The 46,132-nt window shown below is 66.0% G+C and carries 48 protein-coding genes (1 of these 48 only partly in view); 13 read left to right on the top strand and 35 right to left on the bottom strand.

Features of this window, described 5'->3' with window-relative positions; genetic code table 11:
• The 3 genes from ACLARN_RS08165 to ACLARN_RS08175 form a co-directional block, all read right to left on the bottom strand.
• On the bottom strand, positions 1-241 hold the 5' portion of the coding sequence (locus tag ACLARN_RS08165) for a recombinase family protein (RefSeq protein WP_409490670.1). It extends 1,577 nt beyond the left edge of the window; the window shows 241 of its 1,818 coding nt (coding positions 1-241); its start codon is at positions 239-241; the stop codon falls past the left edge of the window.
• A gap of 100 nt (positions 242-341) precedes the next feature.
• Complete coding sequence (locus ACLARN_RS08170) at positions 342-641, bottom strand: recombinase family protein (RefSeq protein ID WP_409490671.1); 300 nt, start codon at positions 639-641, stop codon at positions 342-344.
• 81 nt (positions 642-722) lie between these two features.
• The gene (locus ACLARN_RS08175) at positions 723-1,313 is read right to left on the bottom strand and encodes a recombinase family protein (protein WP_409490672.1); all 591 of its coding nucleotides are present in this window, start codon (positions 1,311-1,313) and stop codon (positions 723-725) included.
• A gap of 938 nt (positions 1,314-2,251) precedes the next feature.
• On the opposite strand from ACLARN_RS08175, the gene ACLARN_RS08180 reads away from it, so the two are divergent.
• A complete protein-coding gene (locus tag ACLARN_RS08180) occupies positions 2,252-2,545 on the top strand; it encodes a helix-turn-helix domain-containing protein (RefSeq protein WP_409490673.1) in 294 nt (97 codons plus the stop codon).
• Between the two features lie 836 nt (positions 2,546-3,381).
• On the opposite strand, the gene ACLARN_RS08185 is transcribed toward ACLARN_RS08180, so the two are convergent.
• Genes ACLARN_RS08185 through ACLARN_RS08195 form a run of 3 tightly spaced genes read right to left on the bottom strand, consistent with a single transcriptional unit; the run spans position 3,382 to position 6,084 of the window.
• Positions 3,382-4,152, bottom strand: a complete 771-nt coding sequence (locus ACLARN_RS08185) for a recombinase family protein (protein WP_409490674.1) — start codon at positions 4,150-4,152, stop codon at positions 3,382-3,384.
• Positions 4,149-5,099 carry a DNA methyltransferase gene (locus ACLARN_RS08190; RefSeq protein ID WP_409490675.1) on the bottom strand — a complete coding sequence of 317 codons (951 nt, stop codon included), beginning with the start codon at positions 5,097-5,099 and terminating at the stop codon, positions 4,149-4,151. Before ACLARN_RS08190 ends, ACLARN_RS08185 begins: the two co-directional genes overlap by 4 nt.
• Positions 5,092-6,084: a hypothetical protein gene (locus ACLARN_RS08195; RefSeq protein ID WP_409490676.1), complete on the bottom strand. Its 993-nt coding sequence runs from the start codon at positions 6,082-6,084 to the stop codon at positions 5,092-5,094. The genes ACLARN_RS08190 and ACLARN_RS08195 overlap by 8 nt, the downstream gene beginning before the upstream one ends.
• 552 nt (positions 6,085-6,636) lie before the next feature.
• On the opposite strand from ACLARN_RS08195, the gene ACLARN_RS08200 reads away from it, so the two are divergent.
• From ACLARN_RS08200 to ACLARN_RS08235, 8 genes are all read left to right on the top strand, one after another.
• Positions 6,637-7,614, top strand: coding sequence for a hypothetical protein (locus tag ACLARN_RS08200; RefSeq protein WP_409490677.1), 978 nt, complete (start codon positions 6,637-6,639; stop codon positions 7,612-7,614).
• On the top strand, positions 7,605-8,111 hold the full coding sequence (locus tag ACLARN_RS08205) for a pilin (RefSeq protein ID WP_409490678.1): 507 nt from the start codon (positions 7,605-7,607) through the stop codon (positions 8,109-8,111). Before ACLARN_RS08200 ends, ACLARN_RS08205 begins: the two co-directional genes overlap by 10 nt.
• 3 nt (positions 8,112-8,114) lie before the next feature.
• Entirely contained in the window at positions 8,115-10,097 is a 1,983-nt protein-coding gene (locus tag ACLARN_RS08210; protein ID WP_409490679.1) for a hypothetical protein, read from the top strand.
• The gene (locus ACLARN_RS08215) at positions 10,094-11,296 is read left to right on the top strand and encodes a PrgI family protein (protein WP_409490680.1); all 1,203 of its coding nucleotides are present in this window, start codon (positions 10,094-10,096) and stop codon (positions 11,294-11,296) included. Before ACLARN_RS08210 ends, ACLARN_RS08215 begins: the two co-directional genes overlap by 4 nt.
• Positions 11,293-13,203: a VirB4 family type IV secretion system protein gene (locus ACLARN_RS08220; RefSeq protein WP_409490681.1), complete on the top strand. Its 1,911-nt coding sequence runs from the start codon at positions 11,293-11,295 to the stop codon at positions 13,201-13,203. The genes ACLARN_RS08215 and ACLARN_RS08220 overlap by 4 nt, the downstream gene beginning before the upstream one ends.
• A gap of 137 nt (positions 13,204-13,340) precedes the next feature.
• Complete coding sequence (locus tag ACLARN_RS08225; RefSeq protein WP_409490682.1) at positions 13,341-13,538, top strand: hypothetical protein; 198 nt, start codon at positions 13,341-13,343, stop codon at positions 13,536-13,538.
• 152 nt (positions 13,539-13,690) lie between these two features.
• Entirely contained in the window at positions 13,691-14,518 is an 828-nt protein-coding gene (locus tag ACLARN_RS08230) for a GP88 family protein (RefSeq protein WP_409490683.1), read from the top strand.
• Between the two features lie 82 nt (positions 14,519-14,600).
• Positions 14,601-17,105: a type IV secretory system conjugative DNA transfer family protein gene (locus tag ACLARN_RS08235; protein WP_409490684.1), complete on the top strand. Its 2,505-nt coding sequence runs from the start codon at positions 14,601-14,603 to the stop codon at positions 17,103-17,105.
• A 174-nt stretch (positions 17,106-17,279) separates the two neighbouring features.
• On the opposite strand, the gene ACLARN_RS08240 is transcribed toward ACLARN_RS08235, so the two are convergent.
• Positions 17,280-19,013: a TnsA endonuclease N-terminal domain-containing protein gene (locus ACLARN_RS08240; protein ID WP_409490685.1), complete on the bottom strand. Its 1,734-nt coding sequence runs from the start codon at positions 19,011-19,013 to the stop codon at positions 17,280-17,282.
• Between the two features lie 171 nt (positions 19,014-19,184).
• On the bottom strand, positions 19,185-19,463 hold the full coding sequence (locus tag ACLARN_RS08245) for a hypothetical protein (protein ID WP_409490686.1): 279 nt from the start codon (positions 19,461-19,463) through the stop codon (positions 19,185-19,187).
• A 141-nt stretch (positions 19,464-19,604) separates the two neighbouring features.
• Between ACLARN_RS08245 and ACLARN_RS08250 the strand changes: the two genes are divergently transcribed.
• The 3 genes from ACLARN_RS08250 to ACLARN_RS08260 all read left to right on the top strand — a co-directional run bounded on the left by ACLARN_RS08250 (position 19,605) and on the right by ACLARN_RS08260 (position 24,626).
• Positions 19,605-20,639 carry a replication-relaxation family protein gene (locus ACLARN_RS08250; protein ID WP_409490687.1) on the top strand — a complete coding sequence of 345 codons (1,035 nt, stop codon included), beginning with the start codon at positions 19,605-19,607 and terminating at the stop codon, positions 20,637-20,639.
• A 3-nt stretch (positions 20,640-20,642) separates the two neighbouring features.
• On the top strand, positions 20,643-21,599 hold the full coding sequence (locus ACLARN_RS08255) for an NlpC/P60 family protein (protein ID WP_409490688.1): 957 nt from the start codon (positions 20,643-20,645) through the stop codon (positions 21,597-21,599).
• 381 nt (positions 21,600-21,980) lie between these two features.
• Positions 21,981-24,626 carry a tetratricopeptide repeat protein gene (locus ACLARN_RS08260; RefSeq protein ID WP_409490689.1) on the top strand — a complete coding sequence of 882 codons (2,646 nt, stop codon included), beginning with the start codon at positions 21,981-21,983 and terminating at the stop codon, positions 24,624-24,626.
• Positions 24,627-24,873: 247 nt separating this feature from the next.
• On the opposite strand, the gene ACLARN_RS08265 is transcribed toward ACLARN_RS08260, so the two are convergent.
• The 8 genes from ACLARN_RS08265 to ACLARN_RS08300 form a co-directional block, all read right to left on the bottom strand.
• The gene (locus ACLARN_RS08265; RefSeq protein WP_409490690.1) at positions 24,874-25,161 is read right to left on the bottom strand and encodes a hypothetical protein; all 288 of its coding nucleotides are present in this window, start codon (positions 25,159-25,161) and stop codon (positions 24,874-24,876) included.
• Positions 25,162-25,350: 189 nt separating this feature from the next.
• A complete protein-coding gene (locus tag ACLARN_RS08270; RefSeq protein WP_409490691.1) occupies positions 25,351-26,115 on the bottom strand; it encodes a M48 family metallopeptidase in 765 nt (254 codons plus the stop codon).
• The gene (locus tag ACLARN_RS08275) at positions 26,112-26,723 is read right to left on the bottom strand and encodes a DNA-processing protein DprA (protein WP_409490692.1); all 612 of its coding nucleotides are present in this window, start codon (positions 26,721-26,723) and stop codon (positions 26,112-26,114) included. Before ACLARN_RS08275 ends, ACLARN_RS08270 begins: the two co-directional genes overlap by 4 nt.
• Positions 26,724-26,825: 102 nt before the next feature.
• Positions 26,826-27,389 carry a tetratricopeptide repeat protein gene (locus ACLARN_RS08280; protein ID WP_409490693.1) on the bottom strand — a complete coding sequence of 188 codons (564 nt, stop codon included), beginning with the start codon at positions 27,387-27,389 and terminating at the stop codon, positions 26,826-26,828.
• Positions 27,386-27,739, bottom strand: a complete 354-nt coding sequence (locus ACLARN_RS08285) for a hypothetical protein (RefSeq protein WP_409490694.1) — start codon at positions 27,737-27,739, stop codon at positions 27,386-27,388. Before ACLARN_RS08285 ends, ACLARN_RS08280 begins: the two co-directional genes overlap by 4 nt.
• Positions 27,740-28,367: 628 nt before the next feature.
• Positions 28,368-28,925, bottom strand: coding sequence for a hypothetical protein (locus ACLARN_RS08290; RefSeq protein ID WP_409490695.1), 558 nt, complete (start codon positions 28,923-28,925; stop codon positions 28,368-28,370).
• Positions 28,926-29,006: 81 nt separating this feature from the next.
• Positions 29,007-31,178: an ATP-binding protein gene (locus tag ACLARN_RS08295; RefSeq protein ID WP_409490696.1), complete on the bottom strand. Its 2,172-nt coding sequence runs from the start codon at positions 31,176-31,178 to the stop codon at positions 29,007-29,009.
• Between the two features lie 365 nt (positions 31,179-31,543).
• Positions 31,544-31,726 carry a hypothetical protein gene (locus ACLARN_RS08300; RefSeq protein WP_409490697.1) on the bottom strand — a complete coding sequence of 61 codons (183 nt, stop codon included), beginning with the start codon at positions 31,724-31,726 and terminating at the stop codon, positions 31,544-31,546.
• Between the two features lie 727 nt (positions 31,727-32,453).
• On the opposite strand from ACLARN_RS08300, the gene ACLARN_RS08305 reads away from it, so the two are divergent.
• Positions 32,454-33,875, top strand: a complete 1,422-nt coding sequence (locus ACLARN_RS08305) for a pentapeptide repeat-containing protein (protein WP_409490698.1) — start codon at positions 32,454-32,456, stop codon at positions 33,873-33,875.
• Positions 33,876-33,996: 121 nt separating this feature from the next.
• On the opposite strand, the gene ACLARN_RS08310 is transcribed toward ACLARN_RS08305, so the two are convergent.
• The 19 genes from ACLARN_RS08310 to ACLARN_RS08400 all read right to left on the bottom strand — a co-directional run bounded on the left by ACLARN_RS08310 (position 33,997) and on the right by ACLARN_RS08400 (position 45,108).
• Positions 33,997-34,167 carry a site-specific integrase gene (locus tag ACLARN_RS08310; protein WP_409490699.1) on the bottom strand — a complete coding sequence of 57 codons (171 nt, stop codon included), beginning with the start codon at positions 34,165-34,167 and terminating at the stop codon, positions 33,997-33,999.
• A 55-nt stretch (positions 34,168-34,222) separates the two neighbouring features.
• Positions 34,223-34,417, bottom strand: coding sequence for a hypothetical protein (locus ACLARN_RS08315; RefSeq protein WP_409490700.1), 195 nt, complete (start codon positions 34,415-34,417; stop codon positions 34,223-34,225).
• A gap of 399 nt (positions 34,418-34,816) precedes the next feature.
• On the bottom strand, positions 34,817-35,368 hold the full coding sequence (locus tag ACLARN_RS08320) for a hypothetical protein (protein WP_409490701.1): 552 nt from the start codon (positions 35,366-35,368) through the stop codon (positions 34,817-34,819).
• 120 nt (positions 35,369-35,488) lie between these two features.
• The gene (locus ACLARN_RS08325; protein ID WP_409490702.1) at positions 35,489-36,334 is read right to left on the bottom strand and encodes a phosphoadenosine phosphosulfate reductase family protein; all 846 of its coding nucleotides are present in this window, start codon (positions 36,332-36,334) and stop codon (positions 35,489-35,491) included.
• Between the two features lie 108 nt (positions 36,335-36,442).
• Positions 36,443-36,733: a hypothetical protein gene (locus tag ACLARN_RS08330; protein ID WP_409490703.1), complete on the bottom strand. Its 291-nt coding sequence runs from the start codon at positions 36,731-36,733 to the stop codon at positions 36,443-36,445.
• 114 nt (positions 36,734-36,847) lie between these two features.
• A complete protein-coding gene (locus ACLARN_RS08335; RefSeq protein ID WP_409490704.1) occupies positions 36,848-37,114 on the bottom strand; it encodes a hypothetical protein in 267 nt (88 codons plus the stop codon).
• A 115-nt stretch (positions 37,115-37,229) separates the two neighbouring features.
• Positions 37,230-37,661, bottom strand: a complete 432-nt coding sequence (locus ACLARN_RS08340; RefSeq protein ID WP_409490705.1) for a hypothetical protein — start codon at positions 37,659-37,661, stop codon at positions 37,230-37,232.
• Between the two features lie 113 nt (positions 37,662-37,774).
• A complete protein-coding gene (locus tag ACLARN_RS08345; RefSeq protein ID WP_409490706.1) occupies positions 37,775-38,158 on the bottom strand; it encodes a hypothetical protein in 384 nt (127 codons plus the stop codon).
• A gap of 81 nt (positions 38,159-38,239) precedes the next feature.
• Positions 38,240-39,055, bottom strand: coding sequence for a hypothetical protein (locus ACLARN_RS08350; RefSeq protein ID WP_409490707.1), 816 nt, complete (start codon positions 39,053-39,055; stop codon positions 38,240-38,242).
• A gap of 6 nt (positions 39,056-39,061) precedes the next feature.
• Positions 39,062-39,625 carry a hypothetical protein gene (locus ACLARN_RS08355; RefSeq protein WP_409490708.1) on the bottom strand — a complete coding sequence of 188 codons (564 nt, stop codon included), beginning with the start codon at positions 39,623-39,625 and terminating at the stop codon, positions 39,062-39,064.
• 33 nt (positions 39,626-39,658) lie between these two features.
• Positions 39,659-40,240, bottom strand: a complete 582-nt coding sequence (locus ACLARN_RS08360) for a hypothetical protein (protein ID WP_409490709.1) — start codon at positions 40,238-40,240, stop codon at positions 39,659-39,661.
• A gap of 141 nt (positions 40,241-40,381) precedes the next feature.
• The gene (locus ACLARN_RS08365) at positions 40,382-40,801 is read right to left on the bottom strand and encodes a hypothetical protein (protein WP_409490710.1); all 420 of its coding nucleotides are present in this window, start codon (positions 40,799-40,801) and stop codon (positions 40,382-40,384) included.
• Positions 40,802-40,921: 120 nt separating this feature from the next.
• Positions 40,922-41,794, bottom strand: a complete 873-nt coding sequence (locus ACLARN_RS08370) for a hypothetical protein (RefSeq protein WP_409490711.1) — start codon at positions 41,792-41,794, stop codon at positions 40,922-40,924.
• Between the two features lie 58 nt (positions 41,795-41,852).
• Complete coding sequence (locus ACLARN_RS08375) at positions 41,853-42,386, bottom strand: hypothetical protein (protein WP_409490712.1); 534 nt, start codon at positions 42,384-42,386, stop codon at positions 41,853-41,855.
• Positions 42,387-42,571: 185 nt separating this feature from the next.
• A complete protein-coding gene (locus ACLARN_RS08380) occupies positions 42,572-42,886 on the bottom strand; it encodes a hypothetical protein (RefSeq protein WP_409490713.1) in 315 nt (104 codons plus the stop codon).
• 45 nt (positions 42,887-42,931) lie between these two features.
• On the bottom strand, positions 42,932-43,135 hold the full coding sequence (locus ACLARN_RS08385; RefSeq protein ID WP_409490714.1) for a hypothetical protein: 204 nt from the start codon (positions 43,133-43,135) through the stop codon (positions 42,932-42,934).
• A gap of 441 nt (positions 43,136-43,576) precedes the next feature.
• A complete protein-coding gene (locus tag ACLARN_RS08390; RefSeq protein ID WP_409490715.1) occupies positions 43,577-44,350 on the bottom strand; it encodes a hypothetical protein in 774 nt (257 codons plus the stop codon).
• Between the two features lie 55 nt (positions 44,351-44,405).
• The gene (locus tag ACLARN_RS08395) at positions 44,406-44,693 is read right to left on the bottom strand and encodes a hypothetical protein (protein WP_409490716.1); all 288 of its coding nucleotides are present in this window, start codon (positions 44,691-44,693) and stop codon (positions 44,406-44,408) included.
• Between the two features lie 19 nt (positions 44,694-44,712).
• Positions 44,713-45,108 (bottom strand): hypothetical protein, encoded by a 396-nt coding sequence (locus ACLARN_RS08400; protein WP_409490717.1) that lies wholly within the window; start codon positions 45,106-45,108, stop codon positions 44,713-44,715.
• Positions 45,109-46,132: the final 1,024 nt, after the last annotated feature.

The raw sequence follows: 46,132 nt of genomic DNA on the forward strand, positions 1-46,132 counted from the left end.
GCTCGACATACTCGTCGATCACCGTGACACCCAGCTCCCGTGCCTTGCGCAGACACGCTTCCCGTTGGGCCGGAATGGAAATGCCTTCCGGGTTGTAGTCGGTCCTGACCTGTCCGGTCGAGGACACCCGCAGATAGATCACCGCGCGTGTGCCGGGAACATGGTCATCCAACGGTGGCTGAATGGGGACGGTGACGTCCTGCTCCAGTTCATCGATGAAGTCGGCATAGGCGCTGGTCATGACACCTCCTTGGGAGCGGCCTGGACGGTGGACCCGTGCAGCCGGCTGCTGGATCGCGCGCTGACGGCGAGCGGTGAATTCGTAGGCGAGTTGCCGCGACTCAACGGCGGCGGAACCACGCGAGGACGCGCCGGAGCACTCGGCGTTCAGGCCGTTCCTTGGGTCGAATGTCCGGGTCGACATACGGGTCGATGAGCGAGAAGCCCAGTTCCTTGGCCGTGTTCAGGCATGCCTCGCGCTGGGCCGCGACGCTGGACTCGGTCTCGCCTTGTCCCGGCGAGGACGCCCGCCGATAGATCACCACGCGATTGCCGGGCACAGGAGCCTCCGACCGTCGCATGGCACGGATAGGGCTGCCCTGCTGTAGTTCGTTGTCCAAGTGGGCATAGGCGTTGTTCATGACACCTCGTTGTAAGTCGGTCTGGTGTGGACGGTGTTGGTCGACGCAGTTGGCCAGACGGATCTGCCGGTTGTGTTGCGGCTAACCCGCGAGTGGTGACTCGTCGGCGGATTCCTGCTTGTGACGAAGGCGATCGCGCCGGTCTGCGCGCGCCCCCGCGTACTCGATCTCGGCAACGGCACTCACCACGCGTACGAGGAAGAGGCCGAACGGGGTCTCGGTATCGAAGCCGGGGTCAGCGGCCGAGACGACCCGCACACCCCGCGACTTCAGCTCGTCGAGAAGGAAGGCGAGGTGTCGAGTTGTGCGGGACAGGTTGTAAATGTGGTTGATGACGAGCACGTCGATGGCACCGGATCGGGCTGCCGCCAACACTCGTTGCAGCCCAGGTCGCTTCAACGTGGCACCTGATCCGTAGTCGCTGCTGCGAAGAGCGACGCGCCAATCAGGCTGGGAGGCGACGTAGGACTGCAGGAAGGCGCTTTCGCCGAGAGTGGGCAATCGCTGGTAAAGACCAACGCGCACGAAGCGTCGAGTTCGCGGGTCTGCGGCGGGGCGACGACTGCGGGGGTCACAATTGGCAGGTGGCATTGTGTTGAACCTTTCCTTTCGGGCAGCGGCGAGCGAGGTCGATCCGCCGCATTCGGTGAGCGCGCGAACGTGCGGCGTCATGCCGCATCGCGGAGGTGGTCGCGGTGGCTGGTGTCCGGCTCGGCGGACGGCGGTTGCTCGCTGGCTTCGGCCGCCAACATGTCTGCCGCGAGGCTGGCGACCACCCGTGCGAGCTTGCGTATGTCGGGGGGATCGCGACGAACGCCGCGCACCAACAAGTTGCGTCCAGTCCTGCCCGCACCGCTACGCCGTCGGGACTGGCTGCTTGACGTGCTGGCGGGGCTTTCCTGCTGCTGTTCGACCGGAGCAGGGACGTCGGTGAGGTTGTCGTTAGCCTGGTCAGGGTTGCTAGGTCGAGCGCACATGAGCGCCCCCTTCGTGCCCGTGAAGCTCGCGGATCGCGGAGGTTCACGGGGCTGCTGGTCGGCGACAGGAACCGTCGACACAGCGGGCGCTCCCAGCCGTTGACACCTGCGGTCACCGGTCCGCGCAAGGCGGGTTTCGCGGCGACGCGGGCACGCACCATGACGTGCGTTGAATGAGCTGGGATCGCCGAAGCTGTCACGACCAGCGGGCCTCTACTCCCCGCGTCCGTGTGTGCGGGGCCGGCGCTCATGGCCGTGCTGGACTCTCGCCGTTCGGCAGGGCCGGGGGCTTTGCCGAACGGGTGCTGAAGCACCTCGTGCAAACGAGATGGACGGCGGTCGACGCGAGTCCAGATGATCAGTACCGGCGCGGACCGCGAGGGGCCATGCGTCGGCAGAGAGTTGAACGCGATGGGTGCCGAGGCACCTCCTCTCTGTTGAGCCACGCACAGGTCCGTCATTCAACTAAGGTAACACCTGAGTAGATCGTGTGCAGCCTTCCCATCTCAGGTTATGCATGTTTGAGGGCGCGCGTCTGCTGAACACGCCGGACGTGCAGCGGCCGGCTTCCGTCGCCATCGGGGACACTGAGCGTCGATTGACGAAGGCGCGAAGCGCCGCGGAGCGACGAGCATGGGCGGGCATCGGGTGCAGATCGAGTGGCGGCTGCGGAAGGTCATGGCCTCCCGCAACGTCTGGAACGCGACCGAACTGCGCGAGCTCCTCGTCCAGCGTGCCGGGTTCGAACTGTCCCTCCAGTCGGTTGACGTGCTGATCAAGAAGCACCCGGTCCAGGTCAAGGTGGCGACCTTGCAGGCGCTGTGCACGACGCTGCGGTGCACGCCGAACGAGCTGTTCGGGTTCGACGCGCCGCGTGACGTCTCGCTCGTCGAACCGGACAGCACTGAGGTACGCGGCGAGCAGTGAGCTCGCAGTGCAAGCGGCGCGGCGACGGTCTTCACGCGACCCTCGCCAACGTGTCGGGGTGACCGCCTTCCGCTGTCAGTCCTGCCGAACCGAGCGTGGTTTGAATCTGCCGATACCAGCTCAGCGCGAAGCGCAGGCAGTTCGACTCGGTGCGGTAGCTCGGACCGCATCCGGGGACGTAACGGCCACGCCTGCTTCATGGCATTGTCCTCTCACCGGTCCTCGACTGTTGCTCAAGCAGCCGCTCACGGTCGCCCGTTCGAGTGAGATCGCGGCCACGTAACCAGGCGACAGGCTGAACGTCTAGCTCGCTCATCAGCTCGCGCTTAACCTGGATCGATGAGCACTGCCCGTAAGGACCGCCCTCCCTGACGTGGTTGCCAGCCGTCGGGATTCTCGCTGCTTCCTTGGTGTTCTTGCGCCTGATCGTCGCCGTATGGCTTGTGCGTGTGGCACTTCGGAACAGCAGCAATCGACAAGAAAGGAGAGCGGTAGCACTTATGGCGTTCCGCATGTTCGTTCGTCGTGACGTTGAGACTCGCGCGGTCGACAAGGAACCCCCAGAGGCCAAGAAGTAGGGCCACTGGGGATGCGGAAGTCGTGGGTGCGTCCGTAGCCGCTGTTGTCAGATGTCGATGTTGCAAGTGGCCGGGCCAACGGTCCGGCCACTTTGCGCGCAACGACGCGAACAGCGTTGTCTCGGTGCCAACAGCGTTCTGTAGGCAGTCCCGCGACGGCGCCCGCCGGCCAGAGAGTGGAGGCCCAGTTCGCCCCGGCGCTCGTCGCCGCGTAACCGGCGAACAGGACAACGGCGGTGTGGGTCCATCGGCGGGTGTTCATGCCGCACTCGGCGAGCAGTCGGCCGGGTTCGCCGCGCCAGGCGGATGCTCGGCGGGGCGAGGCTGGGCGCGACGGAAGGTGCGCTCGTCGACCAGCGGCTCGTGCACCTTTAGCGCGGAAGTGACCCACTGCTCCACCGGCACCGGACGGCCGGCGACGGTGCGGGCCCAGACTTGGTGCCCGGTGTACTTGGCGTTGGTGACGATTCGCCGGACGGCCTTCGCGGTCCACCGCCCGTTGGGCGTCGGGGCTGGGTACTGACGCGGGTCACTGTTGAGGCGTGACGCGATGACGGCGAACTTCAGGCCGTGGTCGGCACGCCAGATGAAGATCTGTTTGACGACCGCGGCGGTCTGCCAGTCCGGAACGAGAACCGCGCGCAGCCGACTGTGTCCGCGCGGGTCAGTGACGCGGATACGCAGGGCGCGGTAGCCGTAGGGCGGCGGCCCGATCTGGTAGCCCGCGCGGACGAGTTCGACCATCGCCTGGCGGGCCCGACGAGTGGTCTCGACGTGGTGCGCAGCGAGCACGGCCCACTGGATCCGGTTGCCACGGGCATCGACCAGTTTGCCCTCGCCGGTCCCGTCGTCGGTGTCGACAGCGGCGACTCCCGACCAACCTGTCCACAGGTTTGTCCACAGTCGGGACCACCACGGTGGACAGGTCGCGGCCACCGGTGTGCCGGTGCAGTGGTGGCGGCCGGCGGCGCGCTTGCCGCGGAACTTGGGGTGCCAGCCGCACTCGCGGCAGTACAGGCGGGTGGTCATGCTGCTCGCCTCCAGCCGGGGTACTCGACGCCGTTGACGGCGGGCCGGATGACGTCGTCCTCGGGCGACCACGGGATGCCAGCTACCGCAGCGGCGGAGAGTTCGGCGTCGTGGGCGAGTTGGAAGACGAGCACCTCGCGGTGCGCGGTAAGAGCGGTCGACGTACCGGCCGCGCGTGCTCGGGCGACAGCGCGGCGTTCGGAGAGCGAGGCGTGGGTGACCAGTCGGTTGCCGCGCAGTCCGGCGGTCAGCGCGACGCACCGGTCGACCGGTGCCAGGCCAGCGGCAGTCGCCGCGGACAACAGCGGCGTGGTCAGGTCGACCAGCGAACCGTCCGGATGGCGGAGAGGTCGCGTGACGACGGCGAGGTGTCCGCCGGAGCGCAGCAGCGGCTCGCAGTAAGCCAGCGTCGCGACGAGTTCGGCGATGGCCGAGTCGGGGTCGCGGTCCGGACTCGGTGCGCGGTCCTTCGGGTTCTCGGGTGCGGTTCGCAGGGAGGTCAGGACGAGTCCGACTCGGCCGACCAGTCCGGCGGCGCGGATCGTGGCGAGCACCTTCGGACGTGCGTCGAGGACCGAGCCATCGCGCCAGGCACCCGCGGTCTTCGCGGCGGTGATGTTGGCGCGGGCGAGCGTCCACCACCGGGCGCGGGCAGTCAGCCCGAGCGCGTGACGGCTGGCGCGCAGCGCCGCGGTCAGCACGGTGCCGGCCCCGCAATCAGGGTCCAGAACGAGGTCGCCGGGACGGGTGTACGTCGCGATCGCGTAGGCAGCGACGGCGGGCGGGATCCGGTCGATGTCGGCGTCGGTGCCGGGCACGCAGCCGCTGTCGCGCAGCTGCGCAGCAGGGTCGCGCTGCCCGGTCGGCCAGACCGACAACGGTGGAACAGGTGGCTCCTCCCCCGGTGGCAGGGGGAGCGGCCAGGGCGACGTGGGACGGTCAGTCATCGGAGGTCTCCTCGCCGTCGGCCGTGCCGTTCGGGGCGGGCTGGTTCGTGAACACCAAGAGGTCGTCGTGCACCTGGGTGTGCCTGATGGAGGTCGTCGACCATCCCGACGGAGCCGGGGAACGATCACCCGTCGCCGGGGTGGTCACGGCGAGCGCGCCGTCGCGGACGGGCACGCGCAGCAGCGCGATGCAATCGAGGTAGCGCAGTCCTGCGTGGTGCGCGGCGCGCACGAGCGCGCCGGCAGGGTCGGCGAGCCGACCACTAGAGCGGTCACCACGAGTGACGACGGCGAGAGTGCCGGTCGGGGTGAGCAGACCGGTCCAGTCGGTCGGGCAGAACCAGTCGAGCGTGTGCGGTTCAACCGCGGTGATGATCAGGTCGTAGCGGTCCGGACCGTGGCCGGTCGCGGCCGAGTCCGGTCCGGGACGGCGGTCCGCAGACGGTCCGACCGGGCCGCCGACGGACGGACCTTCTGTGGTCGGTCCGGGTCCGGACTCCGACTCGGCCGGGCCATCGACGGCGTGCTCGCCGATCGGGTCGGGGTGTGCGACGGCGGTCTGGGTCTGGATGCCGCGGCCGAGTCGGACCACGGTCCAGCCTGCTTCGTGCAGCCCCGCGTACGGGCCGGGCCAGGGCCGGTTGCGGACCGCCGCCGTCGGCCACGACGCGGGCGACGCGAGGTACGGGGTGGGGTCGAGCAGCAGCACCCGCTGGCCGGGCTGGGTGTAGTTGGTGACGATCTTGATGACCGCGGTCAGCAGCCAGTTGGCGAGCAGGCCGGTGCCCTCGCGCAGGTCGTCTTGACCGCATGGCCAGACGGTGCTCGGCCGGGCCGGGCGGGGATGGCGCAGCGCGAGGCGCAGGGTGCGTAGGCGCGGCGTTCGCCGCACGTGCCTCACCGGGATCGGGATGGTCGGGGGGTCGGTGTGGCCGTGCTCCTGGGAGTCGCCTCCTGGGGAGCTGTTGCCGTGTGTCGGGGTCATCGCGGGTCTCCTCCGACGGATGGGTGCCGTGTGTTCTGACGCCCCTTAACTCCGTTTTTCGCCCTCGTTTTGGACACATCGAATTGAATTTCTTTGGAGCTGACGAGGCCCGCCTGGATGCGACGGGAAACTGGTTGTCCAATTGCACCACAGGCTCGACAAGTGATGCTGCGCGGCGATATCGGCGCACGCTCCGCAAGTCGCCATTCTGGACGGACCTTGACCAGATTTTCCAGATTTTCTCGACGCCGTTGTTGATCTAGCGTTGCGCCCGGATCCTCAGTCCCACCAGAGGAGTGGCGGATACCAGTGTCGTACTAGCGCGCGACTATAGGTGCAGCTCATCGGCTACTAGTGTTGATCAGCGCCTGGCGGCCGACACACGACGGTGTCAATCTTGCTGGGCGGCATGCGCGACGCGAAATAGTAGCCCACTAGTAGCCCTGGAGCGCTTCGCTAGTTGAGTCCTAGTAATGGCGTGGTATTTCGCTGGTATCGATCGTGGCTTCCTGACGTCGTTGTTGTTCGAATCGACGCAGTGGGAGTCACGACATGGCAGCACAATCTGTTTTCCGTCGCGGCGGCGACGAGGCTGTTCCGAACTCGTTGGATATCGCGCGGGACACCTTTACCTGGCTGGTAACCGGGCCTCATCCGGTGTCGCTGAATGGCGGGCTCTTCCCAGGGCTGCCCAACCGGCGCATCCCGCTGGACGAGGTCCGTGACCGGCTGCTGGCGCGCCAGTGCCCGCAGGCGACGCGGGACGCTGTGTGGGCGCACCTGGTGCTGCGCTCCCGTATAGAAGGTGCGACCTGGACGGTCGCCGCGGTCGGGGTCGCGCTGCCCGCGCTGACCTCCGTCGCGGCCACCTTGACCAACCGGTTCGCCGGCGATCCAGCCGACGTTCACGCCGAAGTTCTGCGCGGCTTCCTGACCGCGCTGTCGACCATCGACCTGCGTCCGCCGCGGATCATGCTGCGCCTGCGATGGGAGGCATACCGGTCTGGCTATCAGGCCTTGGAGGAAGCGCTCTCAGGTCCGACCCCGGTCGCGCCGGGCTTCCGATCCACTCCGCCCCATGCGCCGTGGGGGCACCCGGATCTCGTCCTCGCTCGCGCGGTCGCGGACGGAGTCCTGACCCAGACCGAGGCCGCGTTGATCGGCGCGACCCGGTTGGAAGAGGTGCCGGTCGCAGACTGGGCCGCGCAGCACCAGATCGGCGAGTGGGCGGTCTATAAGGCGCGCAAACGCGCCGAGCTCCGACTCGCCGCGTATCTGCGCGACCGCGTCGCCGAGTCCGATCCGACGGACCCACTGACCGACCAGGTAGCCACCGCGGTGGCCCTTGCGCGGCCGATCACACCGGCCCGCAACCTTCCACGGTCGTCACTGTCCGTGCCAGTTTCCGAGGTCGAGTCAGCGCAGAAAGTTCAGGATCGTGTGTCCAAAACGGACGCGAAATCCGGAGTTCAGGGCTGCGGGACACACCCGCGCTCAGCCCGACTTCCGGAGGTGCCCCGATGCGCTTGAACGATCGCACCACTACGAGCGGGCCGTGTAGCGCCCGCCTCGACGACCATCCGCAGCCGCCGGCCGAGACCACCTCGGCGAGCGCGCCGGAGGAGACCACCAGCAGCAGCCAGCCGACCAGCACTCCGATCATTACGTCGGAGGACTGGACTCCGGTGCGACGGCGCCGCTGGGCGCACATGGCCGTGATCGTCGAACTGGCGGTTCTCGCGCTGCTGGTGTCGGCCTCCGCGGCGCACGCCGACACCATGGTGCTCGCCATCGCCGGTTCGGTGACCGACGTCCTGAACAACGTCCGCAACTGGATCATGGGCATTTTGGCCGGCCTGGCCACCGTGTTCCTGTCCATCGGCGGCGTGCGCTACGTGGTGGGCGGCGGCGATCCCGGCGAGGTCGAGAAGGCCAAGACGGCTTTCAAATCGGCGGGGTGGGGCTACGGCTTGGCTGTGTTGGCGCCGCTGGTCGTGGAGATCCTCAAAGGGATCGTGGGGGCCTGACCGATGGCCGCCAGCACCCCGCCCACGGTTCGCCCGCACCGCCAGTCCGGCGGCCCGGTCGCCACCGCTGCCGCCACGGACCGAGCGATGCTCTCCCCGGTCTCCGACGCCAGCACCCACCGGCCGCCGACCGGCCGGCCGCGGCGCTACGGCGCGGGCTGGATGCTGGCGCTGAGCATCACCGTGCTCCTGTTCGGTGTCCTCACGGTCAGCGCCTCAGCGCAGCCGGCCGCACCGAACCCAGAACCTTGCTCGGGGCCCGAGCCGCGGCCGATCCCCTGCGCCCCGGCTCCCACGCCGATGCAGCCGACGTTCCCGGCGCCGACCACTCCAGGCCAGCCGACGACGACTCCGAGCCAACCGTGTATCGGTGAGGACTGCATCCCGCAGCCGACGACACCACCTCCGAGCACCAGCCCGCAGCAACCCGGAAACGGCAATAGCGACGGTGACTCGGACTGCGGGATCACCGACATCGACGCGTGCATCACCGAAGCCATCACCTCGGCGTTCCAGGGCGTCGTCGAAGCCGCACTCTCCCCAATCCTGGATCTGATCGGGCACACCGCGCTGTCCACCCCGACGATCAGCGACCTGCCCGGCATCGGCGAACTGTGGAACAACTCCTGGGAGCTCGTCCTCGCTCTCTACGGCTTCTTCATCCTCGGCGGCGGCATCCTGCTGATGGGCCACGAGAGTGTTCAAGCGCGCTACTCGATCAAGGAGATCGGGCCCCGGATCCCGATCGCGTTCCTGGCCTCAGCGCTGTCGCTGTTCTTCGCCGACAAGTTCATCAGGCTGGCCAATGCCCTGACCTTGGGTGTGCTCGGCGACGGGGTGAACGCGCCTTCGCTGGGCAACACGCTCAAGGACGCCGTCGCGGGCATCAATACCGGCGGACTGTTCATCGTCCTGGTCGGCCTGGTCCTCCTGGTTCTCGGTCTTGGCCTGTTAGTCGTCTACGTGTTCCGGATCGTCGTCATCCTGGTTCTGATCATCAGCGCACCCCTGTTCTTGATGTGCCACGCCTTGCCGCACACCGATCCGCTGGCGCGCTGGTGGTGGAAGGCCCTCACCGCGACCTTGGGGATCCAGCTCGCTCAGGCGCTGGTGCTGATCACCGCGGTACGGACATTCCTGTCCAGCGGCGTGAATCTGTTCGGCTCGACGCTGTCCGCACTCGGCACGCTGATCGCCGCGATCGCGTTGTTCTTCATCTTGTTCAAGATCCCGTTCTGGCTGTTGAAGGCGATCAAGGTCGGTTCCGGCCGCTCGTTGCTCGGCGGGCTGGTTCGCGCGTACATCGCGGCGAAGACCTTCGGCATGGTCGCCGGCAAGGCCGGTGCGTTCGGCAAAGCCGGCGCCGCCGTTGGCGCGAAGTCCGGCGGAGGCGGCGGAGGTAGCCGCGGCAGCGGTGGCCCGGCGCGCTCGCCATGGCCTGCTCAGCGGCGCCCAGCGCCCACCCCGGCGATGGTCAACAAGCGGCTCCAGGCGGCCCATGACGCCGAGCGCGCCCGCGCGGCCCGCCAGTCGCGGCTGCCCTCGCAGGCGCCGCAGTTCCTGCAGCCCTCACCCCAAGAAACCACCCACGACTCCGCCGTCACTCCGGCGAACCAGGGACCAACCATGCCTCCCGAATTCAGCTCCGCACCCACCCCAGCCACACCCATTGCACGCCGAGGGCCGCAGCCTGGATCGGCGCCGCAGTTCCAAGCCGCGAGTGGCCCGCGTCGACGCGGCGCCGCTCCGCCGCCAGCCCGCCCGATCCGTGTCGCATCGGTGCCGCCGCAGCTGCGGTTCCAGTCGGCCACTCCGCCCACAGCGCAGCCCACGAGTCCCGCCAAGCCGCCGTCCGGGCCCGCCGCGCCGGTGTTCCGGCAGGTGCAGCCCGAGCCTCGCATCGGTGACGCCTACCGGCGCACGCAGTCCGTTCCGCCGCCGATGTTCCGTGCACCGAAGCCTGCCCCAGGAGGTGAAGGGAAATGAGTCAGCCGGTAAGGATTCCCGCCGACGTCGATCGCGAGGATCGCGTCATCGGCCCGCTGACCGCGCGGCAGCTGCTCATCCTCGCCATCACCGGGATCGTGCTGTACGGGACGTACACGATCACCCGCCAGTTCGTCCCGGTCGCGGTGTTCCTGATCGTGGCCATTCCGATCGGGGTGACCGCCGCGTTCCTCGCGCTCGGTCAGCGCGACGGCATCACCCTCGACCGACTGGTCCTGGCCGCGCTCCGGCAGCGGCTGAGCCCGCAGCACCGGGTGGCCGCGCCCGAAGGAATCCGCCCCGCCCCGGAGTGGCTCAACAACCAAGTCAACGCCGCCAGCAAGGCCAGCACCAAAGGGAAGGAGAACGCGGGCACTGCGGTGTCGCCGTCCGCGCTGCGGCTGCCCGCCGAGGCGGTCACGGAGACCGGTGTCATCGACCTCGGCAAGGACGGCGTCGCCGTGGTCGCGGTCTGCTCCACGATCAACTTCGGCCTGCGCACCCCGGCCGAGCAGGAGTCCCTGGTCGCCAGTTTCGGGCGGTACCTCCATTCGCTCACCGCGCCGGTGCAGGTGCTCATCCGCGCCGAACGGCTGGACCTTTCCGGCCAGATCGCCGAGCTCCGCGAGCAGGCCGGAGGACTGCCACACCCGGCACTCGAACGGGCGGCGCGCGAGCACGCCGACTACCTCGACCAACTCGGCCGCGCCACCGATCTGCTGCGCCGCCAGGTGCTGCTAATCCTCCGTGAGCCGTTGCTCACCGGTGCCCCGACCGACGGGCTCGGCGGCGCCTCGCCGCTGGCCGCACTGTCGGCGAAGCGCAGGGCCGCCAAACATTCCGGCCAAGTTGACGACGCCACCCGGCGGGCCGCAGAGGCCCGGCTGGTGCGTCGCCTCGGCGAGGCGGTCGAGCTGCTCTCGCCGTCGGGGAACACGGTCGTTCCGCTCGATGCCGGGCAGGCCACCGCGGTGCTGGCCGCGGCCTGCAACCCGGACTCGCTGATCCCGCCGAGCGCCGGGCTGGCCGGGGCGGACGAGGTCATCACCACCGCCCCGGACGAGGGCTGGGACGAGACCGCGTTCGGCCGCTCCGTGTTCACCACCGACAACGAGTTCCCCGAGGCCGAGGACGCCTGGGACGACGACGCCGAAGACCCCGACGACTACGACAACTCCACGGGGAGGTACCGCTCATGAAGACCAAGAACAAGCGCCGCCGCCAGAAGCCTCCGGCCGCGCAGCCGCCGCTCGGGCGGGCCGGCGCGTTCACCCCGGACGCCATCTCCATCCGATCCCGCGCGCTGGAAGTCGGCGGCGAATGGGTCTCGTCCTTCGCGGTCGTGGGCTACCCGCGCGAGGTGCACAACGGGTGGCTCCAGCCGCTGCTGACCTACCCCGGACGCGTCGACGTCTCGCTGCACATCGAGCCAATCGACCCCGTCACTGCGGCGAACCGGCTCAAGAAGCAGCTGTCGAAGTTGGAGTCCGGTCGCCGGCACACCAGCGAGAAGGGACGGCTGCTCGACCCCGCGGTGGAGGCCGCTACCGAAGATGCCTATGACCTGTCCGCACGGGTCGCCCGCGGCGAGGGCAAGTTGTACCGGATGGGCCTGTACCTGACGGTGCACGCCCCGACCGAGGAAGCCCTCGGCGACGAGGTCGCCGCGATCCGGTCGCTGGCGGCGTCGCTGCTGCTGGACTGCAAACCGACCACCTACCGGAGCTTGCAGGGCTGGATCACCAGCCTGCCCATGGGCCTGGATCTGGTGGGGATGCGGAGGACGTTCGACACCAGTGCGTTGAGCGCTGCGTTCCCGTTCACCTCGCCGGACCTGCCGCCACCCGACCCGACATCGGTGGGCGTGCCGACCGGCGTCCTGTACGGCTTCAACGTCGGCAGCCAGGGTTTGGTCCACCACGACAGGTTCGCCCTGGACAACCACAACAGCGTGATCCTCGGCCGCTCCGGCGCGGGCAAGTCGTACCTGGTGAAGCTGGAGTTGCTGCGCTCGCTGTATCGCGGGATCGAGATCCACGTCATCGACCCGGAGGACGAGTACGCCCGGCTGGCCGCCGCGGTCGGCGGGACGTATGTCCATCTCGGTGCCGAGCAGGTCCGCCTGAATCCGATGGACCTGCCGATTCATACGCGCCCGGACGGGCGCCGCACCGCACCCCGCGACGCGCTGATCCGCCGGTCACTATTCCTGCACACCGTTATCTCGGTACTGCTAGGCAGCGAACTCGAAGCGACCGAGCGGGCCGCGCTGGACCGCGCGATCACCGCGACCTACCAGCGCGTCGGCATCACCTCGGATCCGCGGACCTGGACCCGCCCGGCGCCGCTGCTAGCCGACCTCGCCGAGGTCCTCGCCGACACAGGCGATCCCGCCGGGGTCGAACTCGCGGCGCGGCTGCACCCCTACGTCACTGGCGCCTTCTCCGGGCTGTTCTCCGGGCCGACCTCGACCCGCCCCGAAGGACACCTGGTCGTGTTCTCGCTGCGGGATCTCGCCGACGAACTCAAGCCGATCGGCACCCTGCTGACGCTCGATGCGGTCTGGCGACAGGTCTCCAACCCTGCGATCCGCAAACCACGGCTGGTCGTGGTCGACGAAGCCTGGCTGCTGATGAAGGAACCCGCAGGAGCCGAGTTCCTGTTCCGCATGGCGAAAGCGTCACGGAAACAGTGGGCCGGCCTCACGGTGGCCACACAGGACACCGCCGACGTGCTCGGCTCGGACCTGGGCAAGGCCGTCGTCGCGAACGCCGCCACCCAGATCCTCTTACGGCAAGCCTCGCAAGCGATCGACGAAATCACCCGCACTTTCGACCTCTCCATGGGCGAACGACAGTTCCTGCTCTCCGCCGACCGCGGCCAGGGACTCCTGTCGACCGGAACGCAGAGGGTGGCCTTCCAGTCCATCGCTTCGCCGGTCGAACACCACTTGGTCACGTCCAACCCCGCAGAACTCGCCGAATTTTCTGACACCTCGCCGGAAATTGAGAACTCCTTTGTCGAACTCGACGCGGACGGCGAGCCTGCAATCGCGGACTCGTTCGACGACAACGGCGCTTCCCAGATCGAACTCGACGCCATATAGCACGACACCCAGCAATAGTCCACAACAAGCTAGTCCCATCAATTCGCATATTTAAGGAGTTAATCATGCGATCACAACGAATGCACAGTAGTTCATTATCCGACCGACGCGCACCAGTACTCCTACTTCGCCTGGGAATGTTCATTGTCCTGATCGCGGTTGTCGCACACTGGCCGTTCCAGTCCTTTGTGGTCTATCTCGGCATTGTCGCCCTGGTGTCACTTGGTGCCGCCGTCGAGATCTATGAGCGCCGCCGAGCCGCCAGGGGACTTAAGTCTGTGGTCACGCTGCCACCCGATGAAGATGCCGATCGCGACGCAACCGGATCACTCTGACAACGCGCTTCCACTTCGCACGAAGCCGGAACCTCGAACGGCTTCGACAGTGACAAGGCTTCGCAGCTCGAACTCGACGCCGCCTAACCATTCTCACGCAGCGTCGTACGCAACAAAACCAATTTCACCGACTCGCCACTCAGGGGATACCCATGTCTGCATCACAGCCCATATCCGGAGATGTTCGCCGTCCCGCTCGCCTGCTCACGCAGAACAGCGAGATGCGCCAGATCGGCGTGTGGAACTGGTCGCTGCCCGCGTGGGCCGGCCGCTTGCCTGACGGCCGTACCTTCAACACCTGTCCCAGCGCCGGAATCTGCGCGCAGGCGTGCTATGCCCGGCACGGCACCTACACGTGGCCAGTCGTGCGCGCCAAACACCAGGCGAACCTGATGTTCGTCCTGGACGACCTGCCCGGCTGGGAGACCGCCATGGTCACCGAGCTGGGCGCGCCGAAGTTCCACGGCGCCTGGATCAGGGTTCACGACAGCGGCGACTTCTTCAGCGACGTCTATTTGCTCGCGTGGCTGCGCATCTGCCGCGCGCGCCCTGACGTGAATTTCTATGCGTACACAAAGGAAGTCGACAGGTTCCGTCGCCTCACCGAACCGAACCCACCCGCGAATTTCCTCTGGGTCTACTCCTACGGCGGAACGCAGGACGCCGCCCTGAACCCGGTCACAGACCGAGTCGCCGATGTATTTCCCGACGAAGCCGCGATCGCTGCCGCCGGGTGGGCGTCGCAGGAAGCCAGCGACCTGCTCGCGGTGCTCGGCCCGCGGCTCGTCGGTGTCCCGGCCAATCGGATTCCAGCCTACCTCAAGCGGTTGGCCGGCCGCCGGTTCTCCGAATGGCAGGCCGAGGTCGACGCCGAACGCGCCGCCCGCCAGAGCCGCCGGCATCTCCGCCTGGTCGTCGACAACACCCGCCCTGCAGCCGACCGCGCCTCTGGGCAGGTCGACCAGCCGCGGGCGGCCTGACTCCGACCCGCCCTGTTCCGTCGCCACCTTTCGTTGGAGGTCCCCGATGTCCTGCTCGATCACCGCCGCACCTGTGTCCTCTATGGCCCAACCGCACGCCGACCCGGCGGTCGGCGTCCTCGCCTCGCCGGTCGGCGACTACCTGCGCGACCCACTCGGCGCGTTCCAGCACGTGCTGACCCACCTGCGCGACCTCGCGCTGACCTGGGGCCCAATCGCCGGGCCGATCCTTACGGTCGCCATCACCGCCGCGATCGTCGCGCGGCGCCGGTGGCGCCGCCGTTACCACGGGAAGCTGGTAACCGACTCCCGGCTGGTCACCGTGCTGGCGCCGCCGACAGTCGACCCGTCTGGGGCGATCACCGTGTGGTCCAACCTGGTCGGTCTGCTTAGGCCGGGCTGGCGGCGCCGGTTCAGCGGGCAGCCGCACCTCGGCTTCGAACTCTCGTTCACCGACGACGGCGTGCACATCCGGCTGTGGGTGCCCGGCCTCGTGCCACCCGGCATGGTCGAGCGCGCGATCGAAGCGGCCTGGCCCGGCGCGCACACCCGCACCACCCCGGCCAAGCCGCCGATCCCGCTCTCCGCTGCAGCAGGCCGACAGGTCGAAGCCGTGGGCGGTGAGCTGCGGCTGGCACGCTCGGAGGCACTGCCGATCCGCACCGACCACCAGGCCGACCCGATCCGGGCGCTGCTCGGCGCGCCGGTCGGACTCGGCCCGCACGAGCGCGCCTGCGTGCAGATCCTCGCCCGCCCGGTCGCCGGGCACCGGGTGACCAAGGCCCGCCGGGCAGCCCGGCGCGTGCACGCAGGCGGCTCGGTCAACCTGGTCGGCCGACTGCTCGACGCCATCACTCCCGGCAAGACACCCAAGCCATCGACCAGCACGCGGACGCCGCAGCTGGATCGACAGACCAGCCTGGAATACGGCGCCCAGGACCGGGCGGTCGTGGAGAAGCTGCGCGCCAACCAGTTCGAAACCCGCATCCGCTACGCCGTCGCCACCACCGTCCCCGACGAAGCGACGCCCGGCGAGATCCAGGCGGTGCGGGAGGTGCTGCGGGGCCGCGGGCACGCGATCGCCTCAGCGTTCGCCGCGTACTCCGAGCACAACTACTACCGCCGGGTCCGGCTCCGCCACCCGGTCACCGTGCTGGCCGACCGCCGGCTCGGCAAGGGCGATCTGCTCTCGATCCCGGAACTGGCCGCGATCGCGCACCTGCCGATCGACGAAGCCGTACCCGGTCTGCAGCGGGCCGGCGCGAAGGCCGTGCCGCCCCCGCCCGGCATCGCCACGACCGGTGACCTGATCAAGCCCCTCGGGTTGTCGGACTCCGGGCACTCGCGCCCGGTCGGCCTGCACGTCGCCGATGCCCGCCACCACCTGCACATCCTCGGCGCCACCGGCTCCGGCAAGAGCGAGCTGATGGCCCGGATGATCCTCGACGACGCCGAGGCCGGCCGCGCCGTGGTCGTGGTCGACCCGAAGGGCGACCTCATCTCGGACATCCTGATGCGGCTGCCCGAGGAACTCGGCGAGAAGGTCGTGCTGTTCGACGCCGACAGCAAGAGCCGCCCGCCGGTGCTCAACCCCCTGGAAGGAACGGACAAGAACCGCGCGGTCGACAACCTCGTGTCGATCTTCTCTCGGATCTACGCCTCCTCCTGGGGGCCGCGCACCGACGACATCCTGCGCGCCGGCCTGCTCACTCTGACCGCGATGCCCGGCACGCCGACCCTGAACGACCTGCCCAAGCTGCTGACCGTGCCGGCATTCCGGCAACGGGCCTGCGACCAGATCGACGACGAGGTCCTCAAGGGCTTCTGGTCCTGGTACGACGACCTGTCCGACGCCTCACGTGCGCAGGTGATCGCGCCGCTGATGAACAAGGTCCGCGGGTTTCTCCTGCGCCCGTTCGTGCGCGCCGCCATCGCGGGCGGAGCCTCCACAGTGGACATGGACGAGGTGCTCAACACAGGCGGCATCTGTCTGGTCCGGATCGCTCGCGACGCCTTGGGTATGGAAACCGCGCGACTGGTCGGCTCGATCGTGGTGGCGCGTACCTGGCAGGCCGCCACACGCCGTGCCCGCGTCCCTCAGCGGAAACGCCGCGACTGTGGGTTGTACGTGGACGAGTGCCACAACTTCCTGAACCTGGCCTATCCGTTGGAGGACATGCTCGCCGAGGCCCGTGGCTACAAGCTTTCCATGACGTTGGCGCACCAGTACCTCGGCCAGCTACCGAAGGAGCTCGAAGAGGGCATCAGCACCAACGCTCGGTCGAAAGTCTTCTTCAACGCCTCTCCGGAGGATGCGAAACGGCTCGCCCGGCACACCATGCCGCGGCTGGGTGATCACGACCTGTCCAACCTCGGCGTCTACCACGTCGCCGCCCGACTCGTCCTGGGTAGCGAGGAAGCACCGCCGTTCACCGCGGTCACCGAGAAACTCCCACCCGCGATTCCCGGACGCGCCAAGGCAATCCGCAAGGCAGCGAAGATCAACACACGCCCACCTGTAGCCGCCCCAGAGAACGCGTCGAGCCGGTCTAGTCAGCCCACTGTGGATCCACGCCGAGCGGCGTAGTCCATCGTTTCTGTTCTCCCGCAACACATGTGGGTCACCTCTCGCGCATGTCGCGGCCCTTGAGCCGGTCCTGCGCTTCTCCGCCACTCGCCAACTCCTGCCCAGGGTGGTGAAGTAGCGGTGCTCCAACCGTGCAATATTCCCAGACCGGCCTGCCCTCGACGAGAAGCCAACCTAACCCTGATCATTCAATCGCTTTAACGGCTTGGCCGAGAGACGGAACGGGCCTTTGTGCCAGTACCAGCTGTTGCGCAGTGCGAGCGTGGCGATATCGCTGTATAGGATGTTGTGCTCGCGAACCAGCGGTTCAACCTGAAGCCACGTGGTCGGTCCAGCGTCAAGGTGAGCCCGCAACGCCTCCTCAACGCGGTCGTCGACATGCCTTTGGAGAAGATCTTGCTTCGTTTGGATTCGGTCCGTGGCGGCGATGAAGCCCCACCCTTTGGCGCGGCAGTACTCCGTGGCGGCTTCGAACTTGACCACGTTCTCGTACACGGCAAAGTCGTCCAACCGCGCCTTGACCTCGATCAACAGTCTCCGCCCATCCCGGAAATCCACCAGCAAATCCGGAAAGTACACATGCCGGCGACCATAAAGCCTGTACGGGATCACAACAGGCTGCTCACAGTAGGACTCAACCAGATCATCCGCAGCGTCGACCAACTGAAACATCCGCAGTTCTGCCTCAGAGTCGTAGCCGACCTCCCGGCCGAGCCGCGGTGACATCCAACGGCCCGGTCTACTCCACTGAGCTTGGTCACGCGGGTCTCGTTGTGGACTCACAGTGGACCGGTCCGGGTTCGCATACCCGGCTGGCCATTCCGATCGGGCCATCAGTCGTTCGAGCTTGGCTGTCAGTTGCCCGCGCTTCTTCTCCTCCAGGGCCCGTTGCTGGCGTAGCTGTACGCGTTCTTCGTGTCGCTGCTCCACTTCCGCGAACAAGGTGCGATAGTCCTCGGTTCGCAGACCGCACAGGCTGGCCACCAACGACACCGCCAAGTCGCGTGGCGCGAGGGGGGTCACGAGTTCGACGAATGACAACACCAGGTCAGGGTCAAGCTGGGCTTGTCCAGCACCGTTGCCGAGCGCGTCCCGCAGAGTGTCGTGCACATGATGCCAACAGCGTCGCACCCGAGTCTGTTGCCCTACCCGGGCAGCCTTGATCACGCTGACTTGGATCTGACGAATGCGCTCACGAGACAGCCAGTACCGTTCGGCAACCTCTTTGAGGGACATCGCGTCGCCGGCGAACCCGAGAAGCATCTGCATGATCTCGCGGTCACGCTCGGTGGAGTGACCTAGACCAGCCACCAGCAGATCGGCACCGGCTTGCTGAACATCCTTGACGCTCGTACGGATCTGCCCGGCAGTGATGCCCAGCCGCTCGATGCCCGGCCAGTCGGCCTCAAGCACCCACTGGGCTGGTCTAAGCTCACCGGCCGCGCGCATGACCGCAGTCCCCGCCGTATGAAGCCGTGTGTCGTCGAACGCAGCGAGCACGTCAAGCTCTTCGCCGTGTGGCTGCTCAGTCGCAGATTCAGAGCAGTCGGCTGAACTGGTAATCGAGGACCAGATGGCGATCACCTCAGCCCGGCGTTTCGCCGTGGCTGACCTGACCCGAGCAGACGTCCTGCCCCCTTCGCTGCCCACTTTGGTAGCTGACTGACCGGGCACGGGGTAGCCCGCGGCCACGGCGGTAGCCGCCCGGTCCCATGCCCACCCCAGCGAGCCAGAACGCCCCTTGCGCAACTCGGACCGCGCCCACACGAACAGATCGTCATGACTAGCGAACTCACGTTGCAGGGTCAACAGCTTGTCGAGTCGGGCAGCGATCGCACCCGGCGACCGCTTGTGACGTGCAGCGACCTCTGACAAAGTGCTGTCACCGCATAGCTCGCCCAGCAGCATGTCCTCCTCTGCTGGCAACCACTCCCGCCCTGCCCGTGCCCGTCCCACACCGCCCCCAACTCGTCCCGGAGATCCACAGCACGGGAAGAGTAGACGACACCCCCGACAAATCAGGTCTCGCTCAACGATGTGAGGCAGGCGGAGCTGGAACCTGCGAGCCAACCAGAGATCTCACCGCCTCGGCCAACCGCTAAGTTGACAGGCTGCGAGGTAATCTATCCAGCTGGTTTGGGCGAGTCTGGCCCAGCCATGTGCGGACCCAGGGTGGATGCCGAACAAGTCGCTCATGATGATCAGTGCGAGCTCGGCGACCGACTCGATCATGGCGCCCTCCAACACCGCCGACGCCAGATCAAGTTGGACGACATTGTCGACCAACACAAGCTGAACCAGGCGCTTCAAGGCCCACCACACGGTTGCATCAGACGCAACATCGAAGCGGTCGGCCAACGACGCCCAAGTCCACTGTGGACTAACCGCCTCAGCTACAACTCGCTCCGCCCGCTTGACCAGCAAAGACGGCAGTCACCGAGACTTCCCAAATGTTGTATCCAATGCGATTCCACTCATTTCACCTGGGAGGTGCGTCCCATGATTTCGAATCCCACGCCTCAACGGACATTGCGCGGACATATGCCGCAGCGCCCGACGCCACGCGCGGCCACGACCGGGGAGCATCACGCCCAGCTCGCCGGGCGGCTCACGCTTCGCGACCGGTGGTTGGCCCGGATGCTCTACGAGCACAAGGTTCTCACCACTCAGCAGATCGTCGAGCTCTGCTACCCGACCATGCGCGCGGCCAACCACAGGATGCTCGACCTGTTCAAGTGGCGAGTCGTCGACCGCTTCCAGCCGTTCGTCACCTCCGGCACCGCCCCGATGCACTACGTGCTCGACATCGCCGGCTCGGTCGCCCTGGCCTACGAGGACGGCCTCGATCCCAAGCAACTCGGCTACCGCCACGAGGACGCCATCGGCATCGCCCACTCGCTGCGCCTGGCCCACACCGTTGGCGTCAACGGGTTCTTCACCGCCCTCGTCGCACTCAGCCAGCGGCCCAGTGCCCGCGGACGGCTGACTGCGTGGTGGTCCGAGCTTCGCTGCGGCCGACTCTTCGGCGACATGGTCCGCCCCGACGCCTACGGCCGGTGGCGCGAAGACGGCCACCAGATCGAATTCTTCCTCGAATTCGACTTCGGCACCGAGGACCTCGGCAAGCTCGGCCGCAAGCTCCACGGCTACGAAAAGCTCGCCACCGCAACGGGAATCACCACACCCGTCCTGATGTGGCTGCCCACCAGCCGCCGAGAGACCACCGCGCGCAGGGCACTCGCTGACGCCCTGTCCCAGTTGGACCGACCGGCGCTTGTACCCGTGGCCACCAGCGCCGCGGACGTTGCCGGGGTGGCTGGGGAGAACAACCCCGCCGTCGCCCGCTGGCTGCCGATCTCCGACCCCTCGTCACGACGGCCAGGCCGACTACGGCTCGCCGAGCTCTGGCCCCACACCGACCCGCCCATCGCGGCGCCGTCAAGCACCTCGGCCCAGGCCCAGCAGGCGCCAGCGGAACTCGCCGCGCCGGACCCACTGCCGCCACCCCCACCCACCAGCCGCTTCCGGAGGTGACCCATGAAGATCGCCGTTGCCGCTGTCGCGGCCATCATCGCCATCCCCATCCTCATCGGCGGCGTCGGCAAAGCCATCGTCAGTGCGCTGTTCGGCACCGGCGGCACCGAGCCGAGCCAAGCCGCGATCGCCGAGATCCCCAGCGACTACCTGTCCCTCTATCGAGCTGCGGCCTCAGTGTGCCCAGGGCTGGACTGGACGATCCTGGCCGCTATCGGCGACGCCGAGTCCAAGCACGGGCGCGGATCCGGCGAAGGCATCAAGGACGGCGAGAACTACATGGGCGCGAGCGGTCCCATGCAGTTCCTCAAACCCACCTTCGACGGCGTCATCGTGCGACACACGATCCCGCCCGGAGGCGCCAACCCGCCTTCGCGCTACAACGAGCACGACGCCATCTACGCGGCGGCGTTCTACCTCTGCGATTCCGGAGCGCATAAGGACATTCGCAAGGCGTTGTTTGCCTACAACCACTCCGAGGAGTACGTCAACGGCATTCTGGCACAGGCAAAGCGGTACGGCACAGCTACTGTCGGCACCGGCGACTGCAACAAGATCCAGGCACCCATTCCGGCCGCGATCATGGCGATCAACTTCGCCTGCGGCCAACTCGGGCTGCCGTATGTGTGGGGCGGCAACGGACCAGCTGGTGGTGACAGCGGCTTTGACTGCTCCGGACTCACCAAAGCCGCCTATAACGCCGCCGGGCTCAACCTGCCCCGCACAGCACAGACACAGTACAACGCCGGCCCACTCGTGCCCGCTGGCCATCCATTGCTCCCCGGCGACCTGGTCTTCTATGGCATGCCCGGCAACGTTCACCACGTTGGTCTGTACATCGGCGCAGGGAAGATGGTGCACGCTCCGACGTTCGGTGAGCCGGTCCAGGTCAGTGGGTCCCGCTGGAATGGGGACGACTATCTTGCAGCGAGCCGTCCTGCCACCGATTCGCGTGTCTAAAGTGGACATCAACTAGCTGCGGGTTTCCTCCACCGGCCGTTCACGTGGGGCAGTTCGACGATCGAGAATCGATGTTACAAGGTTGGTTACAGCTGCAGCGAGACTGAATACGTCGCCAGCCGTTTGGACGAGATCGAGCCACTGCGTCATCGCGTTCTCCCACATGTCGACTGAGCCCATTCAGGCTCTCGGCTTCGAGGTGTGGGACGAGTCCAGCAGCCGAGCCGCCCCTCCGGCCATGTCGTCGGAGGGAACTCGGAGGTCACTTGTCGTAGCACGAGCCGATGACCTGCGGCTGCACCTCCGAAGACACCTGCTTCTAGGCTTGGTGTTTCGGAGGCACTTTGCTGGGGTCGGAAGGCATCAGGGAGGGGTGAGAGGGTGCAGCGGGAGACACCGGCGGTCGGCAATCCGGTTCTTGTCAACACGGCCGCCGACCTCGCTGCTGGGCTGAACGGTCTCCGCGCCGGCTGCGGGCTGTCGTACGAGGCCGTGGAGCAGGCCGCCAGGAATTTGCGTCCGCGGCCGGGCGAGGCTCGCTACGAGCATCTGGGCAAGTCCACCGTCGGTGAGATTGTCAGTGGCCAACGGCTGCCGAGCGAAAGCAAGCTGCGGACGTTCTTGGCGGTTTGCCAAGTATCTCCCGTGGACCAATTGCAGTGGCGTGCCGCGTGGGAACGTGCCCGTAGTGCTCATCAGTCCAGGCCAGACCACGCAGAGCGCGTGCGGGACGTCAGGCCACGGCACATCGGCGTCCACGCGGCCATCCAGGTTCCGGGAACTGCTGGTGACCTACCAACCTATATCCCCCGCGATGTCGACGAGGTTCTCCGCGCCGAACTGACCGCAGGTATCGAGAGCGGCTGCTTCCTGCTGCTAATCGGTGGTTCTTCGGTGGGCAAGACGCGAACGCTCTACGAAGCGGTGCTCGCGGTGATGCCTGACTGGTGGCTGGTACAACCGCCAAACGCCCAGGAGGCCATGGCCGCCGCGCCCATAGCTCGCACCGTTCTCTGGCTGGATGAGCTACAGCGCTACCTCGGTGGCGAGCGTGGCTTGACAGCCGGCTGCGTACGAGCACTGGTTAGGGCCGGGACGGTCGTGGTCGGCACGCTGTGGCCCGGCGAGTACACGACTCGTACAACGCCGCGCTGGCCCGGCGCAGAGGATCCCTATGTTCGTGATCGCGAACTCCTCGACATGGCACACGTGATCGACGTTGCCGATACCTTCACCGCATCCGAGGACCGGCAAGCCCAATCCATCGCGGATGGGGACCACCGTATTCGGGCCGCGCTGGCGAGCCCCGACGGCGGCCTCACCCAGGTGTTGGCCGCCGGGCCGGAGCTGGTGAGGCGCTGGGATCAGGCGCCTGACCCTTATAGCCGGGCGGTGCTCACCGCGGCCATCGACGCCCGACGCGTCGGTGTGTCTTCTCCCCTGACCGCGGAAGCTATCGCTGACGCTGTGCCGGGCTACCTCACCTCCGCTCAACGCGCCACTGCTCCGGCTGATTGGCTCCAACGCGCACTCGACTACTCGGTCACACCGCTCCACGGGGCGGCTGCCGCGCTCAACCCCGTCGCCGGACGGACTATGGGGCATACCGCCGGATACCTGGTGGCGGACTTCCTGTTCCAGCACGCGCTGCACATTCGTCGCACCTCGCCGATCCCCACGACCGCATGGCAAAGCCTTGTCAGCTATGTAACCGAATTCGACGACATGTACCGCTTGGCAGACCGTGCCTACGAGCGCGGGCTCTACGGCTACGCCGAACCGGTTTACCAACGAATTGTCGACGGCCGCCCGTGGTGGCCGAATGGAAGTCGACTGATCAAGATGTGGAAGCGGCAGGGCAGGGTGGACGAAGCGTCCGCTCTCCTGCGCTCACTCGACGGGTACGACGCCGCACACGCTCTTGCGGACGTGTTAGATGACCACGACCGTGTCGATGAGGCCATCGCGGTGCTCCGTCCGTGGCTCGAAGCTGAGGCGGAAGGCCGCTACGCAGCTTGGGGCCTCGCGGATTTGTACGCCAAGCAAGGCCGTGCGGAGGAGGCTATAGAGCTCCTGCTGAAGGTTGACTTCTTCGACTGCGACGAGGATCCCGATCGACTTTCGGACATCCTGCGTGCTGGCTTGCTGGCCAAACTGGGCCGCCTCGACGAACTCCGTGAACATGCCAGGCGCGACGACATAGCTGCCGAGCAACTCATCCAGATCCATGTTCAGCAAGGAGATCTCGACGGTGCAGTCAGCTTCCTACGTGAAATCATACGATCGCCTCTGAGGGATGCCTGGGCCATAGATAGGCACGCGCACCTGCTGGCCGAACACGGCCGCGCCGACGAGGTCCTCGACTCGGATGAGTGGGATTTCCTGCCGTCCCTGGAGGTCGAGGTCGAACTGTATGCCGAGCAAGGCAGGTTCGACCGAGTCGATAGTCTCGTCAACATCGTCAGGGAGCATGCAGACTCCGGGAAATCGCTATATAGCGAGCTGCCCAGTTTGTTGGCCTTCCTCGGCAGATTCGACGAGTTGTACTCCAGGGCACAGGCGGGAGATGACCGCGCGGCGACCAAGTTAGCTGACGCTCTCCAAGACGAAGAACACGCAGCCAGCACCGCCGCCTTTCTTTGTTCGTATGGCGCCGTTGTTTTGCGCGATTTTGCAGAGTTGCTGGGGCGGTGCGACTATGTCGCGGAAGGCATCGCGATCCTCGAAAGGCATGCCATCCTAACCGGAATGCTCGGCAGCGCTGAACACGTCGAGGCGTTGGCTGACTTCGCCGAGCGATACGGCGAGCTTGACAGGCTGCGCGCAGAGGCCGACGCCGGTAGCCATCAAGCAGCGGCCGAACTCACCAGAATCCTGCTGGCATTGCGCGACATCGACGGTCTGCGTGCCGAATCGCGAGCAGGTACGGAGTGGTCCTTCCTACGTTTGATCGAGGCTATGGTGGCACAAGGGCGACATGAGGAAGCTGACCAGGTCCGCCGATACGGGTTCTCGGCAGACGAGTAGCTACGGCTCCCGATCCGCCACAAACAGGCGTGACCTGCTGTCACCTAGGAGCACGTCCATCCTTGAGGTAGAAGCGAATCATGCTCACTCCAAGCTCGGACGGAACGAGCATCTCTTCGAACGTCTGCTCAGTTGGTTCCGCCCAGGCATCAAGACGTGGGCCATTCGTCGGCGTTCATAATGTCTCGTCGGACAGTACGCTGCCGAGCGCTCGAACTTGAGCGACCGGCAACAGCAAAGACAGCGGTCACGTATCGGTGCTGTCACCCTTCCCATCGAGCAGTTTGTACAGGTTGGTCCGGTCCATCCCCAGCGCGCGGGCGACCTGCGCCTTGGGGACGCTGTCATCGATTGCGGCCGTCATGAGCGTGAATCGCTCGTCGCGGGCTTCCTTAAGCTCTTCGAGCTTTGTGACCCGCTGGGCCTGTAGCGCCACCTCCTGGTCACGAATCTTCTGGAGATCGTCCTGGAGCCCCTCGACCTTGGCACCACTAGCCCGAAGGAGCTCGATGTGCTTGTCCTTGTCCTTGTCCACTGCTGCCTCCTTCCCGATCTCTTCCCCTGGTGTCGGTCTCGCCGACCGACGGTCTCTGTTGTATCAGACTGTGGACGACAACACCTCTGTTCCACACTGCCTAGGTTCGAGCCAGGCGACGCTGGTGGGGTCCAGTCTGACCCGAACCCGGCAGGGCAACGGCGCGTGCTGGCAACCTGAACTGGGCTTTCAATCGCCCAGCCAGGCGTGACGGCCAATCTCGGCCAACTCGGTCTTGCGCTGCTTCCAGTCGGGCATCCACAGGTTCATCTGCCGCCGCCACGCGGGGCCGTGAGCCTGACCTGGTGGCCGGGTGGCATGAGCCTGTTCGTGTACAAGCACGTACTCGACCAGGTGTACGGGCAGGCCGAACGCGGCCCAGTGGAGCGTCGTCGTGTGCTTGGGCGGCCCGTAGTAGGCGCCCCAACGACGGCGGCCGAGGCCACGCACGACGTAGTCGAGCCCCTCGATGCCGCCGGCCAGCTCGTACTGACGTCCCTCCCGCTTCAGCCAGGAGAGTCCGACCTGCCGGTACAGCTCGATGACCGCTCGGCGGACCTGTTCCGGCCGCTGTCGACGCGCGTACAGAACGTGATCCGCCGTCGCGGCGGGCGACTGTCCGACGCCCGACGGCAGGGAGTCGACGAGTTGGAGCCGGTAGCGCTCGCCGAGCAAGTCGAACTCTTCGCTGTCGACGAACCCCTTGACTGAGTGGTCAGGGGCCAGACGGGGGGCTGTCTCCACCTTCTCGATGATCCAACGGCGGTGGCTGCGGACGAACCACGCGACCTGCTCCGGGTCGGCCGTCGGTGGGATCAAGACCACGACGGCGCCACCGGGCAGGACCTCGATGCCGACGCTGCGGCGCCGGGGGCGGATCGCCACGTCGAGGTGCCATTCGGCCGGGAGCTGAAGCCCAGCCAGAGCCGTCTCGAATTCGTCCTGGCCGCTCATCGCAGTCCGTCCTGGTAGTTGATGTGCTCGACGGAGGTCACGGCCGTGGCCGCTCCGGTGCGCAGGAGCTCGTTGACGCCCTTCGAGCTGGTGGAGTGGATCGATCCGGGCACGCCGTAGACCCGCCGGCCCAGAGCGGTGGCGGCGCGGGCGGTAGCCAGCGCGAAGCTGCGTTGCCCGGCCTCGACGATCACCGTCGCCGAGGTGAGGGCAGCGAGCAGCCGGCAGCGTGCGGTGAGCCGGGCCTGGACTGCCAACGCGCCGATCGGGTACTCGCTGACCAGCAGGCCGCCGCGCTCGATGACGTCGCCGTAGAGACGGGCGTGCTCCCGCGGGTAGGTCTGATCGACACCGCAGGGCAGCACGACGACGGTCCTGCCTTCGCTGGCTAGCGCTGCCCGGTGGGCCGACTCGTCCACCCCGGCGCTGCCGCCGCCCACGACGGTCACTCCGGCGCGGGCCAGCTCGTAGCCGAAGTCGGCAGCGACCGTGTTGCCGTACCCGGACGCCCAGCGCGTACCGGTGAGCGCCACGGCGGTGTCGGTGAGCTGGGTCAGCGATGCGCCGCCGCGCGCCCAGAGCGCCAGGGGCGTGCCGAAGTTGCCCATGGCGCCCAGGCGTCCCAGCGGCCACTCGTCTTCCGTGTCAAGTTCAACCGTGTTGCATGAGCACGTTGGTGTCAGCTGGATACTGTTCTCGCTGTGCTTCGACTAAGTGTCTTGTTGTGCCCGCGAGGGGTGCTCAACTTGGCCTGTGTTAGCGGAGCGCTCGATCTCTTCCAGAGCTAAGGCCAAGGCTTGAGTTGCTTGGTCCTTGCGTCCGAGGAACGCGTAGAGGCTTCCAAGATGGCTCAGTGCCGAGATAGTGGAATCTTGGTCTGAGATCTCGCGGCTCTTCTGAAGGGCGCGTTGGTAGAGATCGATCGCTCGGTCGTATTGCCGAACGACCTGAGCGGTCTCGGCGGTGGTCAACAGGCGCGTCAGCTCTTCGGATCGCGACTCGTTCATGGCTTGTTCCACCAAGCCTGGAACAGCGGTGGACCTGCCGGGCGACCTGGGGACTTCTGCCCGATTGCCCTTCTGTTCGCTTTGCGCTGTTGGACCTGCTTCTTCAGCCTGAGGAGCCGTGCGTCGCGAGGTCGACGCTGGCAGAGGTTGGGTGGCGGCGATCCGACGTACGAGTTCTGGTGTCAGGCGCCCCAGCTTCTGGTCCAGCACGATCTTGAGCTTTGCCGCAGCGACCTGTTCTTCGGTCACGTTCAGGCGCAAGTTCATGCCGATACCTGCCCCTCGGTTGGTGTCTGGGCTTCGAGTATCTCGTCCAGAACCCGCTGTTGGAAGACATCAATCAGCAAGCACTCGTCTCGTTGCGCGAGGTCGGATTCGGCGAGCTGCACAAGCAGCTGCAACCCGACTGTCCGCTTGCCGCTTGCCTGGTCAAGCGCGAGTTCGGCTGCCCATGTGAAGCGACGCCACCACTCTTCTCGCCGTGCCGCAAGTTCACGCTGTTCTGTGGCTCGGTCGTTCCCACGCACCGAATGCCGCACCCCGACCAGGGCCCCACAAGCGGTCATGAGCCCGACCAGCAAGGACAAGCCCGCCTGTAACCACGGATTCACGAGCACCTGCCGTCGTTGAGCTGCTGGAACCCGGATCGTAGCGGGCATGTCCGCAGCGCCGAAACTCCAGTTCCGCGGTGTCGTCGCTCACGGGATTCCCGGTCCCTGCGCTCACAGGATTCCCCACCTACTCGCCCCGTCAGGCTTGTTCAACCGCTCTCGAGCGGCCGTCCGCTACCGACGGGTTCCCCACCCGGAACGCGAGCGTTGCGGCGGGAGGACAGCTCGGCGGACGTCGCACCTGGCGGCGACGTCCAGCGTGTTCGAAACTTGCCAGCGGGGGTTCGTACGGGAACGGTGCCTACCCCCGGTCTCCCATGCCTGATAGGGAATCTGGGGCCACGCGCGACCTCTCGGTGTCCGAGCGGGCCGGCTCGCTCGCGCGGATGACCCTCTCGCCCGCTGCCACGTGCGGGCACGGGGGCCGTCACGAACAACTGGGGTGAGTGCGCCCATCGCCCTTGTGGGGATCGCGAGCGCTGGGTTCGTCGTCCCGGTGCGGAAACCCGTGAGCGCGCAGTTGGGGAAACTCTTGAGCGAAAACGGGCCTCGGCTGGGGGATTGCGTGAGCGCTGACACGCGTCAACTCTGCCCGTGCTGCGAGGCCCCCGGCTTAAGCTGCGATCAGCAACTCTTACTGCTCAGTTGAACCGTGCCTGAGATCCGAGTGCGCTTGGAACTCGTCGAGGTCGAGAATCGCGCGCCGGATCGCGCGCAGGTCTTGAACCGGGACGTCCAGCCCGACGTATTGCTCGTCCCCGTCCGCAGCTTGGAAGGGCAAAAGTCCTTGAGGGGCGTAGCTGGTGTGAATCAGGTCGACGTAGGCGCCATAGTCGATCACCCAAACGTCGAATCGCTCGCCAGGCTGGTCTTGCGCTGAGTAGCCACGTCGAACGATGTGGAGGACGCGGGCGTCGAAGAGCGCGAGCAGGATGGGGATATCAACGTCGCGTTCGTTGACGAGGAACCCACGGGCCTTCTTAGCTCGGATGACGTTGTCGATGAGCCATTTCAAGAGCCGGTCCGGCTCAGGATGCGCGCGGAGCGCGCGAGCCTTGTCGGACTGATACCAGGCTCGTGCCGTATCCTGCACGATCGGGACAGAGATCTTGTCGTTTCGGGCCTTGGTTGCGGCCTTCGCCGCGATGTAGATCGCGTCTCGAGGAACTCCCTCGGAAGCGCGGCGTTGCATGACCACACGATCGACCTGCGGGCGGTCTGCGGAATCTCTCTTTCACGCCCGAGGCGCCGACAAGTGCACTTTGCCAGACTTTTACTGCGATTCGCTGTTCGCCGGGCGCGTGGCGTCGTGGCGCTGTCGCAATGCAACAGCCCTGGGGTCGCCGTACTGGTCGTAAATCGCCAAGGCATCCTGCCAGCATGCGTGGGCACGGGCGGTGTGGCCAGTGTGGTCTAGTGAGATGCTGAGGGTAGCCAGGATTTCAGCGGTGTTCAGGGGGTAGCGGTGGTTGGCTTCGACCTCGCGGGCTTGCTCACACAAGGCAATCGCCTCGTGATGCTCACCTAAACCCTGCCGGGCCTTGGCGAGCTGAACCAGTGCAGCGGCTTCCCCATTGCGGCCACGGGCGCGCCGATGCCGGGCAAGGCCGCGATGCGCGTGGTGTAGCGCTTGCACATGGTCGCCCAGTCCGATGCACACCTGGCTGAGATTGCATTCAATCGCCGCTTCCAACCGTCCAGATTGAAAACCAGGGGCCAACTGCAACGCATCCTGAAAAAGCTGCCGTGCTTGTTCATAACGTCCCTGATTCAGAAGGAGGATCCCTAAGTCGTTGAGTGCAAATACTTCCAGCCCAAGATCACCGAGTTCGTGAGCCAGAGCCAAGGCGGCCTGGAGACTGTCATGGGAGTCTTGCCACTGGCGCGTCGCCCGTTGTACCGCGCCTAGATTAGATAGGAAGTGGGCTTCGGTGAGGCGGTTGTCCTGGCGCCGGGCCGCTGCCAGCGCCCGTTGCTGGAGGTTGAAGAGATCGTCCCAACGTCCCAGCCGCCACAAAGGCGTCATGCTCGTGGCGGCGAGGAGCTGGTTCAGCGCGGCGTGGTCATGCCGGTCAGTACTGTGGGCGACGGTAATCAAGTTGTGTTCTTCGCAAACGAACCACGCCCATGCTTGCTCCGCATCGGCCAGGTCGATCTCAGGTCGAGTTCGGGTGGGGACGCTGAAAGCGGGATGCCAGTCGCGGAGCGCCGGCCACAGAATGTTGTTGGCGGCTTTGGCGTGGTGGGCGTACCACTGCCAGATTCGTTGCCTAGTGGCGTCTCGTTCTTCCGACGTGTCGTCGGTGGTGGCGCGGTCGTCGGCGTAGGTGCGTAACAGGTCGTGCAACCGGTATCGGCCGCGGCCGGCGTGTTCGACTAGGTGCGCGTCGACCAGCGTCTGTAGTACCCGTCGCGCCGGCCGCAGGGCCAGTTCGGTGGCTGCGGCAGCGACCTCCACACTGAACTCCGCTCCTGGGTGCAACCCGAGCTGTCGGAACGCCTGCGCTTGCGGAGCAGTCAGTCGATGGTAGGACCAGTCGAACACCGTCCGCACCGTGGCTCGGTCGTCCCTGGACTGGCTTAGCACGTCCAACCTGTAGCGATCATCGGCCAACTCGGCGACCACGTCAGCGATTGTGTATAGGCCAGCGGCTTGGCTGGCGGCGATACGCAGCGCCAACGGCCATCGCGCGCAATAGCGGACCAACGCCTGCAATGCGTCTGGTTCAGCCGCCGCCCGCTCCGGACCAACGATGCCGGTGACCAACTCGAGGGCCTCAGCCTGGGTGAGCAGGTCGAGGCTGAGCCGGGTCGCAGCCTCGGTGATGACCAACCCAGCCAGTCGATCCCGACTGGTCACGAGCACCACGCAGCCCGGGGCGCCGGGCAGCAGCGGCCGTACTTGGTCGGCGTGGTGGGCATTGTCCAACAGGAGCAATGCTCGACGACCGGCCAGTAGTGAGCGGAAAGCTCCGGCTTGTGCCTCCACCCCGATCGGAATCCGCTCGGCGGGTAATCCCAGCGCGCGCAGGAACCCCTCCAAAACTTCACTTGGGGTGGCTGGGTCGCCGGGGCCGTAACCGCGCAGGTTCACGTACAGGGTGCCGTCCGGGAAGCGGTGCTGCACTCGGTGGGCCCACCACACTGCCAAGGTGGTCTTCCCGATTCCACCGGCGCCGTCAACTACCGAGATCACCACGGACGCCGCTCCGGCATTCGAATTGAGATCGACGTCGCTTCCCGGCGGTAGAAGCGCCTCCAGCGCCGCGATCTGCTCGACGCGGCCTGTAAAGTCCCTTACCGCCAATGGCAACTGCCGCGGCACCCCGTGCTCGACAGACACTGCGTCAGTCAGTGAAACGTGTTGGATGGAACCGGCCTGCACCACCGGGCCGTCCACCTCGCCACCGACGTTGTTGCGTACCTCGTTCGCTCGCTCCGCCATAACCCGTAAGTGTCGCACCGAATACACGTCGTTCGGGACAGAATGGCCAGTTTCCTCGGTACCGGGACCCCGTAGGTCGAAGGGCCGGGGTCTTGACCTCGCCGAAGAGATCATCCACCAGCCTGAACCCATCACTCCGCCAAGCAAGACCGCCATCCGGTGGCGTACTAGCTGAGGCGTCCTACTCGACGATGGTTACCCAGGCTTGTCGTGCCAGTCGGCCACCGTGGGATTGTGCAGCGAAGCTCGCCGGCGCCTGCTCTTGGGTGTTTGCCGGTCGGAGCACGCCAGGCGACAAACGACGGCTGTCACGGCGCGTCGACTTGCTTGGTGCAGAGAAGGCTGCATTTTCTGACGCCGCCGAGCTAGGGCATCGTCCCGGTAGCGCGGTTCTCGTCGGAGAGTTTGAACACGCCGTCGAGGTGCAGGCGTCGGGGCTGGCGGGTGTCCTGCAAGACGGTGATACCGTCCTTTTTGGTCGGCCCGTTGCGGGCGACTTCGACCAGGCGAACGTTATGCTTACGCAGCAAGGGAAGCATGTGCTGCATGGACAAGCCTTCCGGTGGTGCTCCACTCGTCTCCGGTCTGTGCGATGACGAGGACCAGGTTGGAGAAGTCCGGCGCGATCGTGTCGGGTCGGGATGTCGGGTCGGTGAGCACGCGGAGAATTCCGGCGGATTCCGCACCCATGCCGTACGACCAGACGTAGGGCACCAAGTCGAGGGGTTCGGCGGTTGTTCGTGTCCTCCTTTGCATGTCGTCCTCCATGCTGATGTCGTTGCGGGACAGTCGATCCGCGCGGATCGACTGCGGTTGTCAGAAGATGTTCGGCAGGCGCCAGGTGATGGGCCGGACACGCAGGGGCCTCGTGCCGGCGTAGGAGGCGGCGACGTTGCCGTGGTCGGTGATGACTCGATAGCCAGCGAGCCAGACCGCAAACCAGGGTTCGGCGGCTCGCCATGGCGAGCCGCCGCATCGGGTGCCCGCACCATGTTCGTGTCCAGGCGCGGCAGGGACGAACGGTAGTGATCCAGTCGTCCGGCGATCATCGGGCAGGATTCGCTGGTGTGCGCGGCGCACCAGGGGTTTATCTCGACAGAATGATGCGGGCAATTTGGGTGGTCGGGCGATTGCGGTGGCGACGAGTTTAGTCGTCACCGTTGTCGCCTGAGATTACCTACTTGGCCACAACTGTCCGCCGGTTGCGGCATGATCTGCCATATGGGCAGTCCGTTGGTTCCGCTACCGCCGTCTCGTCCGCCTCGCCTGCGCCCGTTGCGCTGGACGTGGGTTCTCCTGGCCGCCGTCGCGGTCGTCATCGTGGGGGCCGGCGTCGGCTGGTGGCTGTGGCAACAAGCCGACGGACTGGCCGCAGCGGATCTGGCGCGGGCGCGCACCGACGCCATCCGCACCGGACTTACAGCGGCAGGCGGCACCGGAGCCGCCCTTGCGCTGTTGTTGGCGGTCCGCCGCCAACGCTCTACCGAGGTCGCCCTGGACCTCACCGACATCGACCTGGCCCAGAAGAAGCAAGCTGCCGCGGACGCTGCGCACGACGCCACCGAGCGGCGCATCACCGACCTGTACACCAAAGCCGCCGAGCAGTTGGGCTCTGGCAAAGCGGCTGTGCGGCTAGCGGGCGTTTTCGCGCTTGAGAGGCTTGCTCAGGCAGCACCGGAACTCCGGCAGACCGTGGTTGACCTCTTATGCGCCTACATCAGAATGCCCTCGTCAGCTGGCAAGGAGTCCCAAAGTAACATGACAAACGGCTCACGATCGCGGTTGAGTTCCAGAGTGGCCGGGCACCGCCAGAAGCTAGGGTCGTCGACAGAAAGCCGGACAGCTTCTACCAACGCAGGCGAGATCGACGTCCGCACCGCCGTGCGAGACGTGCTACTACGTCATCTGCGCTATCTGAAGAAGAACAATCGCGGCCTAGGGCTGAAGGACATGTACTCTCAGGCAAACGGAGAGCATTGGGACGAGATCCGGCTGGATCTGTCGAACACCACGCTCACAGACTGGGACTTCACAGCCTGCCGCATCTCAGTGGGAACCTTCGCCCACACCACTTTCGCTGGCTGCTGCGACTTCAAACTCGCTCACTTCACCGACGACGTCGACTATACCGGCTCGACGTTCCTCGCCGACGCGTCGTTCTACAAGGCGAGGATCGGGGGAACCGCCGACTTCAGCGACGCGACCTTCCGCGAAGACGCTCACTTCGAGAAGGTGGACGCCTCCAATGGAACCCTCTACTTCGTGGAGTCAGTCTTCGAAGGGATGACCTGGTTTGATGACGCGGATATCAGCTACGCGGACTTTCGCCAAGCGGCATTCCTTAGGGAGTGCTACCTCAACCGTGTCAGGTTCGGCAGTGTCAGTTTCTATAACGTCACCTTCACAATCAAAGCTCGTTTCGAAGGGTCTACCTTCTGCGGTCAAGCAACGATCACTAGCGATCTCGCCATCCTCGGGGGTGCCCGGATCACGAAGATAGACCGCCGACGTCAGACGTGGCCGCCGTCCTACATCGTCGAAGCTCAGCCAGACGGATCCGGCGTCCTGGAAAGGAGACATGACTGGGAACCTGGGACGGCCCTGTCGGAGCGCCCGACTTTGAGAAGCCTCCTCAGCAATGCCCAAGGGCAAGGGCCGACCGGAACCGCCCCCGGTGATCCAGGCTCATCAGCATAGGGATCGCGACGGCAACACAACGCCTACGCGATGTGTGCGTGCTCCCTGTGTGCGCCGTAGGCCGCGTGATCTCATGATTGCTGATCTCGGGGTTAGGCTCAGGTCTGAGGACTGTCGCTAGTCATTCGTCGACATGTTGGCTGGCGGGGCCGACCGTCAGTACCTCGCCCTGACGTTCGGACAGGAACCGCAGGAACAGAGCGAGGTTGCGGGCGTAGGCCACGATCGTGTTCGGCGACATCGAGCGGTAGTGCAGATGATGCAGGCACCGATTGGGCAACTCCAGATCCATGCCCTCGTCGCTCGGCCTCCGCCGATGCCCATCATCTTTGGGGTGGGCCTGTTGCTCAGGCTAGCTTCGACAGGTCCTGATGGCTCGTCAGGCTACAAGGCGATTTCAGCAAGTTCTGATAGCCGGGATTACCAATATCGACGAGTTCGCCGGTGGTGCTCCATTCGTCGCCGGTCTGCGCGATCACGATCACCAGGTTGGTGACGTCTGGTGCGATGGTGGCTGGCCTCGTGTCGGGATGAGTCAGCATCCGATGGATTGCGGCGCCGTCGACTCGGCGCCCATACCGTAGGACCACACGTAGGGCAGTGGAACAGTTTCCTTGGCCGAGCCGAAAGTCAGTGTGGTATCGACGTGCGGAGAGGCGTCGTGTGCGCTCCTTTCCATGTCGTCCTCCGTGTTTGGGGTGTTGTGGACAGAGAGTCGGCTCCCCCAGGAGAGCGAGATGCCGCACGTTGAACGGTCGTCGCGGCGCATGTTGCGCGGGGAGTCAGTTGTCGGAGAGATCCGATGCGGTGCCGGCCTGGCGTGCAATCACGGCCCACCGGCCAGGGCGGTCTGGTCTGGCCGGCGGGACAACGTGGTTCGTTCAAGGTCTGCGGGGACTGCTTCGCTTCCCCCGGTGCGGCCTCGCGACGGACTTTGTTCGTCATGCGCCGGCGTATTTGCACTGGACCATCTCGCCGTCGTGTTCACCGGTGCAGGTGACGTCGGTGAGCGCACGGCTCCTGACAGTCAGCTTGCGGCGCACGGTTGCTTCGAGTTCGTCGATTGTTGATCCCTCCAATGCTTCGTGGTGCTCGCTGAGCTCGGCGAACATCGGTTTCCCTGGGAAGGCTGCGGCCCACATGCGGAGGTACAGGCCGGCGGCTTCTGACCTCAGTGGAGTGCGGAGGCTGATGTCGCAGCACATGCAGCACACCTCTGCGGCCGTGCCCGGTCGTGTCTCCGCGCCATTGGCGAGGCGTTCCAGGAGCTCGCGGCAGTGGGATCGGTACACGAATTCCGTGGCCATGAGCTTGTGTGTCACCTGGAGCAGAGGAAAGCTGTGGTACAGAACGTCACGCTCCGAGGGGTGTCGCTCCATCGCCTGGCGGACTTCGTCCGCGGTCCACTCCATTCCTCGCGAGATGCCTTCGACGAGACGCTGCACATCGCGCCACAGGTCCAGCACCGTGTCGTTGTTGGTTGTTTCGGGCATGACAAGGTCCCTTTCGTTTCCATGGTTGAGCGTGGGCGTCAGGTTTCGTTGCAGTGAGCAGATCCACGGGCGCCAGCTCCGGTCGGCGTTACCGCGTCGGACCGCCGCGCTGAGTGGGTTTCAGGCACTGCGCGGTGTGTCGCGACTTTCGGGCTGGCTGTTCTCGCGAAGTTCGAGCCGCACGGTTTGGTTGTGGCAGCGGTACAAGGCGCGCGGATCCAGCCAAGCCGTGGTGCGGCTCTCGTCCGGCTTCACGCCGACGGCGGTCGACGCGCCGGTGTCGGAATCGTCGTCGGTGAACAACGTTCCGGTGCCGAGCGTGATCTCCTCGCCGATTTCCGGCGTACTGGGAGCCAGGCCCCGGTCGAGATCTCCGCAGTGGCCAGAGCGGCGGGTGTGCAGTACGACCGTGACCAGCCGACCGGGTCGCCCGACCGGAGCGGACTCGAACGAGACGTAGTCTTCGTCGTCCGGCCCGGCGAGAAGGAAAACGCTGCCGTACCGGTCACTCTGTCGCTCAAACCTCGCCCACCACAGTTGACCTTCTCCTAGCGTGACGGTGCCGGTAGGTCCTGGCACGGGCGTCACTGGGCCGGCCTGTTTCGCGGCGGTGATGATGTCCGCCATGGACAGGTCGTTGCGGAACCGGTGGCTGATCTCGACTTCCAGTTCGGCGTACTCGGCAGCCAGTTCTGGGCGCAGTTGGGCAGCGCGCACGAGGTCCTTGCGGCTCGCGAGCACGCACAGCGAGCACGACAGGCGGCTCATGCCCTGGTCGTATGCCGGGTGGTATGGAACGCCCGACGCGCGGATACGTTGCCATACCTGGGTTTCTGTCCAGTCGTGGATCGGCAGCCAGGTGTCGATGGTGCGCCGGCCGCTGCTGGCGGCCTCGTCGCGGCTCAGTTGTGCCTTCTTCAGTCGTGCTCGTGATTCCTCGGCGCGTAGGCCCATGCAGTTGAGCACGCGTGCCGGTCGGGTCAGGTCGCCGAGTTCGGCGACCAGTTGCGTGATGAGTTTCCTTGCTGGGCCGCGCTTCTGATCGGAGGTGCAGTAACGGGCCGAAGAGGACGGCTAACGGCCGCGGTGGCGGACCTGGTCGAGGAGCAGACCTTGCTCGCGGTGGCGTTCTTCGTAGCGGACTCCGTAGTGCTCGGCCTGCTTGCGTGCGAGTTCGCTGGTGCCGGGCCACTCGATGTGGCCAAGTGCGCAGTGCAGGACGGTGATTCGGTCGAGCACTCCGGCGGTCTCGGCCAGGGTGCAGACTTCGTCGAGCATCGCTTGGGAGTCCTTGCCGCCGCTGCTGTTGACGAGAATGACGTCATAGGCGGTGAGGTTCGGTAGTTCGGTGGTTGACGCGTGCATGAGTCACCCCTTCATCAACGTGACGATGGAAAGAGTCGTGAGTGGACAGTGAGTTGCACCGGCGCGACTATGCGCGGTGGTGAGAGCCGGAGTCGACGGCTTGCACGAGGGTTGTCAGTCTTCGAAGGTGACGACGCCCTGAATGCAGATCCGCATTGGGACGGTGCTGTCCTTGTCGTTGCGCAAGAGCCATGGCTCGGTGTCGTCGAGATCGATGGAGACTCGGACCTGGCGGCTGGCCGGGTCGACGTAGAGCGCGACGTGGACACCGGCGACCGTGATCGTCGGCCGTTCGTCCTCGTTCGTCATCGGCTCGAAGGTGGCTGCGCGGTTCGCGGTATCGGCGAGGGCGCGCGGATCGACGTGGCTGCTGCTGTTCATGACGTTTCCTCCGGGGATGAGCGGCACGTCGCTGCCGGTCCGCACGGACGAGCAGCGACGTGCCGTGCGGGTGGTGGACGGTCCGGCCGCGGGTATAGCCGGGAAGGCGCTGGGGCTAGCGGGGCGTGCCCTGGTCGCGCTGCGCCGTGGTGATGTCTTGGTGGTCCGTACTGCGGTAGGTGGTGTCTCGGTCGGTCTCGGGCGTCCAGCCCAGTGCGGCGAGCAGGGGCCGGATGCCGGCCCACCAGCCACCGGGGAACCTCCGGTACACCCACTCATCGGCGGTGTAGCGGTCTTCGTCGCCTGTTGGCCGTGGGATCACGATGGAGATGGGCCGGGCGCTGAACAGGTCGATCGTGATCACGAGAGCGCGGAAAGTTCCGCCGGGTGCGGTGCCGATCGTGTTGGTGCTGGGTGCCGCATTAATCAGGGTGGCGTGGTACCGGGTGGCGTCACCAGGGGTCCACCATGCCCAGCGCGGGCGTTCTGTGGGGACGTCGATTTCGGCGATGAGGTGCAGGGCGTCGTGAATGTCGTTGGTAGGCATGGCAGTTAAAGGTCCTTCGGATGTGTTCAGCGCAGACCGGCGCGAAGCCCTCCCGTGCAGGGTTTCTGGTGTGGGAGGGGCATCGCGCCGGTGCGGGTTGGCTGGCCGTGTGGTCAGGTGTGGCGGTGTCGTCGGATCGCGTGGTCGACGGCGCTGATGATCGCGTCGCCGTTGGTCTGCGAACTTGCGTGGTGGTAGAGCGGCCAGGACCAGAAGCAGTCGCGTCCGTCGCAGTACATGCGGACGTGTCCGTCGTCGTTTTCTTGGAGCACCAAGGGAAGGCGGTGCCGTTTGGGCTCCGGCTTCCGGGGCTGACTGTCCCGCAGGGTAAGGCGGGAGCCATCCTGGAAACCCACGTCGACCCCGCGCTCGGCGAGATGCTGCACGACGTGGCCAACCAGGTCTTGCGCGTTGACCTTGCCGACGGCCGAGCCGGGCCGGGCTGGATCTTCGAGGTAGGTGTAAACCAGGTCTTCCAACGTCTCGACCAGAATCATCGGTTGAGCTCCTTTCCTGAGAACGGATTGCGCGACGATGCGTCGGTGGGACATGCGTCGGCCAGGTCGGCGTGTGCGCGGTTAGCGCCAGTTGCTGTATTCGCGCTTCCACCGGGATTCGACCTTGGGCGCCAGTTCGGCGCGTAGGTCGTCCTCGGTGCGGTGGTGCTTCGCGGCGAGAGCGGCCAGGATGAGCCGTGCGTCCTCGTGGTGTTCGGCGATGCTGTCCCGGTGGTACGCGACGTTGACCCTGGCCAGGTGCCGGGCGTAGGACAGCGCGTCGGCGTAGTTGCGTCGCGCGGTGAACTCGGTGTCGATCTGCCCGTATTTCGTGGTGTGCAACGGTGTTCCGTCCGGTGCGGTGATCGCTTTCGCGGCCTTGACTTTCGCGCGTTCGGCTTTCTCTGCTTCCCGTGCGAGCTGCTCGGGGGTCTTGATTCGGCTGGGCCGGTTGCGGACTTCGACCGGCGCGCTGGGGTAGCACTCGGTGCATGCGGCCTTGCCTGCGAGGTCGACGATCTCGGTCTCGTCGTGTCCAGAAAGCTGGGTGAGCCATGCGAACTGGGTGGTGGCGAAGCAGGTTCGGCACTGCGGCGTGCGGTGGACGTGGCCGCCGGTGTTGAGGACCAGCCAGGCGCGGGTCCAGCCGCCCCGGCGTTCGAACTCCGCTTCGAGTGGCCGTGCCGCTGCCTCGCACTCGGTGATGGTCTGGCGGGCCTGCTCGATCCGAGGTTCCAAGTCGGCCGCGTACTCGGTCATGCCGTCTTCCAGCAGGCTCCGGCGGCGCTTCCTGAGTCCGCGGAGCGTGCTTTCGGCCTTGCCGTTCTCGATGTCGAGCCGGGCGAGTTCGACGTCGATGTCGCTGGGGGTCGCGGTGGTGGGGTCGTCGATGGGCATGGGTGTTCACCTCGCAGTGGGTACGGGTTCGGGCCAGGCTGTATCGGCCAGGCGCGGTTGGGGGAAGGTGTTGCCGATGCGCCAGGCCCGGATGGCTGGCGCGAATTCGCTGGTCACGGCGCGGTCGAGGTCGCGGATGTCGATCGTGGGTCGGCCGGTGCGGCGGGCGTCGGCCCACAGGTCGAGGACCTTGGTGAGGCTGTCGGCCAGCAGCGCGGTCAGCGCGGTGGCCGGGTAGTCCTCGGCGACCGCGGCCAGCAGGCCGGCCATCTCGGTCAGCGGCATGCCGGGTGTGGAGTAGCTGTCGAGTTGGCGGACCGGGAGGGTGACGAGATGGTCGGGTCCGGGCTGTGTGCCGGCCAGGGTGACGGTGCCGAGGTGGATGTCAGCGCCGAGTTGGAAGACGTAGACCCAGAACCCTTCGCGGGTGGTCGCGCGGGTGAGCGACTGGCGCGGCAGGTGGCGTTCCCGCGCGACGTCCAGCGCCTTCGCCCGGTTCGCGGGCACGATCAGCACGTCGTCGAGGTCGGCCCGTGACAGGTCCAGCCGGTCGAAGAATTTCACGAACATCGGGGCACTCCTTTCCTTGTGGTGTCACGGTTTTCACGCGGTGAGCGGGGCCAGCGCGCGGGGTGGCAGCGCGGTGGTGGGCCAGGCGTAGAGGTCGAAGACCTGGCGGGCGTGGGTGCGGCAGTAGAGGTCGAAGGCGCCGCCCTGGCCGGCGTGGGTGGCGTTGCGGTGGCAGTAGCGCGGGCCGCGTCCGTTTCCGAACTCGGTTTGCCAGGTGCACACCCGCAGCCGGTGCACGCGGATCACCAGGCCGGGGCCGCCGTTGACGCCGGCCCAGCGGCCTCCGTCGACGCCGGTGGCGTGCCAGACGTAGCGGGTCCACATCCCGCCGGACGGGGTGTAGGTGCGCCGGCCGGTCTGCCGGGTATCGGCGGGGGCGATCGTGGCCAGGTGTCCGCCGGGCCAGGTGGTCAGCGCGTCGCCGTCGGTGGACACGTACGCGGCGAACGTGGTCGCGCGGGTCATCGCCTCGCGTTCCCGTTCGTCGGAGCACGGGTAGCAACTCGTGGCGCCTGTGCGCGGGTCGATCGCGCGTCCGGTGCCGACCGTGTCCGGGGTGGCTGTGTGGCCGCAGTCGAGAACGTCCGCCAGGTCGGCGGTTGAGGAGGTGGTCATGGCGGTGTCGGTCCTTTCCGGCCGGAGGTGATGCAGCGGAGGCACGAGAGGTCGACTCGCCCGGTCGGTTCGGCGAGCACGCCGGACCGGATCAAGGCGAGGTCGACCGTCGCGGTGGCGGTATGAGATGGGGTGATGCGGTTAGGCCAACAGCCATCGGCGGAACGCGGGCGACTGCTGGCAGGGGTCGAGGTGGCGCGGGTCGGCGCCTTCACGGGCACGGCGGGCGACCTCGTACCACCAGCGCAGCAACGCGCGGACCGCGCGGACTCGGCTCGAAGCGTTCGGCAGGAAGTAGACGTTTCCGCCACCGTCGAAGAGGTGCGCGCGGTCGCGGTAGGCGGTGGGTGCCCATCGGCCGTGTGTTCGAACGAGGCCACCGATGACGCCGACGGGCTGGCGAATGCCGTAGCACTCGGCGGCGCGTTCGTCGATGGTGACGATGTGGCCACCGGTCGCGTCCACGATCTGAGTCAGGGTCGCCGTGCCGTCGCGGGAGTCGCGTCCGTTGACCGGCAATGTCACGACGGCGGTGGTGTGGGTGTGCGTGGTGTCGGTCATAGGAAGGCGTCTCCTTCGGGACGTGATGAACGCGTCGGTGGATTCGGCGGGTGTCGGCCAGCGCGCAGCCGACACCCGCTGTGGGACCTCCGTGCGTGGGGCGGATCCGGCGCTCACCTGTCAGCGGTACTGACCGGTGATCTGGACGAGGTGGGCCATGTCGACCACCGGGCCGGCCCAGTAGCGGACGTGGGCGGGTTTGTTGCCGATTCCCCAGACGTAGAGCCGGAAACCGGGGTCGCTCGGGCAAGTCCACACGGAGGTGTTGCCGGTGCCGTTGGGCGTGCGGACTCCGAATTCGTCGCACCGGTCGATGTCGATCGCGGACCACGGACCGGCCTGGAGGTGTGCGAACACCCGGACATACGAGGCGTCGAACAGCACGGTGTGCGCTTCCTGCCGGGCCGTGACCCACTCGGCCAGCGCCGAAGCGGACAACGACCGGGCGGACGTGATCACGGCCCGCATAGCGTCGACGCTGGTGAGCCGGCCGTGGTCGCCGCTGTCCCCGTACGCCACGGCGGTCGGTCCGGTGAACCACAACGTGATCCACTGCGGGCCCCGGTGCCAGCCGCGGGCGTAGCCCCGACGCTCGCCCATCTCGGTGATCGGGATCGGGGGCAACGTGCCGTCCAGGCCCCGGTCGGGGCGAGGCGTCCACTTGTGCGCGCGGAGATCCTCGTCCACGGTCGGGTACAGCATGTCCGTGGTGCGTGCGCCCGCGTAGCCATGTGCCGACCTGCTCAGGCTCTCCGCCAAGCCGTTCATCCGGCCGGTGACGTTGCGCAAACCCTGTATCGGCATGGGTTTCGAGCTCAGGGCGTCGTCGGCCAGGTCGGCAACCTGGCACCGGAGGTTCGCCGCGCGCTTAGCCAGCTCGGCGAGGCTGGCGGCCTGCACGCGGTTGATCGCTTCGAAGGAATCGGCACGTACGCGTTCCCGTACGAGCTCGGCGCGTAGCGCGTCGACGGTGATCGAGTGGTCGTCGGTCATGGTGATACTCGCTTTCGTTGGTCGGCAAGGGTGAATTCCGGAGGTGATGAAACGGCGGTCAGTGTTCGGCGAGCACGCGGTCAAGCTCGTGCAGGAAGTAAGCGATGTCGGTGTTCGGGCGCATGGCGTCGCTGGTCGGTGCCGCGTCGAAGTCGTCGACGTAGTCGGTGTGGTCGCATTCGCAGCAGTCCGGCGCGGTGACCGGGAACAATTCGCTCCCGACATTGAGATGGGAGGTTTCGAGCGCGCGATCACGGAATGTAGGTGCGGTGTAGGTGGCGATCTTGGTCATTACGCGGGCGGCCGGGAATCGGGCGAATAGCTCGGCCAACACGTCGTAGTGCGTGTGCCAGCACGCGGAAATGGTGCGGCGCCTGCCTTTCGGGCCGGTGCCCTTGCCGAACACGGACGCGCTTCCCTTGGCGCCCGGTCCGGTCGCGTCGTGCGCGCGGAGGGTGAACGTCGCGCGGTGGCCGGCGCCGTTGGCGCGGTCCTCCCCCGTGCGTACGGTGATGTTTCCGTCGTACAGAGCGTCGGACACGTCGCGTACGACGCGGTGAACATCGGTGAAAGACACGCCGTACACGAACATGGTGGGACTCCTTTGCTCATTCGAGAAGTGGGGTTGTTTTTGCGTGCGCGCGGATGAGTCGAACAATCCGCAACGGTGATCCGTTGCAACCATTGCGCGCTGTCAGAGCTGCGCGGCGCCCGTGAAGCCGGGCGCCGAAATCGCGGCTGGCCACTAGGAATTTTCGATAGCGCCGGATGGCGCTGTCAGTCCCACGAGTCGACGCGCCGCACGGCGGCGCCGCATTTCGCGGCAACGTAGTCGGCTGCGTCTGCCAGTGTCGAAAAGCGGTATCGGTATGCGGATAGCGGCACGGGTGCACATGCCCCGTCGGTCGATTCAATGCGCCACCGTCCGCGCGGTGCGCGTTCGCAGGCGACGAACGCGCACCCGTCATGCGTGAAGGCAGCCGCGCTATCGGCATCCTGTTCGCCGTAGGTGTCGTCACTCATGATCCAGCCGACTTGCGCGTACTGAAAATGGAGGTCGATAACGTTGTCGTCCCGTTTCGTGGTTGGCATATTGACTCCCTGCTAGTTGGCCGGAATTGACGTGTCGGGTTGGTCTCACGCCCAGCGGGGCTGAAATTCGTCCGGTAGTCCGTCGAACGTCCACGCGCCGAAGATGCGCTCGTGGCCGGAGCGCACGCGGACGTGCGTACGCGGGATGCAATGCGACGGGGTGACGGTGGTGTGTTCGCCACGGCGATAGCCGGGACGCTCCGCCGTGACCAGCACCTTGATGTGTCCCCACGTTGCGTAGCCGGTCACTTTCGCCGGTATGAGGCCCAAGAAACAGTCAATGAAAACGAGGTCACCAGGTCGAATTTCGGTCATTCGGACGTGGCTGGTTTGAGTTATACTCATTTCTCAGTCCTCATTTTGTGCGCGCGTAGGGATGTGGCTGATCGGGTGGCGCCAATCGACCGGGTGTGATTGGTTACCAGTCGCCGAAGGTGCAGACGGGCCCGCATTTGCCGGTAGCGTGGGGGCCGTCCGGTGCGAAATGCGCGCGGCGCGCGAGCCGGTCTTGCTGCTCGTCTCGTGCACGGTCGGTCCTGCTGCGCATTCCTGCCCATTCGACGGGTGCGGCACCGGCGAGTAGCTGATCACAGCGGGGGCATCCGGGCGTCTTGCGCCCGAAGACGGGTCCGCCGCACGTGTGTTTCAGAACGGTTTCCATGATTGCGCCTTTCTCTGTGAGGCCAGTCATTAGGCGGCCGTCTGGTAGCCGGTGCCGGGGCACGTCGCGAGTTCGGGAAAGTGGTTGGTTCGGAAGGTTTGCCAGGCTTGTTCCGAATTTGCACGTGCCCGGTTGCGTCCCTTGTCCAGGCGGTTGGGGCCGCGCTGCTGTTCGGCTTGCTGGTTCAGCCGTTGGCGGACAAGCCACGTCACTGCCTGTACCTGATGTGCCGAAACCCGGTCACCAGAGATGGCGGAGATCATTTCCGCGGCACGGTGGTACTGACTCACCACGTGGTCGTAGTGCCGGCGGCTGATCGAACCGTCTCGGCGCTTGAACCCTTTCAGGGGTGCCGAGTCGTACTCGTCTGAACTGAGTGCGCGGCCGTGCGCGACAGACAGCGCGTGCCGATCGATGACAACTCGCGGGTCTTCGGGATCTTTGTCTCCGCCGTGCTCAATCAAGTGCGCGAAATCGCGAATCTTCGGGCCGGCGAGGATGTCTTCGTATCGTTCGCCGGACAGCAACCGGCTGGCTGCATGTTTCTGGGCAGTAGATGCGAATATCCCCGATCCCGGTCCGCCGATCCCTTGTCCCTCTCGGAGCACGCGAGCGGCATTGAGTACGTTCCCGATCCAGCCTTGCTGCGGCGAGTAGATCGCGAGCATTCCGGCGCCGAGATGGGCGTCACCGTTGGCGATAACCGTTGCCACATGGTGCGCGTCGAAATACCAGCGCATGCCCTGGGCTATTTCGTCGGGTGTGGCCTGTTCCCAGTGCCACACGATGTTTTCGTGGCTCACAGGGTGAGCCTGGAAAAATGGGTGATCACTGGGAGTGAGCATGGCTATCAGATCCTTACGTGTGGTTCACGCTCACCGGAGAGTCGTCCCACAAGCGGAACCATTCCGCTACGGCGGTACGTTCGCCGGCCGTTCGTAGGTATTTGTCCAGCGCGAGCAATTCGCGTCGCACCTTTCCGACGTCCAACTTCAGCAACTCGCGCGAGATCTCGTCTCGCACACGGTCAAGGTCAACCGCACCTGATGAGGCCAGGGAATACAGTGCGGATGACATACCGCCGTGCCATTCGGACGCGATACGTCGCGCTTGTCCGTCACCGATCAATGTGACTGTTGCACCCATGTTTTCCATCCCTTCGGAGTTACGCGGCAACCGCAACGGACACGGATTCCATTGCGGAGAAATCGAAAATGGCGAGCTGATGGGTTTCCCGCGCGAGGGTCATTGCTTCGGACAAGTCCGCTGTCACGACGGAAACGTCAAGGTAGGCACGGCCGGTGTCAGGGTCACACCAACCGCCGAGAACGCGACCGGGCAGCGTGAGAGCATCTTTTGCGCGTGCGATGTACTCGTGAAGGTCATTGCTGGTCACGCGACCGTCGAAAACGTGTTCGTGTTCCGGGTGCACGGCTACCGCGTAGCCGGTGCGAACGTCCGAACCGTCGCTAGGGTCGACAGAAAAACCGCCGTCCGGAACGGACAGAGCGTCCGCCATGGCGCTAATACGGGCGGACCAATCAATCAGAGTCATAGTCATGGCGATACTCCGTTTCGTGCGTGAAAAGTGGTTGACTGGCAGCGATTCAGGCCAGTTGTGAACTGGTATCAAAACGCGCAACCCTCACCGTTGTGAGATCTCCGCAAAGGGGACGCATCCTGTATCCGGGCAATACGGCACTACTCACCGGGGTGAGGGTTGCGCGTTTCGATAGCACATTCCCTGAATCTTTGATCTCTGTTGGGATAAGCCGTTATGTCTAGTGCGCAATGCAGGGAACCATGCCCGTACGGGTTTAGCGTGCTATGGGCAGGCGAGAGCGACGCTCTCAAGTCAGAGAAACCCAATTTCGGCAACCGCCTAAAACAACCCCGAACGCCCACGCATTGTGACGTTTTTCGGTGCTAGACCACCATTGACTTATCTTGGGGACACACCTGTGGCAGGCATGCCATTTATGCGCGCTTCTCCGCTTTATAGCAAGAGCTTTACGTAGTGAAGCTGCAAGCGCAGTTACTACACATTCCAGACTAGAAATGCGCGTTTGGCTACGCGTCGTTCTTCACGCTGCTCTGCACGGTTTCGCTGCTGTCCGCACGGCCCAAGCCGTTGCCCGCGCTTAGCGGGACTACCGTCTTCTAGACACCTGGAAGGAGGTACTGACCGAATCGGAGAGCTCGCAGGGACGCCGTGCCCCGGTCCTCACCCTCTCGATTCGATGTGTTGACTTCCCGATGTGGAGTCGACATGTAGAAGTACACATCTTGGGTCCACACTTTTCAAGACGTAGAGCCCCTTCCGTTACCGTTCTGTGACCTTCCGAGGAGAAACCCGCTGGTCAGAGCTGCGCAGGGTCGCCGGCCCCGTCTGTACTGACTGCCAAAGACAGCAGGGAAGAGCCACAGCGACCGGCACAGCGGAGCCCAACGGCGCGACCAGCGACCGGCACAGCGGAGCCCAACGGCGCGACCAGCGACCGGCACAGCGGAGCCCAACGGCGCGACCAGCGACCGGCACAGCGGAGCCCAACGGCGCGACCAGCGACCGGCACAGCGGAGCCCAA

Source organism: Amycolatopsis sp. cmx-11-12 (assembly GCF_046269425.1).
Classification (GTDB): domain Bacteria; phylum Actinomycetota; class Actinomycetes; order Mycobacteriales; family Pseudonocardiaceae; genus Amycolatopsis.

Bases quoted from the DNA above. Each gene is read 5' to 3' on its own strand.
- ACLARN_RS08170 (WP_409490671.1), bottom strand. From the start codon at position 641: ATGAACAACGCCTATGCCCACTTGGACAACGAACTACAGCAGGGCAGC.
- ACLARN_RS08175 (WP_409490672.1), bottom strand. From the start codon at position 1,313: ATGACGCCGCACGTTCGCGCGCTCACCGAATGCGGCGGATCGACCTCG.
- ACLARN_RS08180 (WP_409490673.1), top strand. From the start codon at position 2,252: ATGGGCGGGCATCGGGTGCAGATCGAGTGGCGGCTGCGGAAGGTCATG.
- ACLARN_RS08185 (WP_409490674.1), bottom strand. From the start codon at position 4,152: ATGACCACCCGCCTGTACTGCCGCGAGTGCGGCTGGCACCCCAAGTTC.
- ACLARN_RS08190 (WP_409490675.1), bottom strand. From the start codon at position 5,099: ATGACTGACCGTCCCACGTCGCCCTGGCCGCTCCCCCTGCCACCGGGG.
- ACLARN_RS08195 (WP_409490676.1), bottom strand. From the start codon at position 6,084: ATGACCCCGACACACGGCAACAGCTCCCCAGGAGGCGACTCCCAGGAG.
- ACLARN_RS08200 (WP_409490677.1), top strand. From the start codon at position 6,637: ATGGCAGCACAATCTGTTTTCCGTCGCGGCGGCGACGAGGCTGTTCCG.
- ACLARN_RS08205 (WP_409490678.1), top strand. From the start codon at position 7,605: ATGCGCTTGAACGATCGCACCACTACGAGCGGGCCGTGTAGCGCCCGC.
- ACLARN_RS08210 (WP_409490679.1), top strand. From the start codon at position 8,115: ATGGCCGCCAGCACCCCGCCCACGGTTCGCCCGCACCGCCAGTCCGGC.
- ACLARN_RS08215 (WP_409490680.1), top strand. From the start codon at position 10,094: ATGAGTCAGCCGGTAAGGATTCCCGCCGACGTCGATCGCGAGGATCGC.
- ACLARN_RS08220 (WP_409490681.1), top strand. From the start codon at position 11,293: ATGAAGACCAAGAACAAGCGCCGCCGCCAGAAGCCTCCGGCCGCGCAG.
- ACLARN_RS08225 (WP_409490682.1), top strand. From the start codon at position 13,341: ATGTTCATTGTCCTGATCGCGGTTGTCGCACACTGGCCGTTCCAGTCC.
- ACLARN_RS08230 (WP_409490683.1), top strand. From the start codon at position 13,691: ATGTCTGCATCACAGCCCATATCCGGAGATGTTCGCCGTCCCGCTCGC.
- ACLARN_RS08235 (WP_409490684.1), top strand. From the start codon at position 14,601: ATGGCCCAACCGCACGCCGACCCGGCGGTCGGCGTCCTCGCCTCGCCG.
- ACLARN_RS08240 (WP_409490685.1), bottom strand. From the start codon at position 19,013: ATGCTGCTGGGCGAGCTATGCGGTGACAGCACTTTGTCAGAGGTCGCT.
- ACLARN_RS08250 (WP_409490687.1), top strand. From the start codon at position 19,605: ATGATTTCGAATCCCACGCCTCAACGGACATTGCGCGGACATATGCCG.
- ACLARN_RS08255 (WP_409490688.1), top strand. From the start codon at position 20,643: ATGAAGATCGCCGTTGCCGCTGTCGCGGCCATCATCGCCATCCCCATC.
- ACLARN_RS08270 (WP_409490691.1), bottom strand. From the start codon at position 26,115: ATGAGCGGCCAGGACGAATTCGAGACGGCTCTGGCTGGGCTTCAGCTC.
- ACLARN_RS08275 (WP_409490692.1), bottom strand. From the start codon at position 26,723: ATGGGCAACTTCGGCACGCCCCTGGCGCTCTGGGCGCGCGGCGGCGCA.
- ACLARN_RS08280 (WP_409490693.1), bottom strand. From the start codon at position 27,389: ATGAACTTGCGCCTGAACGTGACCGAAGAACAGGTCGCTGCGGCAAAG.
- ACLARN_RS08290 (WP_409490695.1), bottom strand. From the start codon at position 28,925: ATGCAACGCCGCGCTTCCGAGGGAGTTCCTCGAGACGCGATCTACATC.
- ACLARN_RS08295 (WP_409490696.1), bottom strand. From the start codon at position 31,178: ATGGCGGAGCGAGCGAACGAGGTACGCAACAACGTCGGTGGCGAGGTG.
- ACLARN_RS08300 (WP_409490697.1), bottom strand. From the start codon at position 31,726: ATGCAGCACATGCTTCCCTTGCTGCGTAAGCATAACGTTCGCCTGGTC.
- ACLARN_RS08310 (WP_409490699.1), bottom strand. From the start codon at position 34,167: ATGGATCTGGAGTTGCCCAATCGGTGCCTGCATCATCTGCACTACCGC.
- ACLARN_RS08315 (WP_409490700.1), bottom strand. From the start codon at position 34,417: ATGCTGACTCATCCCGACACGAGGCCAGCCACCATCGCACCAGACGTC.
- ACLARN_RS08320 (WP_409490701.1), bottom strand. From the start codon at position 35,368: ATGCCCGAAACAACCAACAACGACACGGTGCTGGACCTGTGGCGCGAT.
- ACLARN_RS08330 (WP_409490703.1), bottom strand. From the start codon at position 36,733: ATGCACGCGTCAACCACCGAACTACCGAACCTCACCGCCTATGACGTC.
- ACLARN_RS08335 (WP_409490704.1), bottom strand. From the start codon at position 37,114: ATGAACAGCAGCAGCCACGTCGATCCGCGCGCCCTCGCCGATACCGCG.
- ACLARN_RS08340 (WP_409490705.1), bottom strand. From the start codon at position 37,661: ATGCCTACCAACGACATTCACGACGCCCTGCACCTCATCGCCGAAATC.
- ACLARN_RS08345 (WP_409490706.1), bottom strand. From the start codon at position 38,158: ATGATTCTGGTCGAGACGTTGGAAGACCTGGTTTACACCTACCTCGAA.
- ACLARN_RS08350 (WP_409490707.1), bottom strand. From the start codon at position 39,055: ATGCCCATCGACGACCCCACCACCGCGACCCCCAGCGACATCGACGTC.
- ACLARN_RS08355 (WP_409490708.1), bottom strand. From the start codon at position 39,625: ATGTTCGTGAAATTCTTCGACCGGCTGGACCTGTCACGGGCCGACCTC.
- ACLARN_RS08360 (WP_409490709.1), bottom strand. From the start codon at position 40,240: ATGACCACCTCCTCAACCGCCGACCTGGCGGACGTTCTCGACTGCGGC.
- ACLARN_RS08365 (WP_409490710.1), bottom strand. From the start codon at position 40,801: ATGACCGACACCACGCACACCCACACCACCGCCGTCGTGACATTGCCG.
- ACLARN_RS08370 (WP_409490711.1), bottom strand. From the start codon at position 41,794: ATGACCGACGACCACTCGATCACCGTCGACGCGCTACGCGCCGAGCTC.
- ACLARN_RS08375 (WP_409490712.1), bottom strand. From the start codon at position 42,386: ATGTTCGTGTACGGCGTGTCTTTCACCGATGTTCACCGCGTCGTACGC.
- ACLARN_RS08380 (WP_409490713.1), bottom strand. From the start codon at position 42,886: ATGCCAACCACGAAACGGGACGACAACGTTATCGACCTCCATTTTCAG.
- ACLARN_RS08395 (WP_409490716.1), bottom strand. From the start codon at position 44,693: ATGGGTGCAACAGTCACATTGATCGGTGACGGACAAGCGCGACGTATC.
- ACLARN_RS08400 (WP_409490717.1), bottom strand. From the start codon at position 45,108: ATGACTATGACTCTGATTGATTGGTCCGCCCGTATTAGCGCCATGGCG.